Here is a 57,226-nt window from a genome sequence, read left to right on the forward strand (position 1 = left end):
GGCCGGCTACCTCGATGCACCGGGCTCCGGCAGCCTGGTCGGGCATGCCGGACCGCTCTCGAGCTTGCTGGTCTTCGCACACGGCGCCGGAGGAGAGGATTCGATGGCCGGGGTGCGGTCGTCCTCGGCGAAGCTGTGGGCGGTGAGGAACTCGTGCAGCAACGTGGCGGGCAGGCGCAGGGGGCCGAGCTGCTCGATCAGGGTCGCCTTGATGGGGGCGCCGGGGGTGCCCTGGACCGCCAGCAGCATGCGCAGACCCGAACGGGCGCGTCCCAGGGTGCGCGTGGACCAGCCATGGGCGGCGGCCCAGTCGGTCAGCTGCCGGCCGAGCCACGCCGCAAGGGCCGGGTCCCGCGGACTACCGGACGCGGGGGCTGTTGCCGCGGCGCGCAGGGCGGCCGCCATGTCGCGCGGTGGCGAGGGAAAGAGGGTGAGCTGACGGTGCAGCGGTGGCGGCGCCGCCACCGCGGCCGTGCACGGCCGCACCGGCTCCGCACCTGTCCGGCCGCGGGAGCGTTCGTGAGGGCGGCGCGGATCCGGGCGGCGTTCCTGCGGGCCGCCGCCCGCGAGAGACAGCTGGATCCAGCCGCTGTGAAGAGCCTGGGCGTAGGACACGGTCTTGTCGCCCGTGGTGCGGCGCAGCCGGGCACGCTGCAGCCAGCACAACCGGCACACCGCATCGTGGTTGACCACAACCGTGCGCCTACACCATCGGCACGGCCCGCCCGGCCCAGCCTCGCGGAATCTCTTGCGCCAGCTCAGACAGGCCGCGCAACGCCACCGCCACAGCCGGATGGTGCCCCACGCGAAGCAGTCCGGGCAGGCATCGCGCCGATCGGGCGAGAAAGGATGACAGGCGGTGCACAGGCCCTGGTGAAAGAAGAAGCCGGTCCTGCCGCACACCGTGCACGGCGGCGGAACGTGCGGCCCCCCGGGCAGACACACGAAACAGACATCGACCCGCGGCACCCGGTACGCCACCGGCCGCACCCCACATCCCGCACACACCGCAGGCCGGCGACCGCCCCTCGCCACCTCTTCGACAGCGACCGCCCCACTCCCACTGCTGCCACTACCACTGCCAGTGCTGCCGCTGCCGGCAGGCGCAGGCCTACGCGACCCGCCCCATGCCCCGGATACGCCCGTGCGGTGAGACTGCATCAACTTCCCCTCTCGACCACAACCCCCGGCGACCGGCCGCCGGCAGAGACGACGCAGCGCCGGTGCCACGGCTACGCACGGCTCGGCACTCGGCCCGGTGCTGCGGCTCCAGGTGCCGACGACCCCGGACCCGTACCCCGTACGCGCAGGCACCGCGCGACCGGGGGCGAAGGCGCGGGTACGAGGCCGAGACCGCTCCCGACGCCACACCGTCCCTCCTGCCAGCACCGCGGCGTACCTCTCGACCAAGGCCGCACCAGCAGGCTCCTCCCGACACCGCGGTGTTCATCTCCCCACCGTTGGCGTGGCGTTCAGCGGTAAGGGGCCGGGGTGGCGGGCGCCGTGGGCCGCTCATACCGGCGGCAGCGACGGCCGCACTGACCCCTTCGCCCCCTCCCCCAGCCCCTCGACCGCCCACGGCGGGGCAAAGGCCGGGGACGGGGACGGGACGATCGGGGTCATGTCACCCGGCGCCGCCCCCACAGGCGTAGCACCGTCGGCCGGCGGGTCCAGGACCAGCAGCCCCGCCGCGTCGCATCCCAGCACCCGGCACAGCACCTCCACGTCGTCCAGCCGCACCGACACCGGCGTACCCGACCACAGCGCCGACATCTTCCCCGCACTGACCCGCAGCCCCGCCGCAGCCAGCAGCCGGCGCATCTCGACCGCCTTGAACACGCCCCGCTCAGCCGCCCTCAACCGCAGCTCCCACCGCACCCGGCCCCACCCCCATCCCGTCCCGGCCCACCCGCCGGCCCGCCGGCCGCCCCCAGCAGCCGCACACCGACCCGCGCGTTGGCCTGCGCCCACTGCTCCTCGATCCGCTCGGCCGGCACATGCACATACGCCGCCGTCGTCGACACCCACTCATGACCCAGCAACGCCTGCACCGCCGACAAACCGACCCCCCTGCCGTACAGCCACGACGCGCAGAAATGCCGCAGCACATGCGGCGTCAGACGCCCCGACCAGTCCGGCAGCCACCGCGCAACCGCACCCGCCAGCCCCTGACGCAACGTCGCCGCACCCACCGCCCGCCGCCCGGCGCCCGGCGTGTGCAGCCGGCTCGGCAGCAACACCGCACACCCACCCGCCAGATCGTCACCGAACTGCGGGCGCACCTCCCCCAGCCACCACGCGAGCAGCCGGTCCACCCCGTCGATCGCCGGCACCAGCCGCTGCCTCGGACCGCTTCCCCGGGCGCCCTTGCCCCACCGCACATGCACAGCCCCGTGCGCGCCCATCTGCGGATACCAGTCCCCCACCTCAAGCCGGGCCGACTCACTGATCCGCAACCCCACCCGCCGCCAGAGCGACGCCGCCACATAATCCCGCGCCGCCGGCAAGAACCCCGCCCCCGCCGACGGCAACGACCACCGCCATGCCTCGAACAAGGCCTTCACCTCCCCCGCAGACGGCGGCACCCGCACCATCGTCACCACCCGCCGCGGCCGGTTGAACTCATCCACCGGCTGCACCACAGCCCGCCCCGACACCTCCTCCACCACACGCCCGTACCGGACCTGGACGAAGACGTAAAACCGGTACACCGCCTGCGCCATCAACAACACCGTCCCGCCGGCCACCCCCCGCCGCCGCGCCCCAGCCAGCCACCCATCCACATCCCCAGGCCGCGCCTCCCACACCGCACACCCCGCACACCCCAGCAACTCCCCCACCCACACCCCCTGCTGAGCCCACCCACCGATCCGTCGCACCCCGCGCCGCCAACGCCAAAACAATCTCATCCACCCACGCCTCAGACACCCACCCACACTGACCCCACACCGCCAGCAACCCCGAGAAAGGTTCGAAAATGCTGAACAACCGACCACCCGGCCGACCACGGCCCCACCACCCCCGACCAGCAACGACCACACCCCCACCGAGCCTGACCTTTCAGGTAGACCGGTACCCCGCTCGCGCTCCTCGTCGTCACCCTGCTCACCGCAGCCATCAACATCGGTATCGCGGCCGCTGACCTCACCGGGGCACGCTTCGTGCTGGCCAACTCAGTGGAGTTGGGTATTCCCCGATCCTGGCTGCCCTGGCTGGCCGCCCTCAAGCTGGCTGGTGCGGCGGGCCTCCTCCTCAGCCTCTTCGACGCCGCACCGCGCCTCCTCGGCGCCGCCGCGGCCTGCGGTCTCGCCCTGCTCTACCTGGGCGCGCTCGCCTTTCATCTGCGCGCCCGGGTGCTCTACAACCTCGCGTTTCCCGGTTTCTACTTCGCCACCGCCGCCGCCTCGCTGGCATTGACCGTGTCCTCCTGACGGCGGCACCACTCAATGTTCGATGAGAACACTCAGCCTTCGCTGCGACAGGTCACATGTCCGGGTGTGGTCTGGCTGGTCAGGGTGGGGCGTGGGAATGGTGTCATGCAGGACTGCCCGCAGAGAGCACCGGCGGGACGCGCTCGCCAGCGATTGAGGCACGCCCCGTTGTTCGCCCTCGGGGCAGGAGGGACCTCAGGCGGAGTGGTCGGATGTGTCGTAGTGCATGCCCTCGAAGTGGAAGGCGTTGATATAGCAGTCGCGAGGCTGGCCGATCGCGAAGGTGATGCAGTCGATCACGGATTGCGCGGCGAGGGGATCGTGGGCGCCGCGTGGTGTCGTGTCTCATTGCGGGGACAGCGGGTCGCGACCGCTGTTGAAGTCCGGCGGGTAGAGGGAGATGACGCGCACGCCGCCGGGGGCGCAGTCGGCGCGAGAGGGCTTCGGTGAAGCCGCGTTGGGCGTGTTTGGCGGCGAAGTACGCCTCGTGAGCAGTGGGGTGCTGGGCTCCTGGGGCGCCGCAGACGGAGACCATGGTGACCACGTCAGGGCGGTCGGAGGCGAGGAGCAGGGGCAGCAGGTTTTTCGTGACGAGGATCGTTCCGGTGCCGGCCGAGGCGAGCGTGTCGATTACGTCCTCGTCGGAGGCGGACAGCAGGTCGGGGCCCTCCAGCCAGCGGGCGCCATTGTTGACCAGGACGTCGATGCGGTCGGTCCGTTCGCCGAGCACCTTGGCGAACGCGCGGACCGAGGCGGGGTCGGAGAGGTCGCAGGCGAAGGCGTGCACCTCCTCGTAGCCGCGTGCGTGTATCTCCGCGCGGGTGCGCTCGGCCGCCTCCAGCGTGCGGGCAGTGAGGAAGCAGCGGCGGGCAGTTGCGGGCGGAGCAACAGCACCTCGATCAGCATGCGGGTGCCCTCTTTGTCGCCGACCTTCTTCTTGGCTGCCGCCCAGCATGCCTCATTCCTTGGTGAAGCCGCCCTCGGCGCGGGCCTGTCCCGGGCTTGGTACTGGCGGACTCTCGTAATCAACTGTCGCCAGTTCCCCGTGGAACCCAACCTGCCGGTGACCGTGTGTGATCCCCAACGGCGTATCGGCTCCAGGTCCCGCCGGTCTCGTTGAGCCAGCGGGTGGTGGTTTTGTCGTGGTAGCCGAGAGCGTTCGAGATGGTCCGGTCGTCGTTGCCTGCCCGGTAGGGGTGGGAACCGAATACGCAGGAAAGGGGCCGCCGCCGGAACCGGCTACGCGCTCCGGGTCGGGAGCCAGGTGTCGATGACCTCGGCGACAAGGGTGGCGCCGCGGCTGTTCTGATGGATGTGGTCGGTCGTGAGCACGAGACCCCGGCGCCGCGAGATCGTGTCGAGGCTGCGGCGCAGCAAGGCGCGCTGGACGAGGACGCTGACGCTCGCTGCGGGCGTTGGGTCCCGGAAGGGGATCGGCGGCGGGCCCGCCTGGCGTAGTTCCTCGGTCTGGCGTTCGTGGAGCGGCAGGTAGGTCGCCTTGTTGGTGGTGGCGACCTCGGCGATCATGCGGCTGTATGCCTGTGATGCCCGCGCCGCGGCTCCGTCGAGTTGTTGGCCGAGGACCGGGAGGGACAGCAGAGCGATCGTCGCGTCGGTCTGCGTCCGCAGCCGTTCGACGACGGCTCCCAGGCACTGCTGGAACCAGTCGGCCGACGGGCGCTCGGGGAGTTGTTTGCGCTTCATGGCCCGCTCGACGGGGTAGCCGGCGAGGCTCGCTCGGGCGTCGTTGGTCCCGATCAGCACGGTGATCACGTCGGGTGGGTCCGCGACGACGGCATCGAGGCGCCGTAAGAGGTTGTGGGCGAAGTCGCCGTTGACGCCGAAGCGTGCGAGCTGTACGTCGCCGGGAGGTCGGCGTCGTTCGAGAAGGTCCAGGTAGTCGACGCTGAGTTGCGCGCGGGTGAAGCTGTCGCCGAGGCACGCGACACGCGTCGTCACGGTGTTCGCGGGCCGGACGTGCCGGCGTGCTCGGTCGGGCGGGCTTCGGTCCGGGGACGGTGGTCGGTGCCGAGGCCAGCGGTGATGGTCAGGATCGACGCCGGTCCCGCCATGTCGACCGCGTGCCATGTCCCAGCCGGGTTGACGGTGGCCTCGCCTGGCCCGAGCACAATCCGGTCGGGCACTCCGTCCACATCGCGGGTGACCGTCACCGACCCGCAAAGGCAGACGACCAGTTCGTCACCGGCGGGGTGGAGCTCCCAATGGTCACCGAGGCCGTTGCCGTCGAAGATCGTCACCATCCGGCCCTCGGCGCCGTCCGCCGCGACCGCGGCGCTGTAGGCATGGAGCACCTCCGGGTCCCAGGCGAAGCCCTCGACGGGTTTCGCTCTCGAGCCCAGCCCGAGGTGCACGGGGGTGGTCCGCAGGTCGATGGCGTTGGGTTCGTGATTGACGAGTCTCATGCCGACGATCGTCACAGGACAGCAATAGGATGGTCTTGAAGGAAAGGGAACGGAAGCCGACGCGATGGGCGGCCGGTAGGCGACTACCCAGTCCCGAGCAGGACTTCGCCGCGACGCCATGCTGTCGGCGATCGGCCCGTGAACTCGCTCCAGTCCCGAACGAGATGAGCCTGGTCGGCGTAGCCGGAGACGGTCGCCACATCGGCCCACGGAAGCGGGTCCTGCATGGTGGCCAGTTCGTGCGCGTGCTCGAAGCGCAAAACCCGGGCGAAGGTCTTCGGCGACAGGCCCACCTCACCGCGAAACCGCTCGGTGAGGTACCGACGGCTCCAGCCCAGTTCTGCGGCGACCGCCCCAACCTGGACGCGGCCCCGCGCGGCCAAGAGGCGGCGCCAGGCCTCGGCCACCTCGGGGCGCACCCGGGACATGGGGTCGCCGCCGGCGCCGCGGCCGACGGCTCGCAGGAGCAACTCGTCCAGCGCGGCGAACCGCGCGGCCCATGTCGTCGCCGCGCGGAGCCGGTCGACCAGCTCGACGCCGAGCGCTCCGAGAAGCTCGTCGAGTGGGACCAGTCGGTAGGCGAGATCAGCAGCGGGCATGCCGTAGACGGCCCGGGCCCCGAGCGGTGTCAGCGACACCTGCACGCCTTCCTGGCGTCCGTCGTGGTGGATCGCGACGGACCGGCGCATCAGACCGCCGGCCACGCTGCCGAATCGGGTGACCGGTGACCCGTCGTCGACGCCCGCCGCCACCTCCAAAGGGCCGGACAGACTGATCACCGCAGTGAGCACGCGGCCCGGCGGACCGCAGTGCACCCCCGCCGGGAACCCACGAAGATCGAAACCGACATACGAGCCGACGTACCGCCGCAAGGCGGGCGCCGGACGTGCATAGATCCTGGTGGCCGTATGGTCTTCCACCCTCGCAGTGTACGAACCGGCGGTCTACTGGTGGGCTCGCGTATTCAACTGTCCTGCGCTTCGATCCGCGCCGCGTCCCAGTCGGACACAGCACCGTCGGGAAGGGTGTGCCAGGCCCAGTCAACTACGACCGCGCCCAGGATCTCCACCAGCATGTGCACGCCGGCGGTGCTGCGCTGCTCGCTCAGATGCTTGATCCACTTCTGCGGCAGGCGCTGTCCGGTGACGTGGTGGCGGGCGTACTGCTCAAGGAGCAGGTACGCAGTCAGTAACCTCGTCGACCGCGATCTGCGCCTCTGGCCGCAGCCCTCAGTCCGCCGTCGCCCCGGCCCCCGCCTCCGGGATGTGCCGGGCGCGTGGGTGCGGGAGGCTCAGCGACCCGGGGCATCGTGCGCACCGACAGGACGCGCAGCCTGCGGTCCAAGTGCGCGATGTCTATGGGAAATTACATGCGGAAGGTGTGCACGTCGCCTGCAGGCGTCCTTCAGAGGCCTCCACCGCCCGCGGACCACGCCGGTGAGCCGTACGACGTCGCGTACTGCCCCGCGACGGACGGACGATGCCTACTCAGCCGTGCCAACGGAGACCGGCCGTACGGTAGACCGATGCTCGATCGGCTTGAGATCAGAGTGCTTCCCCCAGGCCCGCGATTTGCTGCACAGGTGCGGTTTTGGGTCAACGGGGAGGACGTGGTGCACGGCGCCATGATGCCCAGCCAAGCAGCGGGTGACAGCTCGGGTAGCAGGCTGGACACGCTGCCAGAGGCAGCGATTCCGGTAGTGACAAGCACGAGCACCCCCGCGCTTCCATCGGAGCCACCCATACGATGGTGCCTGCGCTGTCTCCCAGGCCTACGTATCAATGCCACAGTGATCAGCTTGGTCGCCGCCGACCAGCCCCGCCACCACTTCTCCGAAAGTGCCAGCGAAGGCCTGTGCATCGGGTGGTCCCAGCTGCACACTCGGCGCCGCGTCCAGGTCCCCGGTCTACGTCGGTTCCGGGAACCAGGACGGCAGTGCCTCCGCTCTACGGTACTGATTGCAGACTCTGCCTACGCAACGGCCGAATGCCTGTTCTGGTGCGCGCGGGCGCCCGTCTGGCTGGCGAATACGCCGCCCTCAATCCGGGCAAGGCCCGTACCTAATTGGCAGCATCGGTGATCTGTACCGCATCCGCGAACGCGCGCCGCACCTGCGTCCGCACATCAATACATCATCGCAAGCCCGGCCTGTCCGCGGCCGTCTGCGGCAGCGAGCAGCAGCATCTCCTCCCCGGCGCTAACGCCTACGTCAGGAACTCACCCAAGGCATCTTCACCGTCTACTGCAGCCCGTAACCGCCTGCGGTCGGCCGCCGGAGGCAGGATCCGGCGCAGCCATGCGCCCCTGCCGCGCGAAGCGAATACGTCGCAGCAAGCGGACCAGGAGGGGCTGGCTGCACCGCGGTGTGCGTGTGCCGCGGCTCCGCCCAGGCCGCGGGCCTCACTGGGGCGCTTCCTCGGGCGCCGGGCGGTCCGGTTCGTTTATCTTCCCGAAGGGGACGTGCACGCTGGGCGTGCTGCGTGCGGTGCCGGTCAGGTGACCGACCTGGTCGTCGAAGAAGATGTGGGGTTTGAGGACTTCCATGATCGTGCCCTTGTCTATGCCGCCGAGGAAGAAGGCGTCGTTGACGGTCACGCCCCAGTTTTTGAGGCTGCGCACTGGTCGTTCGTGAGCGGGTGCGTCGCGGGCGGTGACGAGGGAAACGTGGACGCGAATCTTGTAGTCGGCGTCTTCTGCCCGCTGTTCTTCTTCGCGCCGCTGGAGCCGGTTGACGCCTGCGAGGAAGTCACGCAGGGGGCCCGGGTCGTGCGGGGTCGCAGCGTTCGTCGTCTCGTGGAAGCGGAAGTCCTCGATGCCGCCCGCCTGGTAGACCTGTTCCGAGGCGTCGTCGGCGAGGACCCCGTCGAAGTCGAAGGCGATCCGCAAATCCTGGTCGTCGCCCTCGTCAGCCATCGCCGGGCCGAGGACGCGGCCAGCGGGCAGCCCGAGCGCGACGGCCTCACGGACGTCGTCCTCGTTCGCGGACAGGAACAGGGACATGTTCAGGACCGGCATGAAGCGGTAGGGCGAGCGGCCCTGCATGAAGATGGCCCGACTGATCGGCAAACCGTAGGACTGGATGGACCGCATAACGCGCAGACCAGTGTCGGGGTCATTGCGGGACAGGATGATGACCTCGACCAGAGGGTCATCGGGCGACAGTTCGTTCAGGGACAGCAGTCTGCGGATGAAGGGGAAGGCGACCCCTTTGTCCAGTATGTCACCCAGGTGCTCCTCCTGGTAGGCGCGGTAAGCCTCCTCCCCCCGATCGCGGAAGACGGCATCCGCCTGCGCCAGGTCGAACAGTGCGCTGGAGGCGATACCGACAACCAGGCGGTTCTTGAGTTCATAGACGGCCACGGTGTCCTCCCCGACATCAATTCACACAACCCGTCTCAAACATGGTAGATCGCGGCGCGCTACGGGGGCGGCCAGTATCAGGCGCCCTCATGCGACGTCAGCCGATGAAGGTGCAGGAATCCCTCCGGCGGCTTCCCCCCGGCGGAATCCCAAGGCTTGCCCACGTCATCACCAATCCCCCTCACTCGTGACGTTCGAGGTCTGCGTCATAGGAAGTGTCGCCACACAGTCCAGCAGCCATGTCACGGCCTGCCACTGTCAATACCACAGCCATGCCATCGAGCGGATACACAGAAACCCAGCTCAAACGGTCGATGTCATCAGCCTGACGCTGACTCAGTAACGGCACTCCCGTGCTGGCATCTCAATGGCACCTCACAACGCCGCCGGATAGCTGCGCACACGCAGCTCGGTGGGGCCGCCAGAAATCTGGCGACCCCACCGAGAGCGGCGTCCGCAGGCGTGCAGGTGCTCAAAGGTGGAGAGGACAGTGGGGCGTGACCCCTCCCGTTGTTGTTCGTTCCCTCTTCATGATCATGAACTTCAGGTCCACGCCGGTGAAGATCGCACTCGCCGTAGCAGCGGCCCTCGGTCTGTCGATGACGGCCGTACCAACGGTGACCGCCCAGGAGCGCGCCCTCGCACCCCAGGTCACCGTGACCCCCTCCACCAACTTGCCCGCGACCGCTGACGTCGAGGTCCAGGTCACCGGCTTCGAGCCCGAGGAAGCGGTATTCATCCAGCAGTGCGCACAGGTAACCCCGGGCGTCTTCGGCTGCGACTACGGCCGCACCCAGTCGATGACTCTCGGCGAGGAAGGCGCGGGCACCGCCCGGGTAACGGTGCACCGCGTGTTCGAAGCACACGACGACTCTGGTGACTCGCTCGGCACGGTCGATTGCAACACGGTCGAATCCGGCTGTTTGATCGCCGTAGGCAACGTCGAAGGAGGAAGTCAGGCGGCGATCTCCTTCACGGAAGACGCGTAGCCCGGCGGTGACCTCGCCGCCGTTCAGGGAGCCGCTAGGCCCACTTCGTGTGCAGGACGGTGGCTCCCGGCGGTGCGCTCGCCGCTTACGGGGCTCAGCGGACGGTTCCGCGTCCGTTAAGCGGCGCGAGCGGTAGGTGTGGTTGCGGGGAGCAGGCGCGCGAACTCCTGGGCAGGGAACAGCTCTGAGGCCAGGCGCAGCAGCCGCAGCGACTGGGGTGTCAGGCCCGCTACTTCCGTCTGCCGCGGCGGGCGGCCGTCCTGGTGTGGCGTATCGGTCAGGAGGTGGAGGCCGGAGACGTCTATGAAGGAGGCGTCGTACAGGTTCCAGGTCACCTGGGTCACATCGTGCGGGAGCCCGGCGGCGGCGGCTCTGAGCGCGGGCAGGGTGTCGTAGTCGATCGCTCCGTGCGGAGTGATCTGGGCGGCGGCGCCGCTGACGCTTGTGGTGATGTGCATGGTGGGCGGCCCCCTTCCGGGGGTGGTGAGCCCAAAGGCGAAGCACCCCCTGGAAAGGGGGCGGCCGACGATGGCGGGACTGGCTGCCCGTGAAGGAGGCGACCCCAGAACCCAGAGGCCGCCACCCGCGGTGCCGGCCGGTCTCGTGTTCATCCATCGTGGCACGGCACGCACCGCGAGGCCATGCCCCGCCAGTACAGCAGGCCCCGATCTGGGGCCCGGTGGCCGCTGCTACGGGCAAAGCGCGGCAATGAGTTCTGTCTCCGGCATCGGGGCGACACCTTCGCAATTGCGCCGACGCGAGAGCGGTCACTGGGATGATGCCCGCGTCCACAGCAGTTTGGGTACGGCAGCCCGGAGGAATCACGGTGGCAAGAGATCTGAGGGTCAAGATCTACGAAGGAAACGTCCCTGCCAAGGACCTGTCCAGCTCTGACCCCTACGTCAAGGTGACCGTGGGTGAAGAGACAGTCCGTACCCCGGTCGATGCCGATACAACCAAGCCTCGATGGCAGTGGAGCCACGTCTTCCGCAATGTGGCCCCGGACAGCCGAATCAGGTTCCACGTGCTCGACGATGATGGAGACGACACCCCTGATGACCTTGGGCTGATTCAGATGACGGTAGGCGAGCTCCTCAAAAACAACGAGGGAAGAAGGCAGACGCTCCGCCCAGGCGAAAGCCACATCGATGTCAAAGCCGGGTGGGAGGAAGCAACAGCTCTCTAAGCTGCGGCACCGGTCGGCTGCCTGGACACCCATCGGAAGGCTGGCGTCCTTGCCCGGATCGGTTCGAGATCAGGGTCGTCCTACGGCCACTCGCGGTCGTGCTGGGTCAGAACCACGTGGCCCATGCGGACACCGCGGCTGCCATCGCAAAGGCGGTCAAGGCGGTCCCCACAAACAACATGCACGGGAAGGTCCGCTGCGCCGTTCCGCCGATCTCAGCACGTGCCGATCCCCTTCGGTGCGCGACTGCAAGGGGCGCCGTGACGGTCACAGAAGAGTTGTCGCCTGCGACGATGTTGATGTTCTGGAGTGCCTGAGCGACCTGGTCCTCTGTCGGATCCTGCTGGCCGTGAGGCATAGCGTCCCGCAGTTCCCCAACCAGTTGGACCAGCCGAGTACGGACCTGGTCCAAGACCCCCTCCATGGCCGACGGGTGCACAGCCCAGTACAGCCTGAGCACCTGCCGGGGAGAGTCCTGGCTCATGAATACGGCTACTTCAGCAGCCATGGCTGGAGCGAGCTGCACCGTCTGACCTGGCTTCCGGGCAGTGAGCGACTCAATCTGGCCGACTCCCTGCCCGAGGCGGAGCACGTCGCCCAGACTCTCCCGGGCAAAGTCCGGGAGGTCGAACATGCTGACCGGCTGCTCGCGGAACTTGAACATCCCCGTGAAGCCGTCCATCCCCAAAGGTGCCGAGATCCTGCGGTAGTCGGGGATCGGCACGTCCGTTCCCTCGTAGCCCTGTAGTTCCCGTAGCGCCCAGGTGCGTAGCGGTTCGGAGTGAGCATGCCCGCCCAGAGCGATCACCTGGCGCAGGATCGGGGCGAGCGAGCGGCTCTCGTTGAGGACGTCGTCCTCCAGTCGATCCAGTCGGCTGCGGCGGAGTCTCACTTCGCCACAATCACGGTGGCGATGACGCCCGCGATCGCCGCCACCGCCGCGACGGCGGTCCGGATGACTGAGGTTCGGTGCCACCATGCCTGAGGAGTCGCGGGACGGGTTCGTTGACATTCGCGCTCGCGGTGGCGCCGCGGTCCGCCTTGGCGTTCGGCGCGGTGATGTGGAAGGTGGAGTGGTTCCCTCCCGTGATGTTGAGGGCCTGCTGCGCGGCCGAGTCGATCTGGCTGGGTTCGGGATTCTGCTGGCCGGCGGGCATGACTGCCCTCACTTCCGCAACGAATTGGGTCAGACGGGTTCTGATGTGATCGAGGACTCCCTCGATGCTCGGTTTGGCGATTGCCCAGTACAGAGACGTGAATTCGGTGGACTCGTTGCCGTTCTGCAGCTGCTGCCGCGTCATTTCCAGGACGTACTCGGCTGATCCGGGCGGGCTGAGATGGATCATGCTGTCGCTGATGGCGATCAGACCTTCGAGTTCCCGGACCCCTTGCCGGATCGGTGCGCTCTCCCCGAGGCCGCGCTCACGAGATAGATCCGTACGCACCAGCGCACATAGGCGACGTGGGTGCCCCGGTAGCCGTCCACCGCATACGCGGTCGACCGGGTGTGAAACAGGGCCAGGCGGCGTAGCAGGCCGCTGCCGAGCCAGGTCCCGGCCTTCCATGTCCGGGCCATCACCGCCGTGCTGGTGCGCAGATGGTCCTCCAGCTCCTGTTCCTTCGGCGTCCGGGCGCGGGGCGAGGAGCGCCAGCACAGCAGCATCTTGGTGCGGTCGACCAGCTGCTCCAGGCAGTCCTCCTCGGCCTGGCGCCAGGCGGAGGCGGGGAGGCCGGTCAGCCGCAGCCGGCCATCAGGGCCCGGACGGCTCAGTTCGATACCGGTGCGGGTGCGGCTCGTGATGCGCAGGCCGGGGATGCCGTACACCTGGTCGTCGGCGCAGCCGCTGTGCAGGGGCAGGAGGCCGAAGAGGATCTCGGCGGCGCGGGCGCAGCTGTCCACCTCGAGCGTGATGCCGTCCGGCACCGGATGAACGGCCCGGATGCCGATGGGGTAGGGCGTGTAGGCGGACCGGTTCTCGAGCAGGGCGAGGAAGACGCGTGTTTCCAGGTCGCGTGCCCGCCCGATACTGCTGCCGGAATCGGCGCATCAGCAGCGCTGTCGCCGAGAAGGCTGATGGCGCTCTGCGCCTGCTGGTAGCTCTCGCCGGTGTACCCGCAGCGCCGCAAAGCAGTCGGATTGCGCATGACCCATGTCCTTCCGCGCATCGCCGGCCCGTCGACACACGAAGACGAAAGAAGAGGATCTGCTGCGATCCGCTGCACCAAGGAGAAGGAGCCAACGCTGGCAGAGTTCACCCAAGTGCGGAGACAGAAGGGCCGAAGCCTCCGGGGCGCGGCCACCAGTAGCCGCAAGGCCAGCCTACCGAGACCACCAAGCAAAACCCGGGAGCGACCCGGCAGGAGGCGGGAGGCCTCACGCCGTCGGGGACCTCCTCTGTCCGTGGGCCACGGCCCGTCTAGAGCGGCAGGGCGTGATGATGGCAAGCCGGAGTTGGCGCCCTCGCTAGGGGGCGAGGGAGTGCCACCTCATGCCAGGATGATCCACAAAGCAGCCATTCAGGCATAGAGAGGTGCATATCGTGGTCGAGAAGAAGAAGTCCGAGAAGAAGGAATCGCCGGCAGGTGACGGCGTCCGCATGATCACGGAACCGAGTGACGAGACAGCCGAAAAGCCGGAGAAGCCCGAGGAGGACGTGACTGTCGGGACGCTGACGATCCGGTACGTCAACGACACCCCGGAGATCACCCTCAACAGCGGCACCGCCATCCCCGGCGAGATCGTCGTGGTCGACCCCCAGGGGAACCCCGTCGCCCTCTACACAGGCAGTGCCCTGCCCCCCAGCCCCACCACCCGCGGCGCGAACCACGCGCACGGCCACTTCCTTCCCGCCGGCCACAGCGCCGTTGTGCCCGCCGTCCCCGTCGTACCCGTCGTCCTCTCGGATCGGGCGCTGAAGCGGGATGTTGCCGGGGTGGTGTGGGCCTAGTGGTTGCCTGGTTGCTGCGGCTCGCCGCGGAGCGCCGCAGCACGAGGACGGCGAGCAAGGGCGGTCGAACGAGCGAGGCCGGTGTTGCGAGCGAGGCAAGGCCGGTGCAGCACGGTGAGCCGGTGAGCGGATTCCAGGTGCTCGAGGCCGCCCTGGCGCTGCCGGTGAGCACTTGGCGCTACCACTGGGATCCCGTCCAGGTCCGGCACCTGGGACCGATGGCGCAGGACTGGTGGGAGGCCTTCCGGGTCGGCGAGAACGACAAGACGATCTGCTGCACCGACGCCAACGGCGTCGCGATCGTGTGCATTCAGGCCCTGCACCGGCTCCTGGAAGATGCCCGGCAGGAGACCACAGAGCTGCGACGGCGCCTCGACCTTCTGGAACAGCGCACCGCCCCTTGAGAACGCAGCCACGCAGGTCTGCCGCCTGCCGTGCGGCGGGGGTGTGCGAGCCTGTTTGTGCCCGGCGATGCGCCCGTCGTCGAGGCCGATGCCACCGCCGGGCCGGCCAAGCACCCGCCCGGCGCCCCCGGGGCACGACGTCCTGCAGAGCCATCCGTTCGGCCGTCGGAAGCTGCTCACTGTCGAGTACGGCCTCCGCAACGCGCGGCAGGCGTCCGTCCGGGCAGTCCCGCAGACTCGCCGTCAAACGCTCGTGCTTTGTGGGGCCGTCATCCGCAGGGCTCTGGAAGCCCGAGACGCTCGCACAGTGCCGGCAACTCCTTGTGCCCGTACCACTCGTACAGCGTGCCCAGCAGCGGCTCCGCCCCCGCAGCGACAAGCGGGCCCGGAGCCGACAACCGGAACCCGCCCAAAACAATAGGTGAAGCATCCGCAGGATGACGAGGCGATGACGGGCAGGCGCCTCCTCCGGCCTGAAGAGCAAAGGACCCACCACCCCGTGAGCAACGTTGCACCCCGCCGACCATCGGCGCCGTCGTCCTGACGATGAACGACCGGCCCGATGAGTTCCCCCGGGCCATGGCCTCCCTGCTGGCCCAAGAGGGCATCGACCTCGACATCGTCGTCGTGGGCAATGGATGCATCCCCGACCAGGTCCCGGAAGGCTGCCGCACCGTCGACCTGCCGGAAAGTGTCGGCATCCCCGAAGGCCGCAACATCGGCGCCCGGAACGTCAAGGGCGAATACCTGATCTTCTTCGACAACGACGCCCACCTCCCGCGCACCGATGTCCTCGCACGCCTTGCGGCCCGGCTGGACCAGGATCCACAACTCGCCTATATGCAGCCGCGCATCGCCGATCCGCACACCGGCACGACGCTGCGTCGGTGGGTACCGCGGCTGCGCGCCGCTGACCCGACGCGGCCGGGCACCGTCACCGTCATGGCCGAAGACGTCGTCCTGGTCCGCCGGTCCGCATTCGAGGAGGTAGGCGGCTGGCCGGGGGCACTTTTCCCTCTTCCACGAAGGCATCGACCTCGCCTGGCGGCTGTGGGATCGCGGCTACACCGGCCACTACAGCCCGGATATCCTCGTCCACCACCCCGCCACCGACCCCGCCCGCCTCGACACGTTCTACCGCCTCAACGGCCGCAACCGCGCCTGGGTCGCCCGCCGCAACCTCCCGGTCGTCCTAATCCCGATCAACCTCGCCACCTGGACTCAACACCCTGTGGCGCGTACGCACACTCCATGCCCTGCAAATCTCCTTCGCCGGACTCGCCGAAGGCCTACGAGGCGGGCCACGGAGAACGCACCCCCCATGACCTGGCGCACCGTCACCCGCCTCACCCGCGCGGGCAGGCCACCCATCATGTGACGCCGGTGCCGCTCTCACTGAGGCTGCAACAGGCGACCAGGTCCGCGATGGCCAGTGAGGATCTTTCGAGGTGACACTGGTCCCAGCCCCGGGTGGCGGGGCGGGGCGCAACTACGCCACGATGCTGTGATGAATGACGAGTCATTGGAAGAATGGGCGCGACGGCGCGAGGAGCGCCGGGCCCAGTCGACGGGAAAGCACCCAGCGCAAGACCGGCAAACGCAGCCGTGAGACGCTCTACGTCATCACGGAACTGAACAGCCGCGAAGCCTCCCCCGAGCGCCTCGCGAAGATCGGCCGCTCGCAGTGGACCCTCGATAACCGGCTCCACTTCGTCCGCGACACCTCCTTCGCCGAGGATGTCGCCACGGTCCGCACCGGACACGGCCCGGACAACATGGCCACCCTCCGCAGCTTCGCGATCAACACCCTGCGAGCCGCCGGCCACGCGAACATCGCGGCCGGACTCCGCGAGATGTCCTACGACGGCTTCCGCCTACCCCTGGACCTCCGCGGCCATGCCTGACCAGCACACATGCAAGATCAAAAGGTTTTGCAACAGCCCTGAGGCCTTCAGCCCCGTTGACAGACTTCCGTCATGTCTGCTTTGCCGGTTGTGTTATCACTTCTACGCATGCGTCCCCGCTTCATGTTGTGCCCTGCAGAGTCATGCTCACATTCCCCTCTTGTGCCCGACATGCGTCACGGGATGTTCTGATCATCCACAACAGCGGCAGAAAAGGACGGAGGTGTCAGGCGCATGTCGTATGTCTTTCTGGCTGCTCCTTACACGCAGTGGATGGATTGGTCTACCGGAGAAATGGTTCCGGGCCGTAAGAAATATCTGCAGACGCTTCGTCAGGCATTCATTGACCGAGGACACGCGGTATTCAATGCACATCAGAATGAACAGTGGGGCAAGGCCTGGCTTGCGCCCGAGATCTGCACTCCCGCGGACTACCTCGCCTTGACGAACGCGGATGTTCTGTGCGTCATCGTCGGGGACCCGCCTTCTCCCGGCGTGATGGTCGAGCTCGGCTGGGCGTCGGCACAAGGAGTTCCGGTCGTTCTGCTTCAGGAAGGCGATTCCGCGCCGGCTCTGGTGGCCGGGATCGGCGAGGTCACCAGCACCACGCGGTGCCGCCTCCCGGAGGAGCTCACCGAGGAGAACCTGGCCGACATCATGACCACCGTGGAGAAGGCGGCTTCCTCCCCGAGGGCGCTGCGGGTGACCGAGCCGGTCGTGGGCTATCCGAAGACATCGCTCCCGAACGGCTACGAGGCGGCCGAGCAACCCGGCAGCCATGTCTGACCACCAGGTGCGCGCAGACTCGCGTCCCCTGCGGATCCTGGCTTCCGGAGTGAACTTCGGGTGGGGTAGCGCAGGCAAACTCTCCAGTGTGCTGCGGGCCCTCGGCTCTCGGGTGGAGCTGGAGGTCACCGGAGTCGGCACCGAACTGGGGCGACCGGTCCTCGCCGGCCTCGGCATCACCCGATGGCGGACCGTCGATGCATCGGACACCGCCCAGGTGGACGCGCTCGTCGCCGAACTGGCGCCGGATCTGGCGCTGGTGGTCCTGGACCCGGAGCTGGCCACGGCTCTGCAGAACACCGGCTGTCCCGTGATCTACGTCGACAGCCTGCCGTTCCTGTGGACCGAGCACGACCCCTTGCCCGTCGACGTCGAGCTCTACTGCGCCCAGCGCACTCTGCCCCTGCCGCCCGCCGCCGAAGCGGCCATGGGCCGGGTGAAGAACCTGACGTGGGTCCCGCCCATCGTGCCCGACTCCGCCAGTCTGTCCCGGGCGGCCTTACGGGCGGAGACCACCGCAGTCGGCCGGGATGCCGGTCTCGCGGTCCTGAACCTCGGTGGACTGCACTCCCCGTTCACCGGCAGCGCCGACGACTCGTATCAGCGCCTGGTGCTGGAGCCCGCGCTCGACGCGCTGTCGAGAGCGGGAGTCGAGCGGGTCGTGATCACCGGGAATCTGGCGCCGGACGCCGTGGTGCCCTCGCCCGGCTCGATGACCGTGGAAATCCGGAGGTGTGCCCACGACGAATTCCTCGATCTCCTGCTCAGGGCCGGATGGATCATGACGTCACCGGGGCTGACCACCCTGCTGGAGCTCGCGGCGGTCGGCAGGAGCGCGGTGCTGCTGCCGCCCCAGAACCTCAGCCAGGTACTCAACGGAGATCTGGTCGAGCACGCCTGCTCCGCGCAGCTCCGCACCTCCTGGCCGACCCAGGTGCTCACCCGCGCGAGCATCGACACATGGCACCGCGAGGGCGAGGAGTACGCCGTCGAGCGCATCCGTTGGCGCATTGCTGCGGCCTGCTCGAAACGTCTTCGCGACGTCGTGATCCGCGAGGTCACCACCGACCTCGAAAAGGGCCTCGATCTGCTCGCGAACGGCGCCCCGTCCTTCGCTCGAATCGCTCAGGACTTCGGCGGGGCCGAGCGGGTTGCGGCAGAAATCCTGTCCCGCTGGTCCGCGGCAGCTGTTGTTTGAAAGTGGGAAGTATGCAGAACCCTCGGAACAAATATCTGTTCATTCGCATCCTTGAAGCGTGCAATGCCGACTGCTTCATGTGTGAGTACGCGCTGTCCCGTGACACCTATCGGTTTACGCCCGAGGATTTCTCCGAGTTGCTCCCGGAGGCTCTCGCGGCCGGAGTGGGGTACGTGCGGTTCACCGGCGGCGAGCCGCTGATGCACCGCGAGGTCCTCGAACTCGTGCGCGTGGGTACCGAGCACGGGATGAGGATGTCCCTCATCACCAACGGCATGTTCCTTCCGCGCTTCGTGGACCGGCTCGCAGAGGCCGGCCTCGCCCAGGTGATCGTGAGCCTCGACGGCTCCTCGGGGGAAACCCACGATGTGTACCGCCGCTCCCCCGGAATGTTCGACGCGGGCCTCGAGGGCCTGCGGCGGGCCAGGGACTTGGGAATCATCCCCCGGGTCAACACCGTTGTCGGCCCGCACAACTACGCGCAGATGCCCGATCTCCAACGAGTGCTCACCGAGGCAGGCGTCGAGCAGTGGGAACTGTCGGCCATCAAGCTCGGCCGGGAGATCCGGTACCCGGACCCTGCCGACGTCCTGACGGCGTGCGATCCCATCTACGAGGCCGACCCCCGGAAGGTGCTCGTCCCGCTGGGCAAGCGGTTCTACGGTGAAAACCCCGAGGAACAGAAGGCCTATTTCGACGAGTCGATCACGCCCCGGCCCTCCGGCCCGCTGTGCCTGGTGACCGAGGACGTCATCTACCTCGACGGCAAGAACGGTCGCGCCTTCTCCTGTAGCTGTCTTCCGCACACGGAGGACGACGCCGGCCCCGGTGGCGCCCCGCTGCGCAACACCTCCGGGAAGGTGGAGCTGAACAGCCCCGTGTTTCGCGAGCACGCAGACCTGTTCAAGGCGAACGGACCCACCCTGTGCAACGGCTGCTCCGCGACTGCCGCCGGATACAGCGACGATCTCGCCCGGCTCGGCACGGTCCCGGAATGGAGCTACTGATCCATGGGGACACCCCTCACATCCGCACGGGCCGGGCTGAAGGTCCTGGCGGCCGCCCTGCCGGGCGATCCCGAATCGCATACCGTGCTCCGCTGGACTTGCGCCCACCTGACCGAAGTCGAACTGGTGCACAACCAAGGGCCGAGTGACGGCGCCGAGTCGCCCAAGGCGCAGGCCGACGTGGCGATCATCTGCGACGACACCGACCTCGCGGAGCGCACCGAACGGGCGGGCACCCCGGTGGTTTTCGTGTCCAGTACCGGGGTGCCGCCCGCGAACGGCTGGCCCTCCGCCCGGATACGAAGCCTGCACCGGCCTGGCTGGCTTCCCGCCGTGCCGCACCGGGGCGTACACCGGGCCGGGACGGTCGCGCCGCCCCGCGCGGTCCGCGCCCGGCATGGTCGCGGAGCCTTGATCCGGCTGGCTGTGCCGGACGCCGGAGATGTCGAGGCCTGTACCCGTCTCCTGCGCACGGCACAGGCCGTGCTGACGGAAGGCGACCTCTGCCCGGTCTTCGCAGTGCACCTGTACGGCCCGGGGAGCGAGCATGTCGGCGCAGCGGTGACGACGCTGGTGCCGGATGCCGCCGTCCTCACGGACCGGGATCCGGCGGCCGAACGGGCTCTGGCCGACGCGTCCCTGCTGGTCTCCTCGCCGGCCCTGACGGGTGTGACGCTGGCGCAGACGGCGGGGGTTCCGCTGGCCGTGCTGCCCCCGTTCGGAGCCGTCCAGCAGCAGGCCGCGGCCGTGCTCGACTCCGCGGGCGCGCCCCTTGTCGTACTGAGCGACGACCGGGCACGCCGCACCTACGAGGCCGAGGCACTGCGCCGCGCCCTGGACGCTCCGGATGAACTGGCGCGTTGGGCCGACGCCGCTCAGCAGGCGGCAGGCGACGACCGGCGCGGGGGACAGCGCATTGCCCGCAGAGTCCGTCAGCTTCTGCTCGCCCCCATGTGAAGCGGGCCGAGCGACGTACCGCGCCGACGCGGCCCCACCCATTTCTTGGAGTCACTATGCTGCGCAAACTGCCTTACGGGGCGAATTATCTTGAGTGGGATGAGATGCCGGAGCTTCGGCATGCCATCAATGACAAGTCGCTCTTCCGGTACATCTCTTCCGGCGCCAGCGTGTCCAGCCGGCTGGAGCAACTGGTCCAGGAGCGGCTGGGCGCCGCCAAGGCACTGGCGGTGCACAACGGAACCGAGGCGCTGCGTCTCGCGCTCAAGGGCACCCGGCCCTCCGCGGGCGATCCGGTGTACATACCGGCAGTCACCTTCGTCGCCGTCGCAGGCGCCGTGCTCTCCTGCGGTCTCGTGCCGGTTCCGGTGGACGTGGACGAACGATTCGCCCTGGACGCGACGCTGCTGCCCGGGGACGCGCAGCGCGTGATCGTCGCGCATATGGAAGGCATGGTCGGGCCTCTCCCCCAGAACGTTCCCTACCTGATCGAGGACACCGCCCAGGCGATGGGCGGACGGCACGCCGACGGCCGCCACGCAGGAACGGTCGGGTACGCGGGAACCTTCAGCTTCCACCACGCAAAGGTGCTCACCTCGGGTGAGGGCGGACTCGTCGTCGTCCGGGACCCCGACGACTGGGAGCTGCTCCGCTCGTACCACGACCACGGATCCGACCGGGAGCACGGCAAGTACCCGGCCTGGCGTGAAGGCGCCTTCTACGGTGAGAACTTCTGCGCCAACGAGGCGGTGGCCGCGGTTCAGCTCCAGCAGTTCCGGCACCTCGACGGAATCCTGGCGAGCCTGGAGCGGCATCACCGGATGCTCTCCGAGGAGCTGCCCGACCGTCCGGACATCCGCCAGGTGACACGGACCGACGGGGACGTGAAGGTGAGCGTCCGTATCGAGCTCGAGTCCGACGAGCTGCGGGATCGTGCGCTGTCCGAGCTCACCGACCGTGGCCTGCCGTGCTGGACGCTGGACAAGTACTTCCTGCCGGAGCACCCCGTGGTGCGGGACCGCGTATCCGTGTACGCCGATGGGTTCCCGTGGAACCTCGACGACGGCTCGGAGCGCTACCGGCCCGTCAGCCGTGACGACTTCCGGACCACCCGTCAACTGCTCGGGCGCACGCTCTGCCTGCCCCTGGCCCCGGAGCTGGACGAGACCGGACAGGCCCAGACGGCCAAGGAAGTGGCAGCCACCCTGGACGCGCTGTAGCCCTCCCCCAGCGCGGACCCCGCCTGCTTCCCGCGATGCCCGCTGCGACAGCCCTGTGCCGGCGCCGTCCGGGCACGGGAAACGGGCCGAATCCGCCGTGCGCTCCCCGACCGCATCCCCTGCCTCGTCTAAGGAATAGCTGTGTCCACTGGCGTCTCCCGGTTCACCGATCTGCTGCGCCACCGCCTGGTGCAGAAGCCCGTGCTGTGGGGTGTGATCGGCAGACTGCCGCTGTATCTCGTGAGCCTCTCGCTGACACTCCACCTTCTGGACGAAGGACTGGGCTATGCGTCGGCCGGAATCGTGCTGGCCGCGTACACCGTGGGCACGGCCACCTTCGGCCCCGTGATCGCTCGCCGTATCGACCGGCACGGCCAGCCGACGATCCTCGTCCTGACGGCGATCGTGCATCCCCTGGCACTCGTCGGATCGGTGTACGCGGTGTCCGGGCCGTGGGCCCTGGAGCTGCTGCTGACCTTCGTGGCCGGCGGTACGATCCCCCCGGTCAGCCAGGTGATCAGGGCGCTGTGGAGCACTCTTCCGCTGAGCCGGGACGAACGCTCCACCGCGTACTCACTGGAGTCCGTTCTCGCCGAGCTCTTCGTCATCGGGGGCCCGCTGCTGCTCAGCCTGCTGCTGATGCTGGGTGATGCGGGCACCGCCACTGTGGTGGGCGGCGTGCTGGCCGGCCTCGGCGGCCTGGGGCTCGCGACCACGAAGGCCTCACGCCAGTGGAAGCCCGAGCCCGCCGCGCATCGCGATCTGCTGGGCGCTCTGCGCTCGCGGCCCCTGCTGATCCTGCTTCTTCTGATCGCCCTGTCCGCGCTGTCTCTCGGGGTTCTCAACCTGGCCCTGGCCGCCTTCACCGAACACCACGGCTCGGCGGGCGATGTGGGGTTCCTGTTCGGCGCCTCGGGCGTCGGCGGGGCGATCGGCGGGCTGTGGTTCGGCAGCCGGTCCTTCGCCGCGTCGAAGGGCCATCAGCTGCCTCTGGCCTGCGTGGCCTTCACCCTGGCCGCCGCAGCTCCCCTGCCGGCCTGGGACACCTGGTCGATGGCGGTTGCCATGGCGCTTCTGGGCTCCTCGATCGCCCCGCTGACCGCCATCCTCTACGAGCTGGTCGGCTCGGCCGCGTTGCAGGGCACCGTGTCCGAGGCCTTCACCTGGGTGCTGACCGCCACCACCGCCGGTGGAGCGGTGGGATCACAGCTGGCCGGGGTGCTGATCGGCCGCTTCGGCTGGTCCGCCGGATTCGTCCTGGCGGTGCTGAGCGGCTGCTGCGCGACGCTCCTGGCCTTCGCGGTACGCCACCGAATGGTGGCGGTGGCCGAGGCGGGCCCGTCCCGCGCCGTGGACACGGACTCGGCCTCGACCTCGACCTCGACCTCGCTGGAACCGGACAAGTGAGGAGAAGCAACGGGGGTGACGACGCGTTCTCTCCTCCTCCCGCCATGCGCATCGAATCCGGTGGTCCGCTCCATCGACCACCGGTAGGTGGTGCACGGCCGTCGGCCCCTGCGCCGCCCGGCACCGGTCGACGAGTGAAGTGAGTCGACGCCACCACCTGCCTCCGGCCCACCCGCCCCGTACGGGACCTCGGCCGGCACCCGGGTCGTCACCGAGCCGGGTACCTCAACCCGCCCATGACCACTGGAGTCCTTCATGACGACATCGACCCCTGAGACATCCGCGCTTCCGGTAGTACTTCTGGTGGACGGCAGGCCCTCCACCTTCGTGCGCAACGTGCTGAACCAGGACGACGTGCACATCGTTCTGCTGCGCTTCGCCTCGGCCGTCAAGGACCTCCCGCAGGAGTACCTGGACCGCACCGCGCATCTGCCCGTGTTCCTCGCCCAGGACGAGAACCTCGCCGAAGAGGCGGAGCGCTACCTGAAGTGGATCGACACGCTGGAACACGTGCCTACCTACTTCTGCAATCCGCAGGAACCGCATCAGGAAGTGGCCCAGCCGTTCGCCGAGTCGGTGGGCCTGCCGCATCTCACGAGGCAGCAGGTGACATGGGTCCGGCACAAGACGGTGATGAAGGACAGGTTCGCCGAGCTCGGGCTGCGGTGCGCCGCCTACCGTAGGGTCGAAACGCTCGCCGAAGTGGCCCTCTTCGCTGAGGAGCAGGGATGGCCGGTCGTCGTCAAGCCCATGGACTCCTTCGCCTGCATCGGGACGTACCGGATCGACGGACCGGATGACCTCGCGGAGGTTCCGGAACTGGCCCCCGAGCGCCGGTGGATGGCGGAGGAGTACATCCGCGGCACGGAGTACCAGTTGTGTGCGCTCGTCACCGGCGGCAAGGTGGTGGACGCCTACCTGTCACTGAACCCGGTGCCGATCCTGGACGTTCTGGACGGGGCGATCAACGCCAACATCACGTTCGCTCCGGGGGAGGAACTGCCGCTGGACGTATGGTCGGTGTGCCAGGACCTGGTCGACGGATTCGGCCTGGATCACGGCTACTTCCATGCGGAGTGCTTCCTGATGGACGATGGGACGCTGTGCGTGGGCGAGGCCGCCGCACGGATCACCGGCTGCGAGGTGCTGGCGAACCACGGCCTGTCCCGCGGCTTCGACATCCACCGGGCGACTCTCGACACCTACCTCGGACGCACACCCGATCTGCGCTATTCGGAGGGCCGAGCCGTCGGCGACCTGCTGTTGCCGGTGAAGCCGGGAAGGGTCGTGAGCATCAGCACCGAGGAGGAACTGCTGCGGCTGCCCGGGGTCCTGAGCGTGCAGCTGAAGCTGGCCGTCGGGGACGTCGCCACGCCGCTGCGTGCCTCACACGCGTCGTCGGGATTCATGCACGTCGCAGGCGGCACCGCGGCAGAGGTCGAGCAGCGGATGCGGAATGTGCTGGAGCACTTCACGATCGAGACGGAGCCCGTGGAGTCATGACGACGCCTGCGGTCCCCGACGGAGTCACGACACTGCCGGGACTGTTCGCACGGACCGTGGCGGAGCACGCGGACCAGCCCGCGATCACCGATGCCGACGGGGTTCTGACCTACCGGGAACTGGACGAGCTCTCCGATGCGGTCTCCGGGCTGCTCCGGCTGCACGGTGTGTCGCCCGGTGACCGGGTCGCGCTGTGCGTGGCCCACTCGTCCGGCAGCTGGGCCGCTGTCCTGGGGATACTCAAGAGGGGGGCCGTCTATGTGACGGTGGAGACCTGTGATCCGGCCGGCCCGAGCGAACCGGCCATGCGGATGGGCGGTGCGACTCTCTGTCTGTCGGACATGCCCCGCCCGAAGGCCCACCGGTGCCCGCGCGTCCTCGTCATCCCGCTGGCGGACGCCGGCCCGCACACCGCCGTGTACCACTCGGCACCCCATCCTCGCCTCGCCACGGCAGCTTGTGTCGTCGCTCCGACGTCGGAAGCCGACGGACCCTGCCGTGCGCTGATCGTGGACCACACGTACATCGTCGCCCGTGCCGACGGGTGGGCCGCCGGCGAAGAGAGCACGCCGGCGCTCCAGGGCGAACGGTTCGGATACTTCGGCGACGTGCCGCTGTCCGCCGTGCAGCTGTCCCTGTGGGTCGGGCTGGCCCACGGCGCGCACCTCGTGGTTCTGCCGTCACTGACGTGTCTGCTCGAACGGGGCCTGCGGGAAGAGCTGCGCCGGCGGGGCATCACCGCACTGGCCCTGCCGGTCGCGGCTCTCGATCACGGGGTACGCAAGGAGGCGGAAGGCTTCGCGGCCTTACGCGTCCTCGTCGTCGAAGGTGACGGTCTCGCGCCCGAGGTCTGTCGGATGCTCGTCGGCGCAGGCTTCGACGGCCGGCTCGTCCATGTCACCGGACCGGCCGATCCCCCTCGTGGCGAGTCGTGAGTACCCGGGCCTGACGAAGACATGTGCGCACAAGGAATCGTCCCGGAAGCCGGTCCGGCTTCCGGGACGGCTCAGCACGCCGATGGCCCGACGGCGGGGGCGGCTCTCAGCGCGCCGACACCCCCACGGCGGGAAGGACACCGAAGTCCCAGCGGGCCACCGAGAGGCCGAGGTCCTGAACGGCGAATGCCGTGAAGTAGTACGCCTGCGGGTGTGCCCCGGCATCGATGGCGAGGGAGAACTCCGCCTCGTGCCACTGCCCGGCGGTCCCCCGGACCTTGCTCCGGGACGGAGTCACGGTGCAGTCCGAGCGCAGGTGCCGGGGCACGAACACCCCGATTCTCACAGGCCCATGACGTTCCGGCCGTACGCCAACGCGTGCGTGCAGCGTGCCGCCCGTGTGCACCGATTCCTCCGTCGTGAGGCTCAACTCGGGTGCACCGACGAGCCGGTACGCCATGTCTCCGCACCGGATGCAGACGGTGCAGACCGTGTCCAGCGCCGTGGGGACCAGGGCTCGCTTCACGAATTGCCGAGCGGCCCGGCCACAGTGACACAGCACCTCGGAGACGGACTCCGGGTCGACGGTGCTGCGCTGGCCGAAATAGGCGTGGCAGTCGGTGAACTCGGTTTCCGGGTCCTCCGCGATCTGCGTGCTGATCGCGTGATCGAGCGACTGGAGATCGTCGGACAGCGCACGCAGGATGGCCGGCTCGCCCTCCGCGGCCGTGGCTTGCCGTGTCACCCAGCGCTCCACCTTGCCCGCGAACCTGGTGAGTCGCGGGCGCAACGCGTGCCGCTCCGGAAGGAGGCCGCCGGCGAGGTAGGCCGTCAGCCGGGAGGACGTGGACAGCACCAGAGGGCCGGGAACCTGCGGCGTGGGATCGGGAGCGCTTCCTCGGTCGTCGGCCATGCCGAAGTGCCAGTACGCAGGGTCCGGCTGAGCGGCAGAGATCGTGGAGTTGAGACTGGCCGCGGAGGGTGCCTCCGCCTCCGCCGCTCGCATCCAGATCGTGTTCTCGGGGCGGGCCGAGTCGTGCACGGTGGGCGCTGCCACGACATCCCTCGCCGCACCGTCGATCGCATTGAGCATCAGCTGGTACTTGGGGTCGTAGGCCACGGCATCGGCGAACGGACCGTTGTTGCACGAGCTCAGCACGATCTCGACGGAGGAGACCCGGTTCAGCGGGATCAGCTTCTCGTTGGGCTTGTAGCAGTCGGGTCCGTAGGCGCAGCGCGGCCCCAGCAGTTCCGGCCGGCGGGACGCCGCGGTGTTGAGCCCGCAGACGGTGAAGTCGGCGAGGTTGACCGAGTCGTCGCGCCCGTGCCCCTGCAGCAGCAGCCGTCGCCACCGCTTCTCCAACAGCTCGGTGCCGATGTCCTGGCGTTCCAGGGCGCGGTCGTCGAAAACCTGGACCGCTCCGAGCGCTTCCGGACGGTCGGTGGACGTGAACAGGCCTGCCGCGACGACGTCCGGACGGGGGCGGCAGAACTGCTTTGCGGTGAACCACGCCAGCGACGCGGCGTCCCGGCCGGTCAGGAACCCCACCTGCCGGCCGTCGCTCCGATGGGCCCGCCGTACGAGCTCCATGACCGGGTCCGAAGTCAGCTGCGGGTAGGCCGCCACGACCAGCAGTGACCGTCCGGCGGGCGCGTTCTCCAGGAGCTCGCCGTGCAACTCCTTCTCGTCCAGCCACTCGAGAGCCAATGGCCCGAGCAAGGACCGCAGCCCCGCCGGGAGTTCGCTGCCGCCCAGCAGCACACCCCGTGCGTACGGCGTCGGTCGGGCGATGCCGCGGTAGAGCCCGGCGGCCAGCTGCATCGCGGAGAGCAGATCGGCGCGGCCGCCCACCCATACCGGGACGGAGTCCGGTCGCGGTGAGTCGAGGAACCGCGCGACGGCTTCCGCGTAGGCGGTATCCTCATCGATTGGCGTGAAGAGTGTCGTGGATACCTCGGTCGGTGAACTTGACATGGTGGTCATCCTCGTCGAGTCGGAGCGTCTCCGAAAAAATGGGGCATGTCGGCGGACCGGGCGCAGACAGGAATGCGGCGGGGGCGTCGTGCTCACCACCCCCGCCGCACTTGTCATGACCTCGGCCCGTGGGAGAACGGGCCGGCCGGCTTCCGGTCCCGGCCGCTAGTCGGTCACCGGCGCCGGGAAGAACGCCGTGACGTCACTCTCCGGCACCCAGATCGGCCGCTCCTTCGCGATGATCAGGTACCGGTGAAGGTTCTTCTCGTCGTCCCAGGAAACGGCGAGCACCCGGTACTTCGCCTTGCCGCCGATGTTGACCTCGACGTCGCTAGCGACTCCGGTGAAGTGGATCGACATGTCTTCCTCCTTGAATTCAGTGACGGTTGGTGAAGCGCTGGAGGTAGGCGATGCCGGACGGCCTGCCCTCCAGATAGCTGGTGGTCGAGTAGCTGTCGTAGGCGTGCCGCTCGATCAGGATTTCGTCGAAGTACGGCTCCCAGCGCGGCTCCAGCGTCGGTTCGGTCACGAAGAACGACATGAAGTGGCCGCCAGGGGCGAGGACGCGCGTGATCTGCTCACGCATCAGGGTGTCCCACCACTCCGCGTCGTCCCGCATCGCCTTGGGGAGCCAGGGGTCGAGCATGATGCCGTCGATGGTCCCGGTGGGGATCGACTCGATGTACTCGAAGAAGTCCGCGTGGACGACTTCCAGGTTGTCGGGGAGATTCGGGGCCGACTTCTTGAAGTCCTGGATCACCTCGTCGTAGACCTCGACGACGGTGTGCTTCTTTACATTCGGCTGCTCCGCGATCGCCACGGCGGAGAGGCCGAATCCGAGCCCGCATTCCAGGAATACGCCTCCGTCGCGGCACAGCACCTCGGCCGAGCGGCGCATCAGCGGCGCTTCCCACTCCTGCATGGCTTGCGACCCGTCGATGTACAGGGTCTTCTCGCCATCGGAGTTCTTGACGGCGATGTCCGGCGCTGCGGGCTGGGCGGGATGCTTCACGGTCAGTCCTTACTGTTCGAGGATCACTGCGTGGAATGACGCGCCGATGCGGCGTGCATTCAGGGGAATGAATCGCAAATGAGGCCACGTTGCAGGTCCGGGCACCTCTCGGACGGCTCTGCTTCACCGTAGCCGCGCGCCGGGGCGGGCAGCCGGAATTGCCGGGTCGGGCAATCTGCATTGCGGGAACATGCAGCGTTCGCAAATTTGGGCAAAGGCCACCGGGAGGTGCGGATGCGGAACGCCGTTGCGCCCGGCGCCGCGAAATCCTGCCGGCCGGCGGCCGGTCAGCCGGCCGCCGCGGTACGGCGCAGCCGCTCGGCGCCGGCGGCGATCGTCTCCAGGGACCGGGTGAGGACAGCGGGGTCGACACCGGTCGGGACACGGATGTGGCGGGAGTCCGCGGGGTAGTAGTGGGCGCCGGTGGTGACGACGAGCCGGTGCTCCGCCATCAGCACGTCCGCCAGCGTCTCCACGTCGGGAACCCCGGGGTCCACCCACACATGCGTACCGCCCTGCGGGGCGCAGACCCGCATGTCGTGCGCCCGCGCCCAGTCGAGCACCAGCCGATGGCCGGTCCGCACCCGCTCCATCAGCGACTGGTTGCCGAGTTTGCACAGCTGGGCAGCCTGGTTCTGGGCCCGTGTCGACACGGCGATGCGCTCCCACTCCATCCGCGCGGTGAGCCGGGCGACCTCCTCCGGAGCGGCGGTGATCCAGCCGACCCGCAGCCCGGGGGCGCCGTAGTTCTTCGAGAAGCTGTTCAGGCCGTAGACGCCCTGCCAGTCCTCGACCAGTGCCAGCGGTGCGGCGCAGGCCGCGGGGTCCTGGACGAAGGAGTCGTAGGCCAGGTCGAGGACGAGCGTGAAGCCGAGCCGGCGCCGGGCGGCGAGCAGGTCACGTGCCGTTGCCTCGTCCAGACAGACACCGGTCGGGTTGTGCGGGGAGTTGACGTAGAGCAGATCACCGGGGCCGAGGGCGGTCCAGGAGCGCTCTCCGACCAGGGCGGGCCAGTCCAGCACCTCCATGTCGAGCCCGACGGACCGCAGCAGGTCGGCAACGCTCAGCAGGACGGGGCCTGTGCACACCGCCCGGCCCACTGCGTTCCCGGAGAGATGACGGGCGATCAGCCCGAGTCCGTCGAAGGCGCCGTTGGTGACGAGGAGGGACTCCGCGCCCACGTCGACGCCCTGTTCCCGCTGCCTCAGGCGCAGCGCCTCCAGCAGCTCGTCCGTGCCCCGGCTCGGGGCGTACTGGGCGTCCAGTTCCCAGCCGACCGCCTGCAGGTTGGGCGGATCCGGCCAGGCGGGCACGTTTTCGGCCAGGATCTCCCACGGTTCCTCCGGTGAGGCCGCGACCGTCGCGAGGCGCTGCCCCAGCGGCGTCAGGCTCACTGCCCGGCACCTTCCTGCCGGGTCAGCAGATATCCGATCTCGAGGCCGGTGGAGTCCACGCTCGGGTCGGCCACCCGCCGGGAGACCACCGAGGCGCCGGCCTCCCGGAACAGCTCGTGCCAGAACCGGTCGGTCTCCAGCTTCTGTTCGGTGAGGACGTGCAGCAGGAAGTACGGGTTGTAGTAGGCCAGACCGAGGCCGTGCCGCATGACCTGCGGGTCGGCGGGGCGGTGGTCCACCTCGACGATGGCGAGGTGGCCGGAGTGGCGGAGGGCCGAGCGGACCAGTTCCACCACCGCGCCCCGGCCTTCCTGCTCCAGGATCTCCTGGAGCAGGAACGCGGCGAGGCAGAGCCGCGAGGAGTCCGGCTCCGCGTCCGGTGCGACCGTGTCGCGGACGTAGTCGGTGGCGCCGGAGCGGACGAAGCGCAGCCCGCCGGCTGTCTGCTCCTCCGGGGCGAACGGGTCGACTCCGATGCCGGTGACCGTGGCGGAGTCGCCGACCAGGCCGGCGAGGAAGGTTCCGTCGCCGCAGCCGAGGTCCACGACGGAGGCCGGCGCGGCCGGGAGGTCGGACATCAGCTCACGGACGAGCGGCAGCGCGTCGAACGCGCTCATTCCGCAGCTGCCGATCCCCACGAGCCTGCCGTCGCGGGACGCGTAGCCCTTGCCGCGCAGGACGTCGGTGATCTGCTGGAACGTTTCCGCGTAGCCGCCGATGAGCAGCTCGTACCACGGGCGGTACGGGCCGAGGGCGCGCCCCTGCTCCGTCAGGGCCACGGTGCCGCCGCTCAGCGTCACGTAGTTCTCGTTGGCGAGATACTGCAGGAATCCGCTGGTGCGCGACGCGTCGAGTTCCAGGGACTCGGTCAGTGCGGGTATCTCCTGCGGGCCCTCCGCGATGCGGTCGTACAGACCGCTGCTGAACAGGTGGTAGATGCCCTGCGCCAGCGCGAAGCCACGGACGGGCTGCAGTGCCTCGATGAGCCGGAGCTCGAATCCCTCATCCATTGTGCTGTTCCTCATCTGGTGAACCATCGGCCATGGGCTGGAAGTCGATACGGACGATTTCGAGATCGCAGGTGTGATGCAGCAGTTTCCGGAAGCGGTCGGCCCGCTCCTCGGACCGTGTGCTGACGCGGATGAACGGGCGACTCCGGCCCTGCCAGTCGAGAACGAGGGAATCCGCCGCGGTGACGAAAACGCAATCCTCGCGGAACTCTTCTCCCGACAGGAGTTCGCGTACCCGTTTCTCCAGCGTGGCCCGTTCCTCGCGTGGTGCGCCGAAGAACTCGATCGTCGGCATCTTTCCTCCTTGTTCGCCCCGGGATTGTCGGTGCTGTTACTTGATCCGGAGTCTCCGCTCCGGCCGGAATGAACCCGGGGGCAGGGCGCCTGAAGCGGCGGGCAGGCCCGGCACCGCGGATCCACCGCACTCAGCGCCTGGTGCTTCGAGTTGAGCTGCCCGGACGTCGTGAGCACACTCCGCCCGGCTGCACGACCTCCGGTGTCGCGGCACCCGCTCGGAATGCGGAACCGGCATCCATGAAGCCTTCTGCAGACCGGCCCGGCCGGCTCATCCGCCGCGCCGCGTCGGCTCATTGCGTCAGCAGCTCTCAGCCCCAGGCGGAATCGCCCGAGGTGCTGCTCGCAGCCTGGACCTGCCGATGGTTCTCCTGGTGGAAATTCTGCATCGACAGGGCGGCAATCGCCATCACGAGGATTCCGACTGCTGAAATTAGGTTACGCATGAGCTCCCACATTTCTTCATTTCGCCCCTTGTTACGTCGTTGACGATATAGGCGCGGAGGACCTTGTGGCCGATACGAAAATGGCGAGGACCTGCAATGCCGAATCATGAACGAATGACAAGAGGTGACTCATTTGCTTCAACTAGGACATATCAGGCGGGCGTGCGGGGCTGCTCCGGGCCCGGCGCCCTGCCTGCGCCGGAAGCAGCGGCTCCCACCGGTTTTCACAGGCCACCGGCGCCGGGCCCCGATGAACCGGTCGGCCTCCGGGCCCCTGCGCGACATCGACGCCCCACCGCAGCGCGGCAGAACTTCCACGATCCACCAACTCACCTTCCGGGTGCCGTCCTTGTCATCGCGAAGGACTCGGCCACCACCACCGGACAGCCACTCCACTGGCCACCGCCGAACCCGCACGCCGTATACGCGACGCCGGAACCAGTAGGGGACGAGGGCCGGGTCGCCCACAGCCGGTACCCGCGGGCAGCGGGGGACGGCTGTTCCCCCACGGACACTCTCCGGGGTCCGCGCCCACGTGCGCGGCGTGGACGCGGACCAGGACGTGGACGCGGACCCAGGGCGTCTTACGCTGTCGTCACAGCACTTCCCGCTCCTCCGTTCCGGACAGTGAGTTGCCCGGGCCGGACAGCAGGCCGGTGGTGCCGATGAGATAAGCCAGTTGAGGCCGGCTGCGGCTGCCCAGTGCGTCCGAGGTCTTCTTGATGTGTGTCGCCACCGTACGAACGCTCATGCCCAGACGTTTGGCGATGGCCTCGTCCGTGAAACCGTCCACCATGAGCCGGAGTACCGCGCTACGTATCTCGTTGCTGATGAGCGGAGACCGCTGGGACACGGACTTCGGGTCGATGGACCGGGCACGCGCCCACATGTACTCGAACATGGTGGCCAGGTGATTCACCAGACCCGGGTGCTGCACCGTCAGCACCGAGGTTCTGCGGTCACCTTCGCCCGGAATGAACGCGATTCGCCGGTCGCAGATGATGACGCGATCGAACACCTCGTCCAGTGTCCTGACCTGCGCCCCCGCTTCTGTCACCCGCTCCACGTAGGCCATGGTGGGACCGTGCGTCCGTACGGTGTGCTGATACAGCGTCCGCTGCACGGCGCCCCGCTCGTTGAGCTCCAAGTCCCGATCCAGTGCCTGCCTGAGCAATTGCGGCGACCGGCCGCCGCCGGGCTGTGCCGTGAGCAGCTCCACCTGGCACGACTGGACGGCCCGCTCCAGCGCGGAAGCGATCATGGCCGGATCATCCAGGGTCTCCACCGGCGCCACCCGCTGCCGATGAACCCTTCTGTGGATATGGCGTATCCCATCGATGGCCAGCAGAACATCTGCTAACGCGTTCTGATGGCTCTCTATCGTGCGTTCGATGGGCCGCGCGGCGTTCGCGTAGGCGACGTCCGGGGAGACCGCGAGGAAGTTTCCGGCCAGCTCAGGGTCGGAGCGCAGCAGCCCGAGCCCCAGTACGCACTCGGGGATGTCCCCGGAGAAGCCCTCCTCGTATATCGCGGACTCGTAGGCCTTCAGTCCCCGTTCACAGACTTCCGCCACCGCTGCTGGGCCTGTTGCGTGATCACTTCCACACATACGCCCCTCCTTCACGCTGCCCGATTTGAACCATGTTGGTGAGCACTGACTCCGCCGTGGATCTTGTTGAGCGTCGTGTCCTCGGGCAGTAAGACGGTGAGTTCGCCGGTCCGGATCTCGATCTTGCGGTGAAGATGCAGAATCTCCCCGAACTCCGTGATGGACCGGTCGGCGGCTCGGAGCCGGCAGGAGACTGACAGAGCGGCGGCACGAGCGTCCGGTGTGCCTCGACCGTGCCGCACGTGTGGTGGTGGATCGGTCCGACGGCCGGGCCGGATTCGGCCGTCCGGAACGACTTCTCGACCCGGCACAGGCCGGCGACAGGAGTCGATGACGAAGTCCGCCCTGGCGTCGAGGTCGGTGACGTGGCCGCTGATCCCCGCCAGTGCCCGGCTTTCACCTCCGGCCGCCGCTTCAGGCCCTCGGTGGCGCCTGCGAGTCGGACCACCCGGTTGCGCTCGACCGCGAGCACGCCGGTCGCGGCCTTCTCCACCGCGGTGAACTGCGCGTCTAACGCGGCGGAGGCGGCCGCGAGCAGGCCGGTACGGCGACGGTTGCTGAAGGCAGACATGGCTGATCCGTTTCGTTACAGGTGCATTACTCGGCACACCGTCCGGCCGGTCGTCGGCGGCGTGCTGGGTGACCGCAGCTTGTGCCGAGCGTCGTCCCACCGGCCAGACCTGTCGGGGGGCATCAGGGAGGCTCGAACGTTCGCACCGGCTGTGAACTGGGGAAACTCGAATGCTCGAATGGGATGGAGTAGCGGTGGGTGGCTGAGGCGGGCGTACCGGGCCGGGACCATGTCCAGCACCCGGGCGGACGAGCTGGAGGAGCTCGGCATGATCTGGGACACCGCTGATGCCCAGTTCGAAGAGAACCTCGCCGCGGCCCGCGCGTACTACGCAGAGGCCAGCACCTTGGCCGCGCCCCGCCACGCGACCGCGATGGACAAGCCCGTGGGGCAATGGGGCACCAATCTCAGGCGGCCCGGAGGTCTGGGCAAGGACCCCGATCGCGCGCGCGGCGCGGCGAGCAGCTCGCGGCGATCGATTCGGACTGGAACCCCGGGCAGTTGGACTGGACTGTCGACTGGCAGCGCCACCACACCGGCCCTGCGTGCCCTTCAGGAGGCCGGCGGGGACACTGGAGGAGATCCTGCCTGGCGTCACCTACCGCGGTGACGACATCGGCCGCTGGCCGGCGAGGCAAGCGCGGGACTGGACGCGCCTGAACATCGAGCAGCAGCGCCGCCTGGGCGTGCTGGGCGTGAAACCCGCTGCACGGCCGCAGTAGGCCTCGGCACGAACCGGGCGAGTTGACTGAAGTCACCGGGCTGGGGAGCGGCCATCCAGCCTGCCAGTGTGAAGAGAAGCGCGTTGCGGACGTTGCGCGGTATCACACCCGGGTTTCCTGCTTCCGTCATCTTGCATTCGCGCGCCATCGTCAGCCAGTCGCCGATCTTCGCGGCGTTCTGGAACTTCCCCCTTGATGGAGTGCGCGACGCGTAGCGCATCGTCGACGTGGATGCCCTGGGCCGGAAGCTTCAGGCTGTGGGCGCGCCGCGCCTGAGCCCCAGCGCGCACAGCCTGCGGCTCGCGTGCTCGCGGCTTGTCAATAGGACAGCGCGTCCGACATGGAGGTGTGCCAGTAGGTCACGGCGGCGCTGTCGTCCTTGAAGGCGTCCGCCGGGAGCGTCAGCGGGCTGGGCTTGCCGACGGAACCGGAACCGTCGCGGGATGTGAAGTGCATCCTGAGCCGCTTGGGCTTGTATCCGTGCGCTTCGTCGCCGACCGCGCTGCTCAGCCGTACGGCTGCGTAGGCGGACCGCCCCGGGGCGAGGGTCGCGACAGCCTGCGGCTTGCTCTCCTCGATCGTCTGCGTGGCAGCCTGCTCGTCGTCGAAGCGCAGCATCGGCGCCGCGTAGATGTCGCAGGCCCGCGCACCCTTGTTGGTGACGGTGAGCAGCATGTGGTTGACCGGGCGGTTCATCTCGGTGGCCACGATCTTGGTCGCTGCGGGGGTACAGGCGCCGGGGGCACCGGATACGGGGCTCTTGGTGGCGGTGGCATGGCCGGTGTTGTCGCCCTCTGCCTTCGGTGAGCTCTGGTCGGCGGTGGGGGTCTTGTGCTGGCCCTTGGGGGACGCGGATGGCGTGGACGACGTGGAGGAGGCGGCCGGGGTGGGGGGCTGGGCCGTGTTGCTGCCCTGGCAGGCCGTCAGGGAGACGGTTGCGAGGAGGGCTGCGGCGGAGGCGGTACGGGTGGTGCGAGCGGTAGGCATGGTGCGCATCGTGAATCGGTTCCTTCGATACGTGTGGGTAGTGCCATCAGTGACGGTCGATCACTGCTACCAGGACTGCGATGCAGGCGATCAGTACGGCGACCGCGGCAACGTCGGTGACGCAGAAGCGTGTTCGCATGTGGCCTCCGGAAGTGGTGGCGCTGTCCACAGCTTGTGGGGGCCGGGTGATCACAGGCCAGCCAGCCGGGACAATGGGGGAAGGCGGAATGCTGGAACGGGCTGTGAGCTGGGGAAACAGTTCCTCCCTGGAACGCCCGGCTGGGACGACGGAGCGATCGGGGGAGCCGAGAAGCGACGGGAACAGAGGGGCTGGCGGGGCAACTGCGCCTGCTGAAGGAGAGGGCCGGGCGCAGCTACGGCGTCCTCGCCGGGCAGCTGCACCTGAGCACCTCCACGCTGCACCGGTACTGCAACGGCGATGCCGTATCGGCGGACTTCGCGCCTGTGCAGCGGTTCGCCCGGCTGTGCGAGGCGACGCGCGAGGAGATGGTCGAAGTCCACCGGCTCTGGCACGCCGACCGGTTCACCGTCACCCAAGCCGGCCTCCGCAACCTGTGGGACGAGATCGCCACCGCTCATACTCACTGGGTGAACCTCGGCCGCCCCAGCGTCGACCCGTACGAACTGACCATCACCCCCGACGGCACCACGACGCTGTGGGTCGACTCCCCCACCACCCCGGCGATCATCACCTGAGCGGAGGTCAACGACCGCCAGCGTCGGGTTCCCGACCCGGTAGTGTCCGATGGATGCAGGGTGCGGCGGTGCGTGGCTGTCAGGCGAGACCCCGTACCTGGAGCCTCTGGCGTGACGTACCAGTAGCGTCAACACCCTCGGAGGAGAGCACCCACTCGTGAAGCTGGGCATCATCGGGCAGGCAGTCGGGCTGTTCGCCGTGACCAACATCGACGACATCCTGATCCTGGCGTTGTTCTTCGCCCAGGGAGCCGGGCATGCCGGCTCCACTCGCCATATCGTGCTCGGTCGGTACCTGGGCTTCGCCGCGATCCTCGGCGTGGCGGTGGCCGCCGCATTCGGGGCCACCTTCCTGCCCGAGGCCGCCATCCCCTACCTCGGTCTGCTCCCGCTCACGCTGGGCCTCAAAGCCGTCTGGCAGGCATGGAAGGACCATCGCAAAGGCGGGGAGGGCGAAAGGGAGGAGCAGGCGCCGCAGGGCGGGCCAAGCCCCCTGGAGGTCGCCGCGATCACCTTCGCCAACGGGGGCGACAACATCGGCGTCTACGTGCCCGTCTTCGCCACCGCCGGCACCGGCTGGCCGGGTGACTCGATCTGGAAGCAGCCCAGGGTCTCGGACCGGCGGATCAGCTCGAACGTCCTCTGATCGTTGAGGTCCATGCTGCCGGCCGCGCTTCAGGACGGCCGACTGTTCGCCATGCCCGGAAGCCTGCTCCCCGCGATGACGGACGGCCAGGTGCCGCCGCTCTCGACAGCTCGCCGGAGCCCCGTGGGAGCGGGACAGCTCGCGCGGTGGACGCGGCCGAGGAATAGAATGGTGCCGAACGATCAAGGGGGCAGGGGGGTCGGACAGGGCAGGTGCCGGTATGGGCGAGTCCAGGACGAGGTGCGGTCAGTGTGGGGTCGAGGCCCCGCCCGCCGCCCGGTTCTGCCCCGGCTGCGGCAGAACCCTCCTCGGCGTCCCGGATGAGCCGCCCCCAGGAAGCTCCGCACAGGACGGCAGTTGGAACCCGGACCCCGGACCCGCGGATGGGGGGCGCCCGCCACCCCCGGACCACCCGCCCCGCCACGAGGACCCGCAGCGCCGCGAGGACCTTCCGCGCCAACTGGTGGTACCGGCCGGGCACATGGTCGAGGGACAGGTACGCAATCTCCAAGTGCGTAACGAGCAGCGCGGGCAATCGGATTACGAGTCGGTGTGGACCTTCCGCCTGGAGCGCTACGACGCCGCGGGACAGCGGGTGACGCTCGTCCCGGTCGAGATGCGCGGCACCTCCTTCGAGGGCGGGCTCGGCGAAGGCGACTGGGTGCGTGCCCACGGCACGTTGAAAGCCGGAACCTTCCGCGTCAAGCGGGTCGAGAACGAGACCACCGGCGCGGTCGTCACCGCCAAGGGGATCCCGAAGGCCCTCCTCGTCATCGCCGGTGTCTTCATCGCCGCCATCGTGTTGTGGATGGCCTACATCGCCTTCCAGCTCATCACCGCGCCCACGGGGCCGCCGCCAGACTGGCTGCCGTCGGACTTTCCCACCTGACCGCGCTCGGAGACGTACAGGGACATCGACCATGGGGATCGAAGAACTCACCGCCGAGGACGTTGACCACCTCCAGCGCGCGGATTTCGAGCCTCCTCGACCCGGCCCCGGAGCCGTCTTCACCGAGGCCCCCGCGGAGCTGCGTGACCTCATGCGCGTAGACGGCATCGGGCGGCTGCACAAGGGCGCAACCGTGCGCCCCGACCCACAGGTAAGCGGCATCGACGGTGCCGCTGCCGCACCCCCCACCCGAGACCTGCTGGTCAGCCTCTACCAGTGCAAGGTCCCCCTCGCGTTCGAGATCGGCGGGGAGTCCGGCCGCGCCCGCATCCGCTTCGGGACCTGGCTGCCCGCCGGGGGCATCCCGGCGGTCGTCCCGCGCAACCGCCGCCTCCTGGAGACCGCGTTGCGCACCCTGTACCCCGTCCTCGACCTATCCAACTGCGGCCCCGGCAGTGACGATGCCGCCGAGCCGACGACACCCAGCGGCCCGTGGGCGCGCGGCGGACTCGCCCTCGGCGTCCCGACCTCCAAACCCCCGGACGAAAACGACGGCGTCCGCCAGGTCGACCGGCTCTTGCGCGCACTCGGGCAGGTCCGCTGGTCAGCGCTAGTACTCGCCCAGCCCGTCGGCGAGGCGCTGGTACGCAACCTCAAACTGCAGGTCATCAACCAGATGCGGAGGGCCCAGACCGCCGCGAAACTGGGCGGGGCACCGAGCCCTCTCGCTGACCACTACGTCGATCTACTCACCGCCCAGCTGAAGAGCCTCGGTGACGCCCAGGGCACGGGAGCCTGGCGCACAGCCGTGTACCTCCTGGGCGACGAGGAGAGCTACCCGCAAGTCGCCAGCCTGTGGCGGGGGCTGTTCTCCGGCGAGCGCTCCTTGCCCGAGCCGGTGCGGGTCTGGGACCGGGAAGAGGTGCCAGCGCTCACCCAGGCCTGGGCGCTGCCCGACCCGGAACCGTCGGCCGACACGACCTCGAGCCGGTACCGCCACCCCTTCCAGCACCAGTCGCTGCTCAGCTCCGCGCAACTCGCGGCCTACGTGCACCTGCCGACCGTGGAGACCAACGGGTTCGCGATCACGGAGGTACCCGACTTCGACACCGTGCCCCCTCCTGTGAACACCGACTCGCTGCTCCTCGGATCCGTGGTGGAACGACGGCGCGTCACCACCGTCCCCTACGGCATCCGTGCCTCCCAGCTGACCCGTCACGCCTTCGTCACCGGCGTCACCGGCTCCGGCAAGACCAACACGGTCTTCCACCTGCTGCGCCTCGCCGCCCGGCTCGACATCCCCTTCCTGGTCCTCGAACCCGCCAAGACGGAGTATCGGGTGCTGCTCCGCGACGAGGAACTGGGCAGCCGGCTCCAGGTGTTCACCCTCGGGAACGAAACAGTCTCGCCGCTGCGCCTGAACCCCTTCGAAGTCCCCGAAGGGGTTCCCGTAGCGGTGCACCTGGACCTGCTCCGCTCGGTCTTCCAGGTGAGTTTCGGCATGTGGACCCCGCTGCCCCAGGTGCTGGAGGCGTCCCTCCACGAGGTGTACGCCGACCGGGGCTGGGACATCACCGCCGGAACCAACCGTCGACTGGCCGCCGACGACAACCGCTCCCTCGCCTTCCCCACCCTCACCGACCTCGTACGCAAGGTGGAGGAACTGGTCCCCCGCCTCGGCTACGAGGAGCGGGTCACCAGCGACCTGAGGGCGGCACTGCGGACCCGCCTGAACAGCCTCCGGACCGGAGGGAAGGGCCGGATGCTGGACGCCGGACGCCCCTTGTCGATGGACGAGCTCCTCGCACGCCCCACCGTTCTGGAGCTGGAAGGAATGGGGGACGACGACGACAAGGCCTTCATGATGGGCCTGCTGCTCATCCGCCTCGCCGAACACCGCCGCGTCCAGGGTGACGTCGAGGGACTCCGGCACCTGCTGGTGGTCGAGGAGGCGCACCGACTCCTCGCCGGAGCCTCGGCGGGTGGCAGGCGGGGCGAGGAGGCCGAGTCGGACGTGCGAGGCAAGGCCGTGGAGACCTTCACCCACATGCTGTCCGAGATCCGTGCGTACGGGCAGGGCGTCGTGGTCGTCGATCAGGTCCCGACCAAGCTCGCGTCCGACGTCCTGAAGAACACCAACCTCAAAGTGGTGCACCGGATCGTCGCCGGCGACGACCGGGACCTGCTGGGAGCGAGCATGGCGATGACGCCGGCGCAGAGCCTGGCCCTGGCCACCCTGCCCATCGGTCGCGCAGCGGTCTTCACCGACGGTGAGGACGCCCCGCTGCTGATCCAAATGCCACGGTCCAAGGGCGGGTCGGGGGCCTGGCCGTCGCACCCTGAGGTGCGCGAGCACATGGCCTCGCACCCCGCCCACAGAGCGCAGTCCGAATTGCTGTCGGCGTCGGTGGCATGCGACCACCGATGTCTCGCCTCGGCGCCCGCTTGCGCGGGGGCACGGGCCGCCCTACTGGTACCCGCGGTGGTGCGGGCGCTGCGGCGGGTTGCACTATCGGCCGTCCTGAACCAGAACGGTCTGCAACGCGCCTGGCGGGACGTGGAGGCCATTGTCGAGCCGAGCCGACCCCGTGACCTGGACCGTCAGGCATTTCTCGGTTGTCTGGCCCGGCATGGCGCATGGCACCTCGCAGACGTTCGTGGCGCGAGAGCGGGGTGGACGTACGCCGAGGTCAGGGAAGTCGCGGAACTGCTCGACGCGGCGCTGACGGGACACCTGGCGGGCGGGCCGACCTCGGACGAGGTAGCCAGGCTGCGACTCGTGCTGCTCGCCCTGCAAGGCGGCGGGCCGGGCCCCTTCCAGGGCTGCGCCCGAATCTGGGCCGACAGGCCCGGGCCCTGCCTGTGCGCCGTGCCGGTGGCCGAACTGGTAGCGGAGGGAGGCTTCGCGGGGGTGTGGGGGGAGGCCCGCGAGGCGGACCGGACGTCGCCGGACGGGCGCCCTGCCGCCACCTGGGACCTCTGCCGCGACGCCGCCTACCAGCTGGTGGAGTTGCCCGAGGAGGACGCACCACCGGACCTGATGGAGCAGTTGCGCGGGACGGCCGACCGCACGGCCCTGTGCTTCGCGCAGCAGATGCTCGCCACCGAGAAGTGGGCCCACCCGGGGAGGGACCGACGAGCGCTCACACAGCTGCTGGCCCTGGCCGAACGCACTGAGGAGCGTGGGCCATGACGAAGGACAAGTCGTCGTCGAAAGACGATCCGAAAGACAAAGACAAAGACAAGGACAAGGACCGCAGCATGCGCGGCATCGACACCCGAATGTCTAGCGGCGAATCCTCCAAAGGCCCCTCCAGTTCGGACGCGGGCAAGCACGGCACCAGCAGTGACTCGTCCTACTCCGGCTACAACGGAGCCGGAGATTACAGCTCGAAGAGCGAGACGAAAACCGGGGACGGTGGCACGGATAAGACAACCACCACCCAGAAACAGGACGGTACGGTCGTCAACTCCACGGATCACTTCGACGCCGACGGCAAGTTCACCGGTTCGACTACGGTCACCCAGTCGACGGATGTGGGCCGGGGGACGGTCACAACGGACTCGGTGAACAAGGACGCCAACGGCAAGGTGACCAGCACGGAGCACAACGTGGCCGAGCGGGCGTCGGACGGGACCTGGACCGACACCCGCACCGAAAGGGACTACAAGGACGGGAAGGTGACGGGCACGGAGACAACCATCACGACGTCCAGACCCGACGGCACGCGCACGGAAGACAAGGTGCGCGAGGACGCCAACGGCAAGGTCACCAGCACCGACCACGCCGTATCCCACCAGGGCAAGGACGGCTGGCACGAGACCCGCACCGAAACCCGCTACCACAACGACAAGGTCACCGGAAGCGACACGACCAAGACGACGCTGACGAACGACGGAAGGCGCATCGAGAACACGGTGACCAAAGGCGCCGACGGAAAAATCAATAGCAAGGAGCACGTCGAATCGCACACGACGAAGGACGGCCGGACCGAGACACGCACGGAAACCAACATCCACAACGGGCACAAGACCAGCAGCGAAACGAAGACGACGACGGATCACAACGACGGAAGGCACCACGAGACAACAGTCAGCAAGGACGCACACGGTCACGTCACGGGAAGCATCGAGAGGACGACCACGCCCACCCAGGACGGCAGGACCACGGAAAACACGGCCAGGGACGCCGCTGGCGATGTCACTCGGTCCAGCACCGTGACGGAACATAACGGGCCCGACGGATCCAAGACCACGGACGTCACGACCAAGGACAGCCACGGCAGCGTCACATCCACCTCCCACACGTCGGAGAGACACTCACCGGACGGAACAAAGACCACCGACGTCACGACCAAAGACGGCCATGACCGCGTGACGGACATCAGACACACGGAGGTCAGCCCCAACGGCTCGGTGAAGAACGACTGGCACCGTCATGTGGACCCGGACACCGGCAAGGCGACCGAGACGCACACCCCCCGCGGAGGCTCAAACTGACTCCCCGACCACCCCACCACCTGGCCCGTCATCGGCTGGACCGACCGGTGTCACACCAGGGGCCTCTTGCGCGCCACGATCGCCGCGTTCGCGCCCGCGGCGTCCAGGGGGAGCACCGTGGTGTCCGTGAAGCCTGCGTCGGCGAGCCACCGGGCGTATTCGCCGTAGGTGTAGTTGTGGCCCGCGCGGGTCTCGACGAGCATGTTGAGACCCATCATGGCCGCCGGCACGGGGCCCGTCTCGTCGTCGTCGAGGACGAGCTCGCAGATGATCACGGCACCGTCGTCGGGAAGCGCCGTCCAGCACTTCTTCAGCAGCCGGCGCCCGGTCGTCTCGTCCCAGTCATGAAGGATCATGCTCAGCAGGATCACGTCATGCCCGGCCGGCAACGGCTCCTCCGTGAGGAAGTCTCCGTCATGGGTGCCGATCGTCCCGGTCATCGCGAGGTCGGCGACCTTTTCCCGGGTCATGGCCGTGATGTGCGGCAGGTCGAGCACGGTGGCCAGCAGGTGCGGGTGCCGGCGGCACAGGCCGACGGGGAAGGCTCCTGTGCCACCGCCGACGTCGAGCACCCGCCGGTGCACGGCGAAGTCGTAGGCCTCCGCGAGGGCTGCGGCGGTGAATGAGGACAGCGTGAACATCGCCTCCCAGAAGCTCGCGAGGATCTCGGGGTCGGTGGTGACGAAGGCCGATTCCTGGCTGTCGGGGTCCCAGGTGGTCGGTCGGTTGGTCCGCAGCGCGTCCTGGAGACGGCCCCAGCCCGGATAGCCGTGCCGGTCGGAGTACTGGACGAACCCGCCGAAGTAGTGCGGGTCCCCTTCAACGAGGAACGCCTCGGCGAGGGGGGCGTTGCGGTACGCGCCGCCGCCTTCGCGCACCAGCAGTCCGAGCGCGGTGCAGCAGGCGAGCAGCATCCGCGTCGGCCGGGGGTGCAGCCCAAGTTCTCGGGTGAGCCGTCCCGCGTCGGCTGTGCCCAGGCGCGCCAAGACCGAGAACAGGCGGAGGTCGACGGCGGCGGCCAGCACCTTGAACCGCCAGAAGCCGGTGGTGAGTTCCATGAGCGGGATGGGCGTGAGCCCGGTCCGCGGGGCTGCCGCCGGGCCGGACTCGGCCGGTGGAGGGTTGTGAGCCGGCGGCTCGGTGGTCAACTGTGTCGTCCCAGCCATCGTTTGACTCCCGTACATGATCGATGAGTGTCCGCAGCACCCCCGATGAGGACTTAAAGTGATGCCGCAATCACCAAGAGTAACCGTTCTGGTTCGGGAGTTACGTGTGACAACCCTTATGGGCTTCGGCAACCGCACTGCCCTGCTGCTGCCGTTGCCCACTGAGCTGCCCCCCGCGGCCGTCCGTGTCGGCGATCGGCTGGCCCGTCTCACGGAAGACGTCGGCGCTCACTACACCGTGGCCATGGGAATCGACGGGCCGGCCGCAGCGGCACGGAAGGAACTGCTGGCCTGGGTGGAAACCCACGGCGAACGAGGACGCCCGGTCGACGCCGAGCCGCCCAACGGCAGCTGCATCCACGACCGCTTCTTCGCCGTACGACGCGCTCGGGGAGACAGCGCCGCCCTCCTCGCCGCTGCGCTCCTGACAAGCGATCTCCTGGTCCGGGACGATCTCGCGCGTAACGGCAGCACGCTCGAGGAGGACGCCGACAACCTGCTGCTGGGCGTCACCCCGTACCTCACCGCCACCGTGGCCCCGCCCGCCAAGCACGTACGGTGGCGGCCCACGGACCCCGGCGCGGCTGCAGAGGAACGGTGGCTCGTCGGACACCAGAGGTTCTTCGTCATGCTCCAACTGCTCGTCATCGCCATGCGCGAACTCGGCGACGCCGGCACAACACACCAGGAGCACGAAAGGGTCCGGTCGTTCGGCTGGCTCTGCCGCAGCACCGCGGTGTCCATGCGCTACGCCGCCGACTTCCCACCCGACCTGTACGGTCCGGTGCGTGACACGATGACCCCGCCGACGGTCAACGCGGGCTTCAGCGGCCTCCAGACCCGGGACCACCACGAACTCGTCAACTGCATGCGCCAGTCGAAGCGTGACGGCGTCTTCGACCGGCTCGCCCCGTCCTCCCTCGCCGCCGTCCATGCCGCCATGCAGCACCTGTACGACGCACACGGCTGGGTCTGCGCCCGGTTCGGCGGAGCCACCGAACCGAGCCTGCTGATGGCGCAGACGGGGCAGGAGTCCGCCGTGACCCCGGAAAGCGGTCTCGCGGCAGCCGAGCGTCTGTCCCGGCAGCGGCTCCGCCATCTCGACACCACACAAACGGACTGACGAAGCATCGGTCCGACACACCCCGCACCCCCGCACGACTCCACCGCGCGTCAGCCCGCCTGCCCGCCGTTGCACGTCACCCAGGAGAGAACACGATGAACACCTCACCGGCGGCCGCGGCCAGGAACGCGGTCCCCGCACCACCGTCCAGTGGCGCGGGGGCCGCGCAGCGCACAGGGGTCTGTGGGCGGTGCGGGGAAACCGGGCGCCCCGGCACGCCGGAGCGGAAAGCCGCCGACGGCAGCGGGCCGGGCGGCTGGACCCGGCCGGAGTCGGGGCGCTTCCGCGCCCGCCGCGTGTCCGGGTCGCTGTACCCGCGCACGCCCGAGGAGGTGGCCGACATCGTGCGCGCGACCGCGGCTCGGGCGGCCGACGGTACGCACACACCGCTCCATCTGGTGAGCACCGGACGCAACTGGGGCCTGGGCTCGGCCAGTCCGGTCCGGGACGGTGTCACCGTCCTGAACCTCTCGGCGCTCGACCGCATCCGCGAGGTCGACACCACGCGGGGCTACGCCGTCGTCGAACCCGGCGTCACCCACGGGGCGCTGGCCGACCGGCTCGCCGGTTCCGCGCGCATCGTGAACCTCACCGGGGCATCGCAGCACACCAGCGTCGTCGGCAACATCCTGGAGCGCGGCGTCGGTCTCCACCGGGTGCGTGCGGACGACCTCGCCGGCCTGGAACTCGTCCTGGCCGACGGAACGTTCGCGCGCACGGGCTGGTGGCCGCAGGACGAGGGCAGCGCCGCGGTCCAGCCGCACGGACGCGGCCCTTCCCTCAACCACCTCTTCACACAGTCCGGCCTGGCGGCCGTCACCGCGGCCGTCGTGCGACTGCCGGCCAGGCCGCAGGCCGTTCGCGTCCTGCCCCTCGTCTTCACCGACGACAGGCTCGCGGCCGCGGTCGACACCGTGCGCGAGTGGACGGCCCAGGGCTTGGCCCCGGCCACCACCAAGATCTACAACCCGCTCGCCGCCGGCACCTACGGGGTCCGCGGCGCGTGGCTCGCCCACATCTGCCTCACCGGCGACGCCGAACTCGTCCGCGTCCGCGAGCGTCTCGTCGCCGAACGTGCCGCCGTGCCCGGCTCCCCCTTCACCATCGCCCCCGCCCATGCCGCCGACACTTACGTGCACCGCGCGTACGCCGGGGACCCCGACCCGGAGGACACCCTCTTCATCCGCAAGACCGGTCACTGCGCCTCCTGCCTGGACAACGCGCGCGGGCTGCTGATGTTCCTGCCGATCGTCCCTCTGGACGGACAGGCCGTGCGGCATGCCGCGGAAATGATCCAGAACTGCCTCCACGGCCGCACCGCGCCTCCGGGCGTCACCATGAACATCCTCGACAGCGACACCGTCGACCACGTCGTCACCCTGGCCTTCGACCCCGGAACCCGGGATGCCGTCCGCGACGCCCATCGCACCCTCGACCAACTGCACACGGCTTTCGGGGCCGAGGGCTATCACCCCTACCGACCGGACATCGACCATCCCTTCCGGCCGTCCGCCACCGCCCTGCACCGGCGACTGGGCGAGGCGCTCGACCCGCACGAGGTGTTCGCTTCCGGCCGCTACTGAGGGCGCTCGTTCACAGGCCGACGGAACGCAGAAGCCAGGTGAGGATTCGGGCCGGTCTGTCAGTCTTCCGGTCGAAGGCGCTGTCGAGCGGCCTCAAGCCGCTGGCGATAGTCGGAGGCGAACAGCTCAGGAAGTGCTTTGTCCAGCGTTCCGGCCATTCGATGGATCGGCGCCCAGACCGCCGGATCGTCGACAACTCGACTGAGATCCGTCATCTGGAGCCTCTCCAGCCAGTGCGACAGCACCAGTGCCTCGTCGCTCGTGAGCTTGATGGTGACCTGGCTATCACTCATGCGCACTTCCTCCGGCTCGGCCCCGCACTCGACCACACGAACCTACTTGTCCGCCGACCTTGACCAAACGCATAGGGTCCCCAGGCAGGGAAGCCCTCGTCGAACGAACCGACATGGGTACCAGCACCGACCGCGCCCTCACCGCCGCCACCAACTGGCTGACCAAACAGACCCCATGCAAGAAGCAGGCCGCGGAGTGCGAGAGCACCGCGGCGCGCACACGCTTCCGAAGCGCTCATGGACGTCTGAGTGTGACCAGTGCCGCTTTGCCGAAGAAGAGATGCGCCGCCTCGTTGTTCTCCGCAGTCCGTTGTGGGCTCAGACCGATCGGAGTGACACCAACCAAGGCGGCTGAGGGTTGGTAATGGAACGTGTTGAGGGCAGCCGCAGTGGCTGTGTACAAGCGGGCACAGGGCGAGAGGTCGCCAGACGCCGTTCCTGCGCCGCCCGGCCTGCCGGCCAAACGAGTGCAACCGTCTGCGGTCGCCAATCCCACCGCACCGTGGCCTCCGAATCCTTGAGGACCCAGGACCGGTCGCGCCTGAGTCCGCCCGTGACGAAAGAGGGCCGGAAGCCCCGTCGGTACAGATCCTCCTTGTCTCTCCACGGGAAGGGAGGCAAGGACGAGGACCGCAGGAAGCGGCCCCACTCTGCTCGCTTCCTGCGGTTCTCAACTACTCGCCGACCGGCGCCACACCGGGGCGTGCCCGTCGGGTGATCTGCAGGCGCAGCGCCAATCCGGCCAGGGGCCTGGGACGGATCATTCATGACGGCAGAACGCTCACCGGGCTTCTGCCGCCTCCTGCACGGTGGACATGGGACGCGCTGGCCGTGCAGAAAAGTGCCGGCCCCGGAACGCCGGCGCCAGGCAGCACAGTGCCGACCTGCCAAGGACTTGGGCACCCGTCGGTGGCATCTTCCGCCGCATCCGCAGTCAGACGACCTCGGACTTCGGGGATCTACCCGGCTTCCCGGGGCGGGGATTGCTCAACCGAATCGGGGCCCGTCGGCCCGATGTGCGGATCAGCAGGCTAGGGGCGTCGGCGCTGGGATTCCTCGTTCTGCCACAGCGCTCCCAGCTCCACCTGCCTCATGGTCAAGCCGGTCTCGTATGCCAGAGCCTCGGGAGAAAGCCCGGTGGGATGTGTCGCCATCACCCGAGCGATCTTCCCCGCCCACAGCTCGGCATCCTCGAACGGACGGCGCCCGTACTGCTCGACCAGCTCCTCAAGATGCTCCGGCGAACACGCCACCACTCTGCGTTTACCGTCCAGCCACGGATCGTGAACATGAATCGCGGACGAATCACGCACCACGGCACTGGGCACCGACTCACCGGGCATCAACACTCCGCACAGACCACACCGCTCAGGCATAACCTCCCCACCGTCACCGGCGTCCGCCTCGCTGTACGTCACCCTTCCTGTCTAACCCCTGGAGCCCACCGCCGCCTCCTGCACGCGAGATCAGGCACCCTGCCCTTCTGCCACCGGGGCTGCCTTCCGGCCCAGGGGTGGCCCGCCGGACAGGAGGGGTGCCACGGCGCGCGAGTCACGGTGATGCTGCATAGCGTGGGAAGGTCAGGGCCCCCGAGGCCGAGGATGCACACGGGGTGGAAGCGTGTGACGCCTGAGCTGGACTACAGGTCGCTGTTTGCGGCGACGCCGAGCCCCTATCTGGTGCTGTCCTCGCCAGGTCTGCTGATCGTCGACGCCAACGAGGCGTACCTGCGGGCGACCGGCCGGACCAGGGAGGACCTGATCGGCCGGCACGTGTTCGACGCGTTCCCGGACAACCCGGCCGACCCGGATGCCGACGGAGTACGGAATCTGAAAGCCTCGCTGGGGCGGGTGCTGGGCGCTGGGGCCACAGATGTGCTGGCGTTGCAGAGGTACGACATCCCCGTCGTCGCACGACCCGGGATGTTCGAGGAGCGCTGGTGGTCGACGGTGAACACGCCCGTTTCTGACCAGAACGGGCAGGTGGTCTGGATCATCCACCGGGTGGAGGACGTGACCGCGTTCGTGCACGACCGCCACGTCCGGAGCCGCACGGCCGGTGGATCGCTGACCGAGCGGGAGGAGGTGATGGAAGCCGAGCTGTATATCCGGGCCCGCGAGCTGCAGCGTCTCAATGAGGAACTGCGTGCGGCACATTCCCGGGAGCGGGAGGTCGCGGTCACGTTGCAGGAAGCAATGCTGCACTCCCCCGACCTTGCCCACCATCAAGACGTGGCGGTCCGGTACCTCCCCGCGATCGGCTCTCTGAACGTGTGCGGGGACTGGTACGACGCCGTTGACCTCGCCGACGGACGGTTCACCGTGGCCGTCGGTGACGTCGTCGGGCACGGCCTGGAGGCCGCCACGGTGATGGGAATGCTCCGCAGCGCGCTCTCCGCGGCGAGCCGGACGGCAACGGGTCCTGCCCAAGCCCTGGAGGTCCTGGGCATGTACGCCCGCTCAGTGGAGGGCGCACTCGCGACCACCGCCGTCACGGTCCTCGTCGACGCCCGGTCGAAACTGCTGGTCTACTCGAGCGCCGGCCACCCTCCGCCGGTACTGCTGCACCGTGACGGAAGGTGCGAACTGCTGGAGAAGGCCACCGATCCGCCACTGGGTGCACGCCCCGAGCACGTGCCGCGCCCGCAGGCCGGGGCCCCCTACCGCAAGGGCGACACCCTGGTCCTGTACACCGACGGGCTGATCGAGCGCCGGGGAGAAGACATCGACGCCAGACTGGATCTGCTCAAGCACGCGCTGAGCGGCATGACCGACTTCACCCCTGGCCAACTGGCGGACGCCCTGCTCGAACAGCTAGGCGTCGCCGGAGGCGGCCAGGACGACATCGCCCTGGTCATCGTCCGCCTCTGATCCCTGAGGCACGTTCGTTGCTGACGCAGCGCCCGACGAGCCTCCCCGGCCGCCTTCCCCGCTCAGCCGGCAGGTGGCGACCCGTCGTCCGCTGCGGACTGGGGGGCGGTGCGGGTGGTGAAGACCCGGGCCAGGCCGGTCATACGGAAGATCCGGTTGACGTGTTCAGGCACGGCGGTGAGGACGAAGGTGGCGTAGGCCGTCAATGCGCGGTTGCGGGCGGCGATGAAGACCGAGACGCCTCTGGAATCGCAGAACGTCAGATGGGCCAGATCGACGACGAGTTGCTGCCTCGGACGCAGGGCAAGGCCTGGCAGCAGGGCGAAAGCCTGCGGTGCGGTGTCGTGGTCCAGTCGTCCCTCGAGCTCGATGACCGGCCCGGCGGGGGTCGTACGGACGTTCACATTCAGGCCGGTCGTCACTTCTCCTCCACGCTGGTGAGCCGCGACTGGTGGGCGAGACGGTGGCTCCACCGTTCACGCTCGTGCTGAAAGGAACCGAGATAGGTGCCAGTCGGCTGCATCGGCATCAAAAACCGTTCCGCTTCTTCACGTGAGTGATTCGGAGCCGATGAGCTGTTGGATCGCTGTCGCGGCCGCGACATTGATTCTGCCGAACGATGCACGACGGAGCCCGCCGGCAGCAGGCGATGAGGAGCGCAGCCGGACCAACCGCCTTGCGGCCGCTGTTCCCGCCGCGGTGATGCGGACGGCGGTCACCGGTGCCGAGGCCGCCGTCCGCTTCAGGTCAGCCCTGGTTCAGCGGCAGGGCGAGGTCGACGACCTGGTGGCCAGCCGGGAAGGCGCCGTAGCCGCTGGCCCGGCCGCTCAGCACATTGACCTTGAACATCCGGTACGAGCCGGACGTCCACAGGGCAGCAAAGCCCTGATTGGTTCCGGTCCGGGGCGAGTAGTAGATGTCGAATCCGGCGGACGGCCCGGCGTTGACTCCGAGGTTGCCGGTGGGGGCGAGGGCGCCGGCATTGGCCGGGGACTGCAGGGAGACACGGTCGTTCACCGTGTCAATGTCGAACAGGCTGGTGGCGGTGGCGGCGTTGAGGTCGTTGTTGGTGTACGCGGCGCCGGTGACCCCCATCGCCGTCGACGGCGGCATGGTCGGGTTGGTCAGCATCCCGTCCACCGTGGTCGTCAGCGGTGCGGCCGGGTCGTCGATGTTGTGACGCAGGTTGAAGACCGGCAGAACACCGGTACCGCGGGTTCTCACCACCACGCGGACGACTTCGGTGACGCGATGCTCCGGCGGCTGCGCCCGATGTCAACGAGACACTCGAGGTCCGCCGATTGCCCCTGGCGCTTCATCCGGCCCGTTTCCGAGCTGAGGTTGCCTCCGACGTGACGCCGGCCGACGGCTTTCGAACCACCAGCCCGCTCCTCGAACTGGGGACCGGTCAGGTAACGCCCGCCCGGCGCGTGGGCGGCAGCGCCGGCGGCTGCCACCCACGCGGACCTGCCTGCCGGAACGATCAGCTGTTCACGCAGGTGTTGCCGAAGGTCGGGTTGAGCACCGAGAGCAGGCCGATCGAGTTGCCGCACGCGTTGATCGGGATGTGGATCGGGACCTGGATGACGTTGCCGGACAGGACACCCGGGGAGCCGAACGCGAAGCCGTCCGCGTCAGTGTCGGCCGAGGCCACTGAGGCCCCGCCGAGGACCACGGCACCGGAAGCGAGGGCGAGCGCAAAACTCTTCAGAACACGCGACATGCGATGTCTCCTTCATACGACCACCGGCACACCCACGTGCCGTACGGCCCCATCCGGGCCCGCACCCTTCCTTCGTCCGCCGCACAGCATCCGGCTTGGCCGCGGGCAGATCATTCGCTGAAACGGGTGACCGATGCCACCGCCGAATGGCGGGCAACCGAATCAGTCCGTAAGGCCTGTCGCGAGCATCCCGGGCACTGCTGCACTACCGCAGGCGCGGCAACCACGCCGCGACACTGCGGAAGCTCCGGCACAGTGACCTTGCCCGCAGTACAGCGCTCTGACTGCGGGCCACCAACCGACCCCCACCAACGCCCACGGCGGGCGCAGAACCGCAGAGGAAGCGATCGTCGCGGGCGGCAGGGCGGGAACCCGACCAGCGACCCCGGCCAGGTGCCGGCGCCCGCGTGGCGGGGAAGTCAACAAGCAACGAAGACCCTCGTCGAAAGGACAGCTGGGTGTGAGCACTACCCCCGTCGAACGCCCCGTGCCCCGCCGAGGTCAGCTACAGGGTGCTCCGCGCGGCGGCAGCCGGGCACCGCTGATCAAACGGACGGGGAGGAGAACCTGGGGTGCGGCCCAGGCGTGGTTCGACACCTACGGAACACTCGCCGGCCCGGTCACCGCCGCGGTCCTGGACCGGCCGGTGGGCCAGTGGCTCGCCAACGCGCGCAAGACCAGCTCGACGTCGTATCCGAACTCAGGACGCGTTGACGGCGTTCCCCGACGCCGTCTTGCCCTTACTGCGGTCGACGACGGCGATCACCTCGACCGGCGCGCTGTGCAGCGCGACCCAGCCGTCCTCGGGAGCATCGGACCCCTTGGTGAGGTACTTGGCCTTAATGCGGACGACCACGACGCCTCGCGGTCCCTGTCGGCTGAACTGCCGTGCCGTGTATCTCGCGGTCGTGAATTCCGGGTAGCGCCTGCCCTTCGTGGCCTGCGCCGCGGCTTGTTCGACAGTGGGCGCGGGGGTGGCCGTGTCCGAGGCCAGGCCGCCGGCCGAACTCTGCTGCTGCATCGCCCGGATCCTGTCCATGTCGTCACCCCGGTACAGGGTGACCACCGTCTCGCCGCCGGCCGCGACCGCGGCCTCCACGGCACTTTCGGACGTGGGGGCCGGCAGCTGCTTCTCCTGGGCGCTGAGGTCGTCCTCCGAGCTGTAGTCGGAGTCGCTCTCGGTGAGGGTCGTCGGGTTAGTGGCCAGCTCCACGCGCTGCACGGAGGCCGCACCCGGCGCCGCCACAGGCCCGGTCTCGTCCCGCATGGCCGGCAGTGCGGGCACCGGGCCCGTCATCACCTGCCGGGCGGTGTCCTCCGCCTGACGTTCGGCCCAGTCCGAGGGGTCAGAGACGCGCAGGCCCGAGCCGTTGTCCGTACCCGGCACGACACCTTGGCTCTGCTGGATGACATGGGTCAGCTCATGGGCGAGGGTGTGCTTGTCCTGGCCGTCCCACACCACGTGAGAGCCGGAGGTGTAGGCCTTCGCGCCGATCTCCGTCGCCGAGTCCATGGCCGCGGCGTCGGAGTGGACACGCACCTCGCCGAAATCGGCACCCCCGTGCCGGGCCTCCATCTCCTCGCGCACCGGTGCGTCCAGCGGCCGCCCCGACGAACGCAGCACCTCGTGCACGGCCGACCGGCGCTGCACGACCTGGTCGTGGCCGCAGCCCGCCGCGTGCACGTGCCGCTCCTCCTCCACGGCACGGCTCACGGCCGCGTTGCCCGCCGAACGCTGAAGTGCCAGCATCCGCTGAGCCGTGATGGGCACGGCGGCACGGCGGTCCTTGTCCTGTTCGGCGGCCCGCCGGTCCGGTGTTCGGTGTGCACGCACGACGATCCCCTTCACTCCAGACGAATGATCTTCCAGACTTACCGGAACACACACGGCGGCGGAAGGTCCATGGGGGCAACCTCGGGGGCAGCCGGTGAACTGCCCTCACGGTCACCGTGATGCCCCCGAGCGGGCACCGGGAGGCCAGTTCCAGGGATCGCTGCACGCGCGGGATTCGCCGACAACGGCGGCGAACGCGATTGCGGTCGACTGCCCCCGACCCAGGTGGACACACCGGTCAGGTCGTCCCGATCGACGACAAACAGAGCCTCGGCGCCCAACTGCCTCACCGACTTGGTCCTCAAGTGGGTGTAGGAGGAGCGTCGAGTGGGCCACGGGGATGACCTTCCGGTCGTGACCACGGTCCCGCTGTGACAGCCTGAAAGCCATCCAGGCGGCCGCCCACGCTGCCTGGAAGTCCACCTGACCTGGGGCCGGTGGCCTCCCAACCGTGACGGACGGCAGCGCGTACAGCGTCGAGTCGCGAGCGGCAGCCGCCCCGAACCTCCTGAGGCGCTGGCCCGCCGGCCTCGGGACCACCTGCACACTCCCCGAGGCCTGGTGGAGGCTGGGTGACGACGCCCGCCTGCACGATGTAGCCGACGGCGATAAGGACACCCCGATCTGGGCCGACCGCCTCGGAATCGACCTCCACCGCACCGCGACAAGCCGGCGCCTTCCATCGCGCACCGTGCATCCGAAACACCGGGGACAGACAGAAGTATCGGAGAGGCATCACGTGGTGGTCCGGGAGGTGGCGGCAATGCGCGATGAGAGTTCGCAGTGGGAATCCGTGTGGGACTACCCGCGCCCTCCGCTTGTAGTGGAGGACGCCCGCCGCGTCCTGGTCGAGTTCGACGGCCGGATCGTGGCGGACACCGCTGCCAGCCTGCGTGTGCTGGAAACGAGCCACCCGCCGGTCTTCTACATTCCGCCTGCCGACATCGACCTGAGCCTGCTTTTCCCCACACCGCGCACCTCATGGTGCGAGTGGAAGGGCCGGGCGAGCTACTGGGACGTCGCGCTGGGAGATCAGCTGGCACAAGAGGCTGCATGGAGCTATGAGCAACCCAGCCCTCAGTTCGAGCAACTGGCTTCATACGTGGCCTTCTATCCGCAGCGTCTTGGACCGTGCACGGTGGGCGGAGAGACCGTGCGCTCGCAGCCGGGCGACTTCTACGGTGGCTGGATCACTTCCGAGATCACCGGGCCCTTCAAAGGAGGCGCCGGCACCGCCACGTGGTAGGCAGCGCGGCCCACCAGCGCTCTACGTACCACTCAAGGAGCACGCCGGCGATCCGTGCACTGTCGCTCATCTGTTCACTGTCGGCCGCGGACAGGTGAAGTTTGGGGGCACTCCCATCGGCCGGTGTCCGGCGCATCCGCCGGGGGTCAGCACGCGGAACTATCGGGCAGAAGACGAGTGCGGCCGCGCTGCCCTGGTGATCGGAGTGGGACGTGGATATCGATGGCGCGCGTGTGCTGGTGGCCGGAGCCACCGGAGTCCTCGGCAGCGTTCTCACCGCGGAACTCGCCCGCCGTGGAGCCCGTCCGGCGCTTGCGGCAAGGGATTCGGCCCGCCTCGCCCAGGTCGCCCGGGCGTACGCGGGTGCACCGACCGTCGTGTTCGACGCGTACGATCCCGGGTCCTGCGCTCGCGCCGTGCATGACGCGGCTGCCCGCCTGGGTGGGCTGGACGCGGTCATCACCGTCTTCGGATCGGTCGCCTTCGGCCGAGCGACGGAGGTCGGTGACGAGGTCGCGGAGCATCTGATGGCGGTCAACGTTCTCGCGCCTGCCGCCTTCTTCCGTGCCGCGCTCCCCATCATGGAACCCGGTTCTGCGCTGGTGGCGTTCACCGGCGTGGTCGCCGAGCGGCCGCAGGCGGGAATGGCCGACTACAGCGCCTCGAAAGCCGCGCTGAGTGCATGGCTGACGGCCGTGCGACGCGAGGCACGGACCACAGGCATCCGGGTCCTGGACGTCCGGCCCGGACACCTCGACACCGGCTTCGCCGACCGGCCCATCGCCGGAGTAGCCCCGCCGATGCCCGCGGCACACGACGCGACCCAAACCGTAGGCATCGTCATCGACGCGATCGCGGAGGACGCCGAGTTGCTGCACACATCCTCCGACGGAACACTCATCGCCGAACAGCGCGCCCGGTGAGCCGACGTCCCCGCGCCCACCTACCGATGGATCCACTGGCCCCCGCATCACAGCCGTGGCTGCCCCCGGGTAGGCCGCCATGCGGGACATGACCCCAAACCGTGTGCCAGAACGGAGAATCCGCAGGCACAGCTCTCCAAGTGCACTCTGTGTCCGCGGCATAGCGGATCGCAGCACGACCTCGCGCCACGGGTCGTGCGTTGTTGGGTCCCGAGGAGGAAACCGCACGTGAGCACCCCGGCCCGCGGATCAGTCGACGAACCCGACTACGTCCCCGACCCGAACCGCTGGCGAGCGCTCGCCGTATGCCTGATGGCCGGGTTCATCACGCTGCTGGACGTGTCCATCGTCAACGTCGCCCTCCCGTCCATCCGCGAAGGGCTCGGTGCGAGCGCGAGCGACATCCAGTGGATCGTGGCCGGCTACTCGCTCGCCTACGGCCTCCTGCTCGTGCCCGCCGGACGACTCGGGGACGCCCGCGGCCGACGGCTGCTGTTCATGACGGGCCTGACCTTGTTCGCGTTGGCCAGCGCGCTGTGCGGGGCCGCGCTCAATGCGGGCTGGCTGGTGGTGGCACGGCTGCTGCAGGGCCTGGCCGGCGGGCTGGTCTCACCACAGGTCTCGGCGCTGATCCAGCAGATGTTCCGGGGTGCGGAACGCGGCAGGGCCTTTGGAGCCTTCGGCTCGGCCATCGCCCTGTCAACGGCCATCGGCCCCGTCCTGGGCGGGGCGATCATCGCACTCTTCGGCCCGGAACACGGGTGGCGGTGGATCTTCTTCGTCAACCTGCCGGTGTGCGTGATCGCGCTCGTGCTGGCGCGGCGCTTCCTGCCGGGGCCCGAGCACCGCGGCCGGCCTTGCGCCCGTGACCTGGACCCGGTGGGGGTGCTCCTGCTGGGGGCGGGCGTTGCGCTGCTCCTGCTGCCGCTGGTGCAGCAGGGGCAGTGGGAGGGGGCAGCCAAGTGGCTGCTCGTCCCGGTCGCACTGGCGCTGCTCGCGGCGTTCGGCGCCTGGGAGCTGCGGCACGCCCGGCACGCGCAGCCGCTGTTCGACGTGACGCTGTTCCGCGTGCGCTCCTACAGTTTCGGCGCGTTGCTGATGCTGCTGTACTTCGCCGGGTTCACCTCGATCTTCTTCGTGTTCACGCTGTACTTCCAGACCGGGCTGGGTTATAGCCCTCTGCAGGCGGGGCTGGCCATCACGCCGTTTGCGGTGGGCTCGGCGCTCGCGGCGGCGGTCAGCGGACGGCTTGTCGCGCGGTACGGGCGGAGCCTTGTGGTGTGCGCCCTGGCGCTGGTGGCGCTCGGAATGGGCTTGGTGGTCGTTGCCGTCCTGGTGGTGCCGGGGGAACACGCAGGGTGGGCTGTCGCGGCGCCGCTGATGCTGGCAGGGGCCGGCGGCGGCGCGGTCATTGCCCCGAACCAGACGCTGGCGCTCGCATTGATCCCGCCGGCCCAGGGCGGCAGTGCGGCCGGCGTGCTGCAGACGGGGCAGCGCATCGGGTCGGCTCTGGGCATTGCCGCCGCGGGCGCAGTCTTCTTCGCCCACCTGGCCGGCAGCGGCGGTGACTACGCCGGGTCGTTCCGCTTCAGCATGAGCGTCTCGATCGCGTTCGTCGTCGGCGCCCTCGCCATCGCCGTCGCCGACCTGTTCGACCGTTCTCAGTAAGTTCCAACAACTCGCACACACCCATGGCGCCGCAACGAGACGGGCAGAGGCCGGAGAGCTGTGCCACCATCATCAACGCGCAAGCCGTGAGGGCGCCATCGATAGCCGTGTCTGCCACTGACGGTCGCGATCACTCCGGCCGGCCCGCACGCGGCTGCCACGGCCAACGAGATCCTGTTCCTCCGGAGCTTCATACCAGGCGCGGTAGAGCCTCGGCGGCCCCACCGCGCGGCAGCATGCCGCCGAGGCGATGACGAGTCGGCATCTACGACAGACACTGAGTGTGCATGGACGCGGTATATAGGCTGGCCACGTGGCAGCGACAGGGAAGAAGGCGGCGCCGGCCGACGAGCAGGGCGTCCAGGGT

53 protein-coding genes and 5 pseudogenes (1 of these 58 cut by a window edge) are annotated in these 57,226 nt (G+C 68.8%); 29 read left to right on the plus strand and 29 right to left on the minus strand.

Annotated elements, in window-relative coordinates; translation table 11 throughout:
- Positions 1–6 precede the first annotated feature (6 nt).
- From ACFWU3_RS26605 to ACFWU3_RS26615, 3 genes are all read right to left on the minus strand, one after another.
- Positions 7–693 (minus strand): hypothetical protein, encoded by a 687-nt coding sequence (locus ACFWU3_RS26605; protein WP_384442528.1) that lies wholly within the window; start codon positions 691–693, stop codon positions 7–9.
- Positions 694–1,512: 819 nt separating this feature from the next.
- Positions 1,513–1,860 carry a helix-turn-helix domain-containing protein gene (locus tag ACFWU3_RS26610; RefSeq protein ID WP_384442531.1) on the minus strand — a complete coding sequence of 116 codons (348 nt, stop codon included), beginning with the start codon at positions 1,858–1,860 and terminating at the stop codon, positions 1,513–1,515.
- Positions 1,857–2,723, minus strand: coding sequence for a tyrosine-type recombinase/integrase (locus ACFWU3_RS26615; RefSeq protein ID WP_384442534.1), 867 nt, complete (start codon positions 2,721–2,723; stop codon positions 1,857–1,859). Before ACFWU3_RS26615 ends, ACFWU3_RS26610 begins: the two co-directional genes overlap by 4 nt.
- Positions 2,724–3,101: 378 nt before the next feature.
- Between ACFWU3_RS26615 and ACFWU3_RS26620 the strand changes: the two genes are divergently transcribed.
- A complete protein-coding gene (locus ACFWU3_RS26620; RefSeq protein WP_384442705.1) occupies positions 3,102–3,431 on the plus strand; it encodes a DoxX family protein in 330 nt (109 codons plus the stop codon).
- A gap of 475 nt (positions 3,432–3,906) precedes the next feature.
- On the opposite strand, the pseudogene ACFWU3_RS26625 reads toward ACFWU3_RS26620, so the two are convergent.
- The 4 genes and pseudogenes from ACFWU3_RS26625 to ACFWU3_RS26640 all read right to left on the minus strand — a co-directional run.
- A pseudogene (locus ACFWU3_RS26625) lies at positions 3,907–4,386 on the minus strand (SDR family NAD(P)-dependent oxidoreductase); the annotation flags it as partial.
- A gap of 284 nt (positions 4,387–4,670) precedes the next feature.
- On the minus strand, positions 4,671–5,390 hold the full coding sequence (locus ACFWU3_RS26630) for an SGNH/GDSL hydrolase family protein (protein WP_384442537.1): 720 nt from the start codon (positions 5,388–5,390) through the stop codon (positions 4,671–4,673).
- Entirely contained in the window at positions 5,387–5,854 is a 468-nt protein-coding gene (locus ACFWU3_RS26635) for a cupin domain-containing protein (protein ID WP_384442540.1), read from the minus strand. Before ACFWU3_RS26635 ends, ACFWU3_RS26630 begins: the two co-directional genes overlap by 4 nt.
- Positions 5,855–5,937: 83 nt before the next feature.
- The gene (locus ACFWU3_RS26640; protein ID WP_384442543.1) at positions 5,938–6,774 is read right to left on the minus strand and encodes a helix-turn-helix domain-containing protein; all 837 of its coding nucleotides are present in this window, start codon (positions 6,772–6,774) and stop codon (positions 5,938–5,940) included.
- A gap of 107 nt (positions 6,775–6,881) precedes the next feature.
- On the opposite strand from ACFWU3_RS26640, the gene ACFWU3_RS26645 reads away from it, so the two are divergent.
- Positions 6,882–7,046 (plus strand): hypothetical protein, encoded by a 165-nt coding sequence (locus tag ACFWU3_RS26645; RefSeq protein WP_384442546.1) that lies wholly within the window; start codon positions 6,882–6,884, stop codon positions 7,044–7,046.
- A gap of 37 nt (positions 7,047–7,083) precedes the next feature.
- On the opposite strand, the pseudogene ACFWU3_RS26650 reads toward ACFWU3_RS26645, so the two are convergent.
- Both ACFWU3_RS26650 and ACFWU3_RS26655 read right to left on the minus strand, forming a co-directional pair.
- Positions 7,084–7,255: pseudogene (locus tag ACFWU3_RS26650) on the minus strand (DUF192 domain-containing protein); the annotation flags it as partial.
- Positions 7,256–8,254: 999 nt separating this feature from the next.
- Positions 8,255–9,214, minus strand: a complete 960-nt coding sequence (locus ACFWU3_RS26655; protein ID WP_384442549.1) for a 5'-nucleotidase — start codon at positions 9,212–9,214, stop codon at positions 8,255–8,257.
- Positions 9,215–9,750: 536 nt separating this feature from the next.
- On the opposite strand from ACFWU3_RS26655, the gene ACFWU3_RS26660 reads away from it, so the two are divergent.
- Complete coding sequence (locus ACFWU3_RS26660; RefSeq protein ID WP_384442552.1) at positions 9,751–10,203, plus strand: enediyne antibiotic chromoprotein; 453 nt, start codon at positions 9,751–9,753, stop codon at positions 10,201–10,203.
- A gap of 116 nt (positions 10,204–10,319) precedes the next feature.
- On the opposite strand, the gene ACFWU3_RS26665 is transcribed toward ACFWU3_RS26660, so the two are convergent.
- Positions 10,320–10,661 (minus strand): hypothetical protein, encoded by a 342-nt coding sequence (locus tag ACFWU3_RS26665; RefSeq protein WP_384442555.1) that lies wholly within the window; start codon positions 10,659–10,661, stop codon positions 10,320–10,322.
- 368 nt (positions 10,662–11,029) lie between these two features.
- On the opposite strand from ACFWU3_RS26665, the gene ACFWU3_RS26670 reads away from it, so the two are divergent.
- Positions 11,030–11,389 carry a C2 domain-containing protein gene (locus ACFWU3_RS26670; RefSeq protein WP_384442558.1) on the plus strand — a complete coding sequence of 120 codons (360 nt, stop codon included), beginning with the start codon at positions 11,030–11,032 and terminating at the stop codon, positions 11,387–11,389.
- A 106-nt stretch (positions 11,390–11,495) separates the two neighbouring features.
- On the opposite strand, the gene ACFWU3_RS26675 is transcribed toward ACFWU3_RS26670, so the two are convergent.
- Genes ACFWU3_RS26675 through ACFWU3_RS26685 form a run of 3 tightly spaced genes read right to left on the minus strand, consistent with a single transcriptional unit; the run spans position 11,496 to position 13,313 of the window.
- A complete protein-coding gene (locus ACFWU3_RS26675) occupies positions 11,496–12,281 on the minus strand; it encodes a hypothetical protein (RefSeq protein ID WP_384442561.1) in 786 nt (261 codons plus the stop codon).
- Between the two features lie 10 nt (positions 12,282–12,291).
- Positions 12,292–12,834 carry a hypothetical protein gene (locus ACFWU3_RS26680; protein WP_384442564.1) on the minus strand — a complete coding sequence of 181 codons (543 nt, stop codon included), beginning with the start codon at positions 12,832–12,834 and terminating at the stop codon, positions 12,292–12,294.
- Entirely contained in the window at positions 12,753–13,313 is a 561-nt protein-coding gene (locus tag ACFWU3_RS26685; protein WP_384442708.1) for a hypothetical protein, read from the minus strand. Before ACFWU3_RS26685 ends, ACFWU3_RS26680 begins: the two co-directional genes overlap by 82 nt.
- 616 nt (positions 13,314–13,929) lie before the next feature.
- On the opposite strand from ACFWU3_RS26685, the gene ACFWU3_RS26690 reads away from it, so the two are divergent.
- The 12 genes from ACFWU3_RS26690 to ACFWU3_RS26745 all read left to right on the plus strand — a co-directional run bounded on the left by ACFWU3_RS26690 (position 13,930) and on the right by ACFWU3_RS26745 (position 25,658).
- Positions 13,930–14,337 carry a hypothetical protein gene (locus tag ACFWU3_RS26690; RefSeq protein ID WP_384442567.1) on the plus strand — a complete coding sequence of 136 codons (408 nt, stop codon included), beginning with the start codon at positions 13,930–13,932 and terminating at the stop codon, positions 14,335–14,337.
- A gap of 122 nt (positions 14,338–14,459) precedes the next feature.
- Positions 14,460–14,741 (plus strand): tail fiber domain-containing protein, encoded by a 282-nt coding sequence (locus tag ACFWU3_RS26695; RefSeq protein ID WP_384442570.1) that lies wholly within the window; start codon positions 14,460–14,462, stop codon positions 14,739–14,741.
- Positions 14,742–15,287: 546 nt separating this feature from the next.
- A complete protein-coding gene (locus ACFWU3_RS26700; RefSeq protein ID WP_384442573.1) occupies positions 15,288–16,193 on the plus strand; it encodes a glycosyltransferase family 2 protein in 906 nt (301 codons plus the stop codon).
- Positions 16,194–16,252: 59 nt separating this feature from the next.
- Positions 16,253–16,645: a hypothetical protein gene (locus ACFWU3_RS26705; RefSeq protein ID WP_384442576.1), complete on the plus strand. Its 393-nt coding sequence runs from the start codon at positions 16,253–16,255 to the stop codon at positions 16,643–16,645.
- A gap of 234 nt (positions 16,646–16,879) precedes the next feature.
- Complete coding sequence (locus ACFWU3_RS26710) at positions 16,880–17,431, plus strand: hypothetical protein (RefSeq protein ID WP_384442579.1); 552 nt, start codon at positions 16,880–16,882, stop codon at positions 17,429–17,431.
- A complete protein-coding gene (locus ACFWU3_RS26715) occupies positions 17,424–18,629 on the plus strand; it encodes a hydroxymethylcytosylglucuronate/cytosylglucuronate synthase (RefSeq protein WP_384442582.1) in 1,206 nt (401 codons plus the stop codon). The genes ACFWU3_RS26710 and ACFWU3_RS26715 overlap by 8 nt, the downstream gene beginning before the upstream one ends.
- Before the next feature lie 11 nt (positions 18,630–18,640).
- Positions 18,641–19,636: a cytosylglucuronate decarboxylase gene (gene blsE / locus ACFWU3_RS26720; protein WP_384442585.1), complete on the plus strand. Its 996-nt coding sequence runs from the start codon at positions 18,641–18,643 to the stop codon at positions 19,634–19,636.
- A gap of 3 nt (positions 19,637–19,639) precedes the next feature.
- The gene (blsF, locus tag ACFWU3_RS26725) at positions 19,640–20,593 is read left to right on the plus strand and encodes a CGA synthase-related protein (RefSeq protein ID WP_384442588.1); all 954 of its coding nucleotides are present in this window, start codon (positions 19,640–19,642) and stop codon (positions 20,591–20,593) included.
- A 104-nt stretch (positions 20,594–20,697) separates the two neighbouring features.
- Complete coding sequence (locus ACFWU3_RS26730) at positions 20,698–21,813, plus strand: DegT/DnrJ/EryC1/StrS family aminotransferase (protein ID WP_384442591.1); 1,116 nt, start codon at positions 20,698–20,700, stop codon at positions 21,811–21,813.
- Between the two features lie 141 nt (positions 21,814–21,954).
- Positions 21,955–23,220 (plus strand): MFS transporter, encoded by a 1,266-nt coding sequence (locus tag ACFWU3_RS26735; RefSeq protein WP_384442594.1) that lies wholly within the window; start codon positions 21,955–21,957, stop codon positions 23,218–23,220.
- 255 nt (positions 23,221–23,475) lie between these two features.
- Positions 23,476–24,723: an ATP-grasp domain-containing protein gene (locus ACFWU3_RS26740; protein WP_384442597.1), complete on the plus strand. Its 1,248-nt coding sequence runs from the start codon at positions 23,476–23,478 to the stop codon at positions 24,721–24,723.
- Entirely contained in the window at positions 24,720–25,658 is a 939-nt protein-coding gene (locus ACFWU3_RS26745; protein WP_384442600.1) for an AMP-binding protein, read from the plus strand. Before ACFWU3_RS26740 ends, ACFWU3_RS26745 begins: the two co-directional genes overlap by 4 nt.
- 106 nt (positions 25,659–25,764) lie before the next feature.
- Here the strand turns inward: ACFWU3_RS26745 and ACFWU3_RS26750 are convergent, their stop codons facing one another.
- From ACFWU3_RS26750 to ACFWU3_RS26780, 7 genes are all read right to left on the minus strand, one after another.
- Positions 25,765–27,633, minus strand: a complete 1,869-nt coding sequence (locus ACFWU3_RS26750; protein ID WP_384442603.1) for a hypothetical protein — start codon at positions 27,631–27,633, stop codon at positions 25,765–25,767.
- A 165-nt stretch (positions 27,634–27,798) separates the two neighbouring features.
- Positions 27,799–27,993, minus strand: a complete 195-nt coding sequence (locus ACFWU3_RS26755) for a hypothetical protein (RefSeq protein WP_327687173.1) — start codon at positions 27,991–27,993, stop codon at positions 27,799–27,801.
- Positions 27,994–28,009: 16 nt separating this feature from the next.
- Positions 28,010–28,645, minus strand: coding sequence for a class I SAM-dependent methyltransferase (locus tag ACFWU3_RS26760; protein WP_384442606.1), 636 nt, complete (start codon positions 28,643–28,645; stop codon positions 28,010–28,012).
- 287 nt (positions 28,646–28,932) lie between these two features.
- Positions 28,933–30,039 carry a beta-methylarginine biosynthesis bifunctional aminotransferase gene (locus ACFWU3_RS26765; RefSeq protein WP_384442609.1) on the minus strand — a complete coding sequence of 369 codons (1,107 nt, stop codon included), beginning with the start codon at positions 30,037–30,039 and terminating at the stop codon, positions 28,933–28,935.
- Entirely contained in the window at positions 30,036–31,049 is a 1,014-nt protein-coding gene (locus ACFWU3_RS26770; protein WP_384442612.1) for a 2-ketoarginine methyltransferase, read from the minus strand. The genes ACFWU3_RS26765 and ACFWU3_RS26770 overlap by 4 nt, the downstream gene beginning before the upstream one ends.
- Positions 31,042–31,344, minus strand: coding sequence for a hypothetical protein (locus ACFWU3_RS26775; protein ID WP_384442615.1), 303 nt, complete (start codon positions 31,342–31,344; stop codon positions 31,042–31,044). The genes ACFWU3_RS26770 and ACFWU3_RS26775 overlap by 8 nt, the downstream gene beginning before the upstream one ends.
- Before the next feature lie 1,040 nt (positions 31,345–32,384).
- Positions 32,385–33,413, minus strand: a complete 1,029-nt coding sequence (locus ACFWU3_RS26780; protein WP_384442618.1) for a LuxR C-terminal-related transcriptional regulator — start codon at positions 33,411–33,413, stop codon at positions 32,385–32,387.
- Between the two features lie 1,101 nt (positions 33,414–34,514).
- Between ACFWU3_RS26780 and ACFWU3_RS26785 the strand changes: the two genes are divergently transcribed.
- The gene (locus tag ACFWU3_RS26785; protein WP_384442621.1) at positions 34,515–34,691 is read left to right on the plus strand and encodes a hypothetical protein; all 177 of its coding nucleotides are present in this window, start codon (positions 34,515–34,517) and stop codon (positions 34,689–34,691) included.
- Positions 34,692–35,009: 318 nt separating this feature from the next.
- On the opposite strand, the gene ACFWU3_RS26790 is transcribed toward ACFWU3_RS26785, so the two are convergent.
- Entirely contained in the window at positions 35,010–35,678 is a 669-nt protein-coding gene (locus ACFWU3_RS26790; protein WP_384442624.1) for a DUF4232 domain-containing protein, read from the minus strand.
- A 330-nt stretch (positions 35,679–36,008) separates the two neighbouring features.
- On the opposite strand from ACFWU3_RS26790, the pseudogene ACFWU3_RS26795 reads away from it, so the two are divergent.
- Both ACFWU3_RS26795 and ACFWU3_RS26800 read left to right on the plus strand, forming a co-directional pair.
- Positions 36,009–36,209, plus strand: a pseudogene (locus ACFWU3_RS26795) (helix-turn-helix domain-containing protein); the annotation flags it as partial.
- Between the two features lie 343 nt (positions 36,210–36,552).
- A pseudogene (locus ACFWU3_RS26800) lies at positions 36,553–36,966 on the plus strand (cadmium resistance transporter); the annotation flags it as partial.
- Here ACFWU3_RS26800 and ACFWU3_RS26805 read toward each other — a convergent pair.
- Positions 36,939–37,055 (minus strand): hypothetical protein, encoded by a 117-nt coding sequence (locus ACFWU3_RS26805; RefSeq protein ID WP_384442627.1) that lies wholly within the window; start codon positions 37,053–37,055, stop codon positions 36,939–36,941. The pseudogene ACFWU3_RS26800 and the gene ACFWU3_RS26805 overlap by 28 nt on opposite strands.
- A 497-nt stretch (positions 37,056–37,552) precedes the next feature.
- On the opposite strand from ACFWU3_RS26805, the gene ACFWU3_RS26810 reads away from it, so the two are divergent.
- Genes ACFWU3_RS26810 through ACFWU3_RS26820 form a run of 3 tightly spaced genes read left to right on the plus strand, consistent with a single transcriptional unit; the run spans position 37,553 to position 42,430 of the window.
- Positions 37,553–37,930: a hypothetical protein gene (locus tag ACFWU3_RS26810; RefSeq protein WP_384442630.1), complete on the plus strand. Its 378-nt coding sequence runs from the start codon at positions 37,553–37,555 to the stop codon at positions 37,928–37,930.
- A gap of 31 nt (positions 37,931–37,961) precedes the next feature.
- The gene (locus ACFWU3_RS26815; protein ID WP_384442633.1) at positions 37,962–41,123 is read left to right on the plus strand and encodes an ATP-binding protein; all 3,162 of its coding nucleotides are present in this window, start codon (positions 37,962–37,964) and stop codon (positions 41,121–41,123) included.
- Positions 41,120–42,430, plus strand: coding sequence for a hypothetical protein (locus ACFWU3_RS26820; protein WP_384442636.1), 1,311 nt, complete (start codon positions 41,120–41,122; stop codon positions 42,428–42,430). The genes ACFWU3_RS26815 and ACFWU3_RS26820 overlap by 4 nt, the downstream gene beginning before the upstream one ends.
- A 50-nt stretch (positions 42,431–42,480) precedes the next feature.
- On the opposite strand, the gene ACFWU3_RS26825 is transcribed toward ACFWU3_RS26820, so the two are convergent.
- The gene (locus ACFWU3_RS26825; RefSeq protein WP_384442639.1) at positions 42,481–43,596 is read right to left on the minus strand and encodes a methyltransferase; all 1,116 of its coding nucleotides are present in this window, start codon (positions 43,594–43,596) and stop codon (positions 42,481–42,483) included.
- A gap of 106 nt (positions 43,597–43,702) precedes the next feature.
- Between ACFWU3_RS26825 and ACFWU3_RS26830 the strand changes: the two genes are divergently transcribed.
- Both ACFWU3_RS26830 and ACFWU3_RS26835 read left to right on the plus strand, forming a co-directional pair.
- Complete coding sequence (locus ACFWU3_RS26830) at positions 43,703–44,719, plus strand: hypothetical protein (RefSeq protein ID WP_384442642.1); 1,017 nt, start codon at positions 43,703–43,705, stop codon at positions 44,717–44,719.
- A gap of 95 nt (positions 44,720–44,814) precedes the next feature.
- Positions 44,815–46,302, plus strand: coding sequence for an FAD-binding oxidoreductase (locus ACFWU3_RS26835; RefSeq protein ID WP_384442645.1), 1,488 nt, complete (start codon positions 44,815–44,817; stop codon positions 46,300–46,302).
- A 59-nt stretch (positions 46,303–46,361) separates the two neighbouring features.
- Here the strand turns inward: ACFWU3_RS26835 and ACFWU3_RS26840 are convergent, their stop codons facing one another.
- Together ACFWU3_RS26840 and ACFWU3_RS26845 are read right to left on the minus strand one after the other, a co-directional pair.
- Positions 46,362–46,595, minus strand: a complete 234-nt coding sequence (locus tag ACFWU3_RS26840) for a hypothetical protein (protein ID WP_384442648.1) — start codon at positions 46,593–46,595, stop codon at positions 46,362–46,364.
- A gap of 1,031 nt (positions 46,596–47,626) precedes the next feature.
- Entirely contained in the window at positions 47,627–48,013 is a 387-nt protein-coding gene (locus ACFWU3_RS26845) for a hypothetical protein (protein WP_384442651.1), read from the minus strand.
- 204 nt (positions 48,014–48,217) lie between these two features.
- Here ACFWU3_RS26845 and ACFWU3_RS26850 point away from each other — a divergent pair, with 204 nt between their 5' ends.
- On the plus strand, positions 48,218–49,465 hold the full coding sequence (locus ACFWU3_RS26850; RefSeq protein ID WP_384442654.1) for a PP2C family protein-serine/threonine phosphatase: 1,248 nt from the start codon (positions 48,218–48,220) through the stop codon (positions 49,463–49,465).
- 62 nt (positions 49,466–49,527) lie between these two features.
- On the opposite strand, the gene ACFWU3_RS26855 is transcribed toward ACFWU3_RS26850, so the two are convergent.
- From ACFWU3_RS26855 to ACFWU3_RS26870, 4 genes and pseudogenes are all read right to left on the minus strand, one after another.
- Entirely contained in the window at positions 49,528–49,887 is a 360-nt protein-coding gene (locus tag ACFWU3_RS26855; protein WP_384442657.1) for an STAS domain-containing protein, read from the minus strand.
- Positions 49,888–50,212: 325 nt separating this feature from the next.
- Positions 50,213–50,653, minus strand: a pseudogene (locus ACFWU3_RS26860) (DUF4394 domain-containing protein); the annotation flags it as partial.
- 295 nt (positions 50,654–50,948) lie between these two features.
- Positions 50,949–51,188 (minus strand): chaplin, encoded by a 240-nt coding sequence (locus ACFWU3_RS26865; protein WP_384442660.1) that lies wholly within the window; start codon positions 51,186–51,188, stop codon positions 50,949–50,951.
- 700 nt (positions 51,189–51,888) lie between these two features.
- The gene (locus ACFWU3_RS26870) at positions 51,889–53,022 is read right to left on the minus strand and encodes a DUF4765 family protein (RefSeq protein ID WP_384442663.1); all 1,134 of its coding nucleotides are present in this window, start codon (positions 53,020–53,022) and stop codon (positions 51,889–51,891) included.
- 451 nt (positions 53,023–53,473) lie between these two features.
- On the opposite strand from ACFWU3_RS26870, the gene ACFWU3_RS26875 reads away from it, so the two are divergent.
- The 4 genes from ACFWU3_RS26875 to ACFWU3_RS26890 all read left to right on the plus strand — a co-directional run.
- Positions 53,474–54,268: a DUF427 domain-containing protein gene (locus tag ACFWU3_RS26875; RefSeq protein WP_384442666.1), complete on the plus strand. Its 795-nt coding sequence runs from the start codon at positions 53,474–53,476 to the stop codon at positions 54,266–54,268.
- Positions 54,269–54,480: 212 nt separating this feature from the next.
- On the plus strand, positions 54,481–55,191 hold the full coding sequence (locus ACFWU3_RS26880; protein WP_384442669.1) for an SDR family NAD(P)-dependent oxidoreductase: 711 nt from the start codon (positions 54,481–54,483) through the stop codon (positions 55,189–55,191).
- A gap of 228 nt (positions 55,192–55,419) precedes the next feature.
- A complete protein-coding gene (locus tag ACFWU3_RS26885) occupies positions 55,420–56,859 on the plus strand; it encodes an MFS transporter (RefSeq protein WP_384442672.1) in 1,440 nt (479 codons plus the stop codon).
- Positions 56,860–57,172: 313 nt separating this feature from the next.
- Positions 57,173–57,226, plus strand: the start of a protein-coding gene (locus tag ACFWU3_RS26890; protein ID WP_384442675.1) for a MarR family winged helix-turn-helix transcriptional regulator. The gene runs 438 nt beyond the window's last position; only the first 54 of its 492 coding nucleotides appear in the window; the start codon lies at positions 57,173–57,175; the stop codon falls past the right edge of the window.

Source organism: Streptomyces sp. NPDC058685, from assembly GCF_042714725.1.
Classification (GTDB): Bacteria; Actinomycetota; Actinomycetes; order Streptomycetales; family Streptomycetaceae; genus Streptomyces.

Coding starts and splice junctions, on each gene's coding strand:
- ACFWU3_RS26615 (WP_384442534.1), bottom strand. CDS start 2,723: ATGGCGCAGGCGGTGTACCGGTTTTACGTCTTCGTCCAGGTCCGGTAC.
- ACFWU3_RS26635 (WP_384442540.1), bottom strand. CDS start 5,854: ATGAGACTCGTCAATCACGAACCCAACGCCATCGACCTGCGGACCACC.
- ACFWU3_RS26660 (WP_384442552.1), top strand. CDS start 9,751: ATGAACTTCAGGTCCACGCCGGTGAAGATCGCACTCGCCGTAGCAGCG.
- ACFWU3_RS26665 (WP_384442555.1), bottom strand. CDS start 10,661: ATGCACATCACCACAAGCGTCAGCGGCGCCGCCGCCCAGATCACTCCG.
- ACFWU3_RS26700 (WP_384442573.1), top strand. CDS start 15,288: ATGAACGACCGGCCCGATGAGTTCCCCCGGGCCATGGCCTCCCTGCTG.
- ACFWU3_RS26705 (WP_384442576.1), top strand. CDS start 16,253: ATGACGAGTCATTGGAAGAATGGGCGCGACGGCGCGAGGAGCGCCGGG.
- ACFWU3_RS26710 (WP_384442579.1), top strand. CDS start 16,880: ATGTCGTATGTCTTTCTGGCTGCTCCTTACACGCAGTGGATGGATTGG.
- ACFWU3_RS26715 (WP_384442582.1), top strand. CDS start 17,424: ATGTCTGACCACCAGGTGCGCGCAGACTCGCGTCCCCTGCGGATCCTG.
- blsE (WP_384442585.1), top strand. CDS start 18,641: ATGCAGAACCCTCGGAACAAATATCTGTTCATTCGCATCCTTGAAGCG.
- blsF (WP_384442588.1), top strand. CDS start 19,640: ATGGGGACACCCCTCACATCCGCACGGGCCGGGCTGAAGGTCCTGGCG.
- ACFWU3_RS26730 (WP_384442591.1), top strand. CDS start 20,698: ATGCCGGAGCTTCGGCATGCCATCAATGACAAGTCGCTCTTCCGGTAC.
- ACFWU3_RS26740 (WP_384442597.1), top strand. CDS start 23,476: ATGACGACATCGACCCCTGAGACATCCGCGCTTCCGGTAGTACTTCTG.
- ACFWU3_RS26745 (WP_384442600.1), top strand. CDS start 24,720: ATGACGACGCCTGCGGTCCCCGACGGAGTCACGACACTGCCGGGACTG.
- ACFWU3_RS26750 (WP_384442603.1), bottom strand. CDS start 27,633: ATGTCAAGTTCACCGACCGAGGTATCCACGACACTCTTCACGCCAATC.
- ACFWU3_RS26755 (WP_327687173.1), bottom strand. CDS start 27,993: ATGTCGATCCACTTCACCGGAGTCGCTAGCGACGTCGAGGTCAACATC.
- ACFWU3_RS26770 (WP_384442612.1), bottom strand. CDS start 31,049: ATGGATGAGGGATTCGAGCTCCGGCTCATCGAGGCACTGCAGCCCGTC.
- ACFWU3_RS26775 (WP_384442615.1), bottom strand. CDS start 31,344: ATGCCGACGATCGAGTTCTTCGGCGCACCACGCGAGGAACGGGCCACG.
- ACFWU3_RS26790 (WP_384442624.1), bottom strand. CDS start 35,678: ATGCCTACCGCTCGCACCACCCGTACCGCCTCCGCCGCAGCCCTCCTC.
- ACFWU3_RS26805 (WP_384442627.1), bottom strand. CDS start 37,055: ATGGACCTCAACGATCAGAGGACGTTCGAGCTGATCCGCCGGTCCGAG.
- ACFWU3_RS26815 (WP_384442633.1), top strand. CDS start 37,962: ATGGGGATCGAAGAACTCACCGCCGAGGACGTTGACCACCTCCAGCGC.
- ACFWU3_RS26820 (WP_384442636.1), top strand. CDS start 41,120: ATGACGAAGGACAAGTCGTCGTCGAAAGACGATCCGAAAGACAAAGAC.
- ACFWU3_RS26825 (WP_384442639.1), bottom strand. CDS start 43,596: ATGGCTGGGACGACACAGTTGACCACCGAGCCGCCGGCTCACAACCCT.
- ACFWU3_RS26835 (WP_384442645.1), top strand. CDS start 44,815: ATGAACACCTCACCGGCGGCCGCGGCCAGGAACGCGGTCCCCGCACCA.
- ACFWU3_RS26840 (WP_384442648.1), bottom strand. CDS start 46,595: ATGAGTGATAGCCAGGTCACCATCAAGCTCACGAGCGACGAGGCACTG.
- ACFWU3_RS26865 (WP_384442660.1), bottom strand. CDS start 51,188: ATGTCGCGTGTTCTGAAGAGTTTTGCGCTCGCCCTCGCTTCCGGTGCC.